This is a genomic window from Ectopseudomonas alcaliphila (assembly GCF_900101755.1).
Taxonomy (GTDB): domain Bacteria; phylum Pseudomonadota; class Gammaproteobacteria; order Pseudomonadales; family Pseudomonadaceae; genus Aquipseudomonas; species Aquipseudomonas alcaliphila.
Window position 1 is genome coordinate 201,494 of the sequence record NZ_FNAE01000002.1, and the last position, 57,671, is coordinate 259,164.

A 57,671-nucleotide genomic window follows, 5' to 3' on the forward strand; every position below is an offset into this window, starting at 1 on the left:
CAGCTCGCTGGTGGCGTCGAAGGCGAACAGGTAGTCGATGGTCGCGGCCAGTTCGAAGGCGCCCTTGTAACCGTGGCGCTTCATGCCTTCGATCCATTTGGGATTGGCAGCGCGGGCACGCACGACGCGATTGAGCTCTTCCTTCAAGGTGCGAATGCGCGGGGTGTCCGGCTGGCTGTTGTCACCCAAGTAGCTGGCCACCTTGAGCCCACGAAGGGTCTCCACCGCCGCCAGCATGCCGCCCTGGAACTGGTAGTAATCGTTGGAATCGAGGATGTCGTGCTCGCGGTTGTCCTGGTTGTGCAGCACCGCCTGCATCTGCTCCAGGCGCTCGACGAAACGCTGCCGCGCCGGCGCACCCTCGGCGCCGCTGCCGTAGGCGTAACCGCCCCAGTTCAGATACACCTCAGCGAGATCCGCACGGCTCTGCCACAGACGTTCCTCGATGGCGTTCTGCACCCCGGCGCCATAGGCGCCCGGCTTGGCGCCGAACACCCGCCAGCCGGCCTGGCGCCGCGCTTCGGCTTCATCCAGGCCGCCGTCCTTGAGCGCCAGCGACTCTCGCCAGACCCGCGCCGACAGCGGGTTCATGTCTTCCGGCTCGTCCAGCTCGATCACTGCCTGCACGGCCTCGTCGAACAGACGAATCAGGTTGCTGAAGGCATCGCGGAAGAAGCCGGACACGCGCAGGGTGACGTCCACCCGCGGACGGCCAAGCTGTTCCAGAGCCAATACCTCGAAGCGCTCGACGCGCTGGCTACCGGGCTGCCAAACCGGGCGCACGCCCATCAGCGCCAGCGCCTGGGCGATATCGTCGCCACCGGTACGCATGGTTGCCGTGCCCCACACCGACAGGCCGAGCTGACGCAGATGATCGCCCTCGTCCTGCAGATGGCGCTCCAGCAGGCGGTCGGCGGCCTGCACACCGAGGCGCCAGGCGGTGGGTGTGGGCAGGTGGCGCACGTCGACGGTGAAAAAGTTGCGCCCCGTGGGCAGCACATCGAGGCGCCCGCGACTCGGCGCGCCGCTCGGCCCTGCCGGGACGAAACGCCCTTCCAGCGCCGCCAGCAGGCCGCCCATCTCGGCGTCGCCACAGGCATCCAGCAGCGGCGCGATATGCCCGGCCAGGCCATCGAGAATCAGCGCCACCTCGGCGCCGAAGGCGTCAGTGCGCTCACCCGTCAGGCGCTGCTCGATCAGCCTCAGCGCCAGCAGCTCCAGGCGCTCGCGGGTGTCACCTACGGTGCGCCACAAACTGTTATCCACAGTCTGTAGTGCTTGTGGACGCAGGCCGTCCCAGGTCTGGCCCATGTCGCAATCCAACGGATCGAGGCCCAGTTCCAGGCCACGGGCCAGCGCGCGCAGCAGGCTGCCATTGGCGCCCAGGCCATCGCCCCGGGGAATGCGCAGCAGTGCCAGCAGGGTGTCGCGGCGCAACTGGCCAGCCGGCGACTCACCAAACACGTGCAGGCCATCGCGGATCTGCGATTCCTTGAGGTCGCACAGGTAGGCGTCGAGCTGCGGCAGCCAGCTTTCCGGATCATCGTTGAGTTGCAGGCCCAGCTCGCGGTCGAGGCTGGCCTCGCGCACCTTGGCCAGGATCTCACCGCGCAGCTCCACGGCGCGGCGCTGGTCGAGCTGGCTGGCCTCGAAATATTCGTCGGCCAGGCGTTCCAGATCGCGCAGCGGGCCGTAGCTTTCGGCGCGGGTCAGCGGCGGCATCAGGTGGTCAATGATCACCGCCTGGGTGCGGCGCTTGGCCTGAGCGCCCTCACCGGGGTCATTGACGATAAAGGGGTAGATGTTGGGCAGTGGGCCGATCAGCGCCTGCGGCCAGCAGCCCTCGGACAGGCCGACGCTCTTGCCCGGCAACCATTCCAGGTTGCCGTGCTTGCCGACGTGGATCAGCGCATCGGCGGCGAAGGCCGTGCGCAGCCAGGCGTAGAAGGCGATATAGCCATGCGGCGGCACCAGATCCGGGTCGTGATAGACCGCCGCCGCGTCCAGTTGATAACCGCGCGCCGGCTGGATGCCAACGAAGGTCAGGCCGAAGCGCAACCCGGCGACCATCATCCGCCCACTGCGGAACATCGGGTCCTGCTGCGGCTCGCCCCAACGTTCGCGCACCGCCTGCTGGTTGGCCGGCGGCAGGCTGTGGAAAAACTTCAGATAGTCGTCCAGCGCCAGGCTTTGCGCGCATGGCCGTGTATCCAGGCCATCCAGATCATTGGTGACGCCACCGAGCAGGCTGTGGACAAGTGTGGTGCCGCTATCAGGCAGGTTATCCACCGGGTAGCCCTGCGCCTGCAGGGAACGAAGAATATTCAGCGCGGCGGCCGGCGTATCCAGGCCCACACCGTTGCCAATACGGCCATCACGGGTCGGGTAGTTGGCCAGGATCAGCGCTATTCGCTTCTGATCGTTACTTTTAATGGCCAACTGGCACCAGTTACGCGCCAGCGCAGCAACGAAGGCCATCCCCGCTTCGTGCGCCTGGTAACACACCACGTCACTCTGGCTGCGCTCGCTGTGCCAGGCCAGGCCCTTGAAGCTGATGGCGGGGCCGATCAGCCGGCCATCCAGCTCGGGCAGTACCACATGCATGGCCAGATCACGCGAACCCAGGCCCTGGGCGCTGGCCTGCCATTGCGTGTGGTTGTCCAGCGAGCAGATGGCCTGCAGCACCGGAATGTCGCGGCGGAACACTCGTTCCTGCGGTGCCTCAGGGTTGGACAGGGCGAAGCCGGTGGTGTTGATGATCAGCGCGGCGCTCGTCTCGTCCAGCCAGGCCTGCACCTGATCCAGGCAGGCAGGCTCCTTGAGGCTGGCCACCGCAATCGGCAGCGGGTTGAGGCCCTGGCGGACAAGGTGTTCACAGAAGGTATCGACGAAGGCGGTGTTCGCCGACTGCACATGGTTGCGGTAGAACAGCAGCGCCACCACCGGTGCGCCTTGCTGCCACTGAATCTGCCAGTCGGCAAGCCGGGCCGGGCTGGCGCTCGGGTGGTACAGGCCGACGCGCGGCAGCGCCTGCGGCTCCTGCCAACTGTCGTCGCGCCCCAGCCAGCGGCTGCCGATGCAGCGGAACAGCTGGCGCGCGTTATCCAGCCCGCCCTGGCGCAGGTATTGCCAGAGGCGCTGGCTGTCTTCTTCGCTAACGTTGCCGAGCGCATTCAGCTCCGGGTCGGGTTTGTCGTCGCCCGGCACCATGACCACCGTGGCGCCGCGAGCGCCCAGCTCCACCAGGCGTTCGACACCGTAGCGCCAGTAACTCACCCCGCCATGCACGGAGATCAGGATGACCTTGGCGTGCTGCAGCACCTGCTCGACGTAGTAATCCACCGAGGCGTTGTTGCTCAGTTGCGCCGGGCTGGCCAGGCGCAGGCTGGGGTAGTCCTCCGGCAGTTGCCGGGCGGCTTCAGCTAGCAGGGAGAGGTGCGAGTCACCCGTGCACAGGATCACCAGCTCGGCAGGCGTCTGGCCAAGGTCGGCAATGCTGTCGGCCGGCAGTTGGGTGCCAGGCTGGGTACGCAGGAGATGCATGTTCGCTCCGAGGAAGGCGCGAATCGTGGGAGGGGCTTTAGCCGCGACTATCCGCGAATTGGATCGCGGCTAAAGCCCCTCCCACAATCACTCAGGCCAGCGCTGCTTGCAGCTCGGCTTCTATAGCGGTGCGGTCGAGCTGCTGGCCGATCACCACCAGGCGGCTCACTCGCGGCTCGTCTGCCTGCCAGGCGCGATCGAAGTGGCGATCGAAACGCTGGCCGACACCTTGCACCAGCAGGCGCATCGGCTTGCCAGGGATGGCAGCGAAACCTTTCACCCGCAGGATGCCGTACTTGGCCACCGCATCCTTCAGTGCGGCCAGCAGACGCGCCTCCTCGGCTTCCGGTAGTTCCACGTGGAACGAGTCGAATTCCTCGTGATCATGGTCTTCGTCTTCATCGTCGTGATGGGTGCGGCGGCTGTCGATATGCAGCTCGGTTTCGCTGTTCAGGCCCAGCAGCACATCCAGCGGCAGCTCGCCACCGTGCGCTTCGATCACCTTCACTGCCGGCGGCAGCTCCTCGGCCACCTCGGCGCGCACCGCGGCCAGCACCTCGGCGTCGAGCAAATCGGCCTTGTTGAGAATCACCAGGTCGGCGCTGGCCAACTGGTCGGCGAACAGCTCGTGCAGCGGCGATTCATGATCGAGGTTGGGGTCGAGCTTGCGCTGCTCGTCCACCTGATCCGGGAAGGCGGCGAAGGTGCCGGCGAGCACCGCCGGACTGTCGACCACGGTGATCACCGCATCGACGGTGCAGGCGTTGCGGATTTCCGGCCAGTTGAAGGCCTGCACAAGCGGCTTGGGCAGCGCCAGGCCGCTGGTCTCGATCAGGATATGGTCGAGGTCGCCGCGGCGCGCCACCAGCTCGCGCATCACCGGGAAGAACTCTTCCTGCACGGTGCAGCACAGGCAGCCGTTGGCCAGCTCGAAGACGCGGCCGTTGGCCTCCTCCTCGCTGCAGCCGATGGAGCACTGCTTGAGGATCTCACCATCGATCCCCAGCTCGCCGAACTCGTTGACGATCACCGCGATACGGCGGCCGCCGGCGTTAGCCAGCAGATGGCGCAGCAGGGTGGTTTTACCAGCACCGAGAAAACCGGTGACGATGGTGACAGGCAGTTTGGCGAGGGTTTTCATGAATGGTCCCGTGGCGTCGGTAAGTTCGGCGGACGGGTGCGCGCAGGCGGGCACGCAGGTGCGTGCTGGCCGCGTCGGATCACCCCGTCCGAGCAAATGGCTGGTCAGTCGAGGCAGGTCTCCTGGCTCACGGTCTGCGCATTGCGTGCCCTTCACCTTCCCGCCTGACGGCAGTGGTGTATCGAAGGGTGTAAGACCGTTCACAGTTGCGGGGGCAGCCAGGGCATCGACCCTGTTCCCTCTTAGCTCCCCGGCGCCGTACCGGGAAGAACCTCGAAAGCGAGAAGGCTACGCAGGCCGCGGCGGCCGGTCAATCGCGGTTGACCGGTGGGATGCGCCATGTTGAGCTACGCCGCTGCACAGCACGAGCGCCCTTCATGATGCCTAGCCCCTCGAACCCCGGCCCTGACGCTTCGCCCATGGTGGTGGCTGGGCTTGGTTGCAGGCGCGACTGCCCCCAGCAAGACCTGCTCGCCCTGCTCATCCACAGCCTGGCCCAGCATGAGTTGACTGTGGATAACCTCGTTGGACTGGCCAGCATCGCCCACAAACGCGACGAGCCGGGGCTGCATCAACTGGCAACCCACCTGAATCTGGAGCTGACGTTCTTCCCCCCCGAAGCACTCACCCTCTACCAGTCGGAAAACGCCGGCAGCGCCCTCATCCGCTCCGTAACGGGCAGCCCCGCTGTGGCTGAACCCTGCGCCCTGGCTCTGGCCACGCAACTGGGCAAGGCAGCTCGCCTGCTGGGCGAGAAAACCCGCACAGCCAACGCCACCTGTGCGTTGGCCACCTTCGATAGAGAGCCCGTAGCATGACCGTCTACTTTATCGGCGCCGGCCCCGGCGATCCCGAGCTGATTACCGTCAAAGGCCAGCGCCTGATTCGTTCGTGCCCGGTGATCCTCTATGCCGGCTCGCTGGTGCCCGAGGCGGTCCTGCAAGGCCACAACGCCGAGCAGGTAATCAACACGGCCGAGCTGCACCTGAGTGAGATCATTGCGCTGCTGAGCCAGGCCCATGAGCGCGGCCAGGATGTGGCCCGCGTGCACTCCGGCGACCCTTCGCTGTACGGCGCTATCGGCGAGCAGATTCGCGAGCTGCGTGCTCTGGGCATCCCTTTCGAGATCATCCCCGGCGTCACGGCCACCGCCGCCTGCGCGGCCTTGCTGGAAAGCGAGCTGACCCTGCCGGGCATCGCCCAGACGGTGATCCTCACCCGCTACGGCACCACTTCGCCGATGCCCGAGGGCGAGCAACTGCAGGACCTGGCCCGGCACCGCGCGACCATGGCCATTCACCTCGGCGTGCGCCAACTACCGGCCATAGTCGCCGAACTGCTGCCACACTATGGCGCCGACTGTCCCATCGCGGTTATCCACAGAGCGAGCTGGCCGGATCAGGACTGGGTACTGGGCACCCTCGCCGATATCGAGACCAAGGTCGCAGCCAAGGGCTTTCGCCGCACGGCACTGATTCTGGTCGGGCGAGTGCTCGATCCGGGCGTCTTTGCCGAATCAGCGTTATATGACTCGGCGCATCGCCATCTTTATCGCCCTGGCAACGACTGAGCCATCCGTCATATGGCGAGAAACTACACAAAGCGCTAAAAGCCCCGTGTAGCTGACGCCTGAGAACTTATCAACAAGATAGGCCGAGGTTTATCCAGAGCTATTGTGAATAAGGATGCGACAAGGATCAGTTTTTGAACAACAGGCTGAGTAGCCCGGTTTATCTAGGCTTCAGCCTGGTATCACAAGGATATCCACAAGATGATCCACGGCAACTGTTAGCAACTCACCCTCAGAGCTGCACCTCGACCCGCTTGATACCCAGAGCCCGCAATTCCGGCATCAACTCATCCAGGCTGGCAAAGGTCTCGACCTGCTCGGCCTCATCAACCAGAAAGAAGCTACGCCCTGCGCCTTTCTTGAAAAATACGATCCACTCAGCGGTATTGGCCGGATTGACCATGACCTGGGTGTCGAACACAACCCCCTCGCTCGTTCTGCGTTTCACATCCGCGCGCTTCATCCTCTCTCCTGTTCCAGCGTGACTCAGATGATCCCACTGCCTGCATACGGCAGCGGATACGGCTCATAGTGTAAAGGATGAGGTGAGCACGCCTTGTTCACTGATGATCGGTGAGTGAAATCAGTCCCATAGTTATATATGCTTCATATACGAATCATATATAAGGAGGTATCCATGGGCATCGTCAACATCGATGACGAGCTGCACGACCAGATTCGCAGGGCGAGCGCCGTCTCGGGCCGTTCGATCAATGCACAGGCGGGTTTCTGGATTCGCATCGGCATGCTCTGCGAGATGAACCCGACGCTGAGCTTCAATGAGCTGATGGCCGCCGAGATGCGTGCAGCCGGCGTGGTGGTTCCGCCAAGAATGGCGGATGCCTCATGAGCAAGACACCGCAACAGATCGCCCTGATGGCGGAATCCGGCAGGTTGCTGGCGTCCGTGTTCGGCTACCTGGATCGCCTGGATCTGCTCGGCATGTCGACCCTGCAGGTCAACGACCTTGTGGATAACTACATCGTGGATGAACTCAAGGCGCGCCCGGCGAGCAAGGGGCAGTATGGTTTCGCCTACGCCATGAACACGTCACGCAACGAGGTGGTGTGCCATGGCGTACCCAGCGCCGACGATATCCTGCGCGATGGCGATCTGGTGAATTTCGACATCACCCTGGAAAAGAACGGCTACATCGCCGATTCGAGCAAGACCTACCTGATCGGCAAGGTGTCGGACCAGGCTCGTCAGCTGGCCGAGGTCACCTATGAGGCGATGTGCAAGGGCATCGAAGCCGTCAAACCCGGCGCCCGCCTCGGCGATATCGGCCATGCCATCGAACGCCATGCCCGCGCCCATCGCTACTCGGTGGTCAGGGAGTATTGCGGCCACGGTATCGGCCGGGAAATGCACGAGCCACCCGAAGTGCTGCACTGGGGCAAAGCCGGCACCGGCCTGACCCTTCGCGAAGGCATGACCTTCACCATCGAACCCATGCTCAACCGGGGAACGGCGGACGTGCGTACCCTGCGCGACGGCTGGACGGTGGTGACCCGCGACGGCCAGCTCTCGGCACAATTCGAACATACCGTGGCGGTCACCCGAGAGGGCGTTCGCGTACTTACGCTGCGCCCCGAAGAGCTGCACCTGAGCAGGATTTCGGCGTGATGGAAACGCAAAAGCCCGTCCAGATGGACGGGCTTTTCTGCGCAAGCGGCCTTATTCGACCGTGACGCTTTTTGCGAGATTGCGCGGCTGGTCTACATCGGTGCCCTTGAGCACGGCGACGTAGTACGACAACAGCTGCAGCGGCACGGTGTAGAGGATCGGCGCGAGCAGGTCGTGGATGTGCGGCATGGCCACCACATGGGTGCCCTCGCCGTTGCTCATGCCAGCCTGCTGGTCAGCGAAGACGATCAGCTCGCCGCCACGGGCGCGCACTTCCTGCAGGTTGGACTTGAGCTTCTCCAGCAGCTCGTTGTTCGGCGCCACGGTGACCACCGGCATGTCGGCGTCGACCAGGGCCAGCGGGCCGTGCTTGAGCTCGCCAGCCGGGTAGGCCTCGGCGTGGATGTAGGAGATTTCCTTGAGCTTGAGCGCCCCTTCCATGGCCACCGGGTACTGCGCGCCACGGCCGAGGAACAGGCTGTGGTGCTTCTCGGCGAACAGTTCGGCGATCTTCTCCACGGTCTTGTCCATGGCCAGCGCTTCGCCCAGGCGGGTCGGCAGGCGACGCAGCTCGTCCACCAGTTCGGCGGCCAGCGCCTTGTCCAGGCTGCCATGCACCTGGCCGAGGGCCAGGGTCAGCAGCATCAGGCCGACCAGCTGGGTGGTGAAGGCCTTGGTCGAGGCCACGCCGATTTCCGGGCCGGCCTGGGTCAGCAGGCACAGGTCGGACTCGCGCACCAGCGAGCTGGTGCCGACGTTGCAGATCACCAGGCTGGCCAGGTAGCCGCCCTGCCCCGGCGCCTGCTCCTTGGCGTTGCGCAGCGCGGCCAGGGTGTCGGCGGTTTCGCCGGACTGCGAGACGCTGACGAACAGGGTGTCCGGCTGCACCACCACCTTGCGGTAGCGGAACTCGCTGGCCACTTCGACCTGGCAGGGAATGCCGGCCAGTTCTTCCAGCCAGTAACGGGCGACCATACCGGCGTGGTAGCTGGTGCCACAGGCGACGATCTGCACGTTCTTCACCTTGGCGAACAGCTCGGCGGCCTGGGGGCCAAAGGCCTGCACCAGCACGTGATCGCTGCCCAGGCGGCCTTCCAGGGTGCGTTGCACCACCTTGGGCTGCTCATGGATCTCCTTGAGCATGAAGTGGCGGTATTCGCCCTTGTCCGCTGCCTCGGCACCTTCGTGGTACTGCACGGCTTCACGCTGCACCGGATTGCCGGCGGCGTCCCAAACCTGCACGCCGTCGCGGCGAATCTCGGCGATATCGCCCTCTTCCAGGTACATGAAGCGGTCGGTGACCTGGCGCAGGGCCAACTGGTCGGAAGCGAGGAAGTTCTCACCCAGGCCCAGACCGATCACCAGCGGGCTGCCACTGCGCGCGGCGAGCAGGCGATCTGGCTGCCTGGCGCTGATCACCGCCAGGCCGTAGGCGCCATGCAGTTCCGGGATGGCGGCCTTGAGCGCAGCGCTGAGGTCGCCAAGCTGCTGCAACTTGTGCTCGAGCAGGTGGACGATGGTTTCGGTGTCGGTATCGGAGGTGAAGACGTAGCCCAGGCCCTTGAGGCGCTCGCGCAGCTCTTCATGGTTCTCGATGATGCCGTTGTGCACCACCGCCAGCTCCTGCCCGGAGAAATGCGGGTGAGCGTTGCGCTCGCTGGGCGCACCGTGGGTGGCCCAACGGGTGTGGGCAATGCCCAGACGCCCGGCCAGTGGCTCGGCTTGCAGCGCGGCCTGCAGTTCGCTGACCTTGCCGACGCGGCGGCGGCGATCCAGTGCGCCCTGCTCGGTCAGGAGCGCCACACCGGCGCTGTCATAGCCGCGATATTCCAGACGCTTGAGGCCTTCGACCAGGACCGGGGTGATATTGCGCTCAGCGATGGCGCCTACGATTCCACACATGGGGCTCTCCTTAGTTTTCCAGCGGCACGAGGATCAGCTGAATGCCGCGCGCGCGTATCTGTTCGGCAGCCTGGGCATCCAGGCGCTCGTCGGTTATCAGGGTATGGAGGCTGCTCCAGGGCAGTTCCAGATTGGGAATGCGTCGGCCGATCTTGTCGCTCTCGACCATGACGATGACTTCACGGGCGACCTCGGCCATCACCCGCGACAGACCGAGCAGCTCGTTGAAGGTGGTGGTACCACGCTCCAGGTCGATGCCATCGGCGCCGATGAACAGCTGGTCGAAGTCGTAGGAGCGCAGCACCTGTTCGGCCACCTGGCCCTGGAAGGATTCCGAGTGCGGGTCCCAGGTGCCACCCGTCATCAGCAGCACCGGCTCGTGCTCGAGTTCGCGCAGGGCATTGGCCACGCCCAGGGAATTGGTCATCACCACCAGGCCGGGCTTGTGGCCGAGCTGCGGGATCATCGCCGCCGTGGTGGTGCCGCTGTCGATGATGATGCGTGCATGCTCGCGAATGCGCGCCACGCCGGCACGGGCAATCGCCTGCTTGTACGGCGAAATGGGCTGGGTTGGCTCACTGATCAGTTCCTGCGGCACCGGCACCGCGCCGCCATAGCGACGCAGCAGCAGGCCGTTGCTTTCCAGGGCAGCGAGATCCTTGCGAATCGTCACCTCGCTGGTGGAAAAGTGCTGCGCCAGGGCATCCACGCTCACTTCGCCCTGCTCGGCGAGCAAGGCGAGGATGGTATGGCGACGTTGCGGCGTGTTGCGCTTGGACATGCCTAAGTTTCGATTCGAAAGATAATGGCGCGAATCAAAACATATGATCGAAAAACCCGCAAGCGTCCGCCGCTCAGTTCAGCGTCAGCTTGACCCCGAAGCCGACCAGGCAAAGCCCTGCCAGCTTCTCCAGACCACGCGCGATACGTGGGTTGGCACGCATGCGCTCGGCAAGAAAGTGCGTCAGCAGCACGATCAGCAGGCCGTAGAGAAAGGTCAGCGCCATGATGGTCACGGCCATGAAACCGAAAGTAATCAGCCCCTGATGCCGCTGCGGATCGATGAACAGCGGGAAGAAGGCCATGTAGAAGATGATGGCCTTGGGATTGAAGACAGTGATCACCAGCGTTTGCCAGAGGTATTGGCGCGGCTTGATGTCCAACGTCGGCGCTGCCCCCGGCTTGGCCAGGATCATGCGCAGGCCAAGGTAGACCAGGTAGGCGGCGCCGAGCCACTGCACCAGATGGAAGGCTGCCGGGTAGGCCTTGAGTAGCGCAGCGACTCCAGCCACCGCCAGCCACAGCAGTACCTGGTCGCCGAGCATGATTCCGAAGGTCGAGGCTAGCCCGCCGCGAATGCCGCCCTTGCCGGTGGACAGGATCAACGCCAGGTTACCGGGCCCGGGAATGGCCAGCAGGATGATGAAGGCCACCACGAAGGCGGGGTAATCCGTCACACCGAACATACAGAACTGCCTCCGGCAGGTTATCCACAGGCCTGATCACCCAGGCTAGATTGCACTCACTTCTTGGTCGGGCGCTTCCAGCCTTCGATATTGCGCTGCTTGGCGCGACCCACCGCCAGCGTGTCCGCGGGCACATCGCTGGTCACCACCGAACCGGCGCCTGTGGTAGCGCGGTCGCCCAGCGTTACAGGCGCGACCAGCGCGCTGTTGGAGCCGATGAACACGTCCTCGCCCATGACGGTGCGGAACTTGTTGGCGCCATCATAGTTGCAGGTGATGGTGCCGGCGCCGATGTTGGTACGCGCGCCGATCTCGGCATCACCCAGGTAGCTCAGGTGGCCGGCCTTGGCGCCTTCGCCCATTACGGCGTTCTTCAGCTCGACGAAGTTACCCACATGGGCCTTGGCGCCCAGCCTGGTGCCAGGACGCAGACGCGCGAACGGACCACAATCTGCGCCCTCGCCCATCTCGGCACCTTCCAGATGGCTGTTGGCCTTGACGATGGCGCCCCTGCGCAGCACCGAGTCCTTGATCACGCAGTTCGGACCGATCTGTACGTCATCCTCGATCACCACCTTGCCTTCGAGGATCACGTTGATGTCGATGGTCACGTCGCGGCCAACGCTCACCTGCCCGCGTACATCGAAGCGATGCGGATCGCGCAGGGTCACACCCTGAGCCATCAGACGACGCGCCACACGCTGCTGGTAATGGCATTCGAGCTGGGCGAGCTGGATACGGTCGTTGGCGCCCAGCACCTCCATCTCATCGACGGCACGCTCGGTGGCCACAGTCAGGCCGTCGGCCACTGCCATGGCGATCACGTCAGTCAGGTAGTACTCGCCCTGGGCGTTGCTGTTGGACAGACGCCCCAGCCAGTCGGCCAGGCGCTTGCCCGGTACGGCGAGGATGCCGGTATTGCCCTCGCGGATCTGCCGCTGCGCTTCGCTGGCGTCCTTGTGCTCGACGATGGCCTGCACCACGCCATCTGCGTCACGCACGATGCGACCATAGCCGGTCGGATCGGCCAGCTCGACAGTGAGCAGGCCCAGCTGATCATCGCTGACCAGAGCCATCAGCCGCTGCAGGGTGGCCGTTTCGATCAGCGGCACGTCGCCATAGAGAATCAGCACGGTGTCGGCGCTAAGCTGCGGCAGGGCCTGGGCCACGGCGTGGCCGGTGCCGAGCTGCTCGGCCTGGATGACGAAATTCAGATCATCGGCGGCCAGGCGTTCACGCACCTTGTCGGCGCCATGGCCGATCACCACCTGGATGCTGCTCGGCTGCAGGCTGCGTGCAGTGTCGATGACATGCCCCAGCATGGGCTTGTCGGCGACCGGGTGCAGCACCTTGGGCAAAGCGGAACGCATGCGCGTGCCCTGGCCAGCGGCAAGAATGACGATATCCAGACTCATAGAAAGCTCCTTGCTGGGCAAGATTTGGCCGCGGCCAGACAGCCGCGCGAAGAAAACGCTAGTTTGCCAGAAACGCAAAGGGGCGACCTAAGTCGCCCCTTTGCGTGATACCGCGATACGCAATCAGCGGCTGCGGCCGCCGAACTTCTTGCGCATCTCTTCGATGGTGCGCAGCTGGGCAGCAGCCTCGGCCAGGCGTGCCGAAGCACTGCCGTAGTCGAACTCGGTGCCCTTCTCGCTCAGCGCCTTCTCGGCAGCCTTGCGCGCCTCGATGGCAGCGGCTTCATCCAGGTCGCCGGCACGAACGGCGGTGTCGGCAAGAACCTTCACCATGCTCGGCTGAACTTCCAGGAAGCCACCGGAGATGTAGAACACCTCCTCGGTGCCACCCTGCTTGATCACTCGCACCGGACCCGGCTTGAGATCGGTCAGCAGCGGGGTGTGGCCCGGCAGGATACCCAGATCACCCAGGTGACCGTGGGCGATGACCATTTCCACCAGCCCCGAGAACAGCTCTTCTTCCGCACTGACGATATCGCAGTGGACTGACATAGCCATAACAATGCCTCGGTTGAGAGGCCGGATTGGGCTACTGCCCGCTCCGGCCCGGACGCCCTCTGGAGGGCGCACCCGTTACTTACAGTTTCTTGGCTTTCTCGATGGCTTCGTCGATGCCGCCTACCATGTAGAACGCTTGTTCCGGCAGGTGGTCGTAGTCGCCTTTGAGAATGCCGCTGAAGCCGGCAATGGTGTCCTTCAGGGAAACGTACTTGCCCGGGGCACCGGTGAAGACTTCAGCCACGAAGAACGGCTGGGACAGGAAGCGCTGGATCTTACGAGCGCGCGCTACCAGCAGCTTGTCGTCTTCGGACAGTTCGTCCATACCCAGGATCGCGATGATGTCCTTCAGCTCCTTGTAGCGCTGCAGAACATACTGAACGCCACGAGCGGTCTCGTAGTGCTCCTGGCCGATCACGTTCGGGTCCAGCTGACGGCTAGTGGAGTCCAGCGGGTCAACGGCCGGGTAGATACCCAGGGAAGCGATGTCACGGGACAGTACGACGGTGGCGTCCAAGTGGGCGAAGGTGGTCGCCGGGCTCGGGTCGGTCAGGTCGTCCGCAGGTACGTATACCGCCTGGATCGAGGTGATCGAGCCTTTCTTGGTGGAGGTAATACGCTCCTGCAGAACGCCCATCTCCTCGGCCAGAGTCGGCTGGTAACCTACTGCCGACGGCATACGGCCGAGCAGTGCGGATACTTCGGTACCGGCGAGGGTGTAACGGTAGATGTTGTCGACGAACAGCAGAACGTCACGACCTTCGTCACGGAACTTCTCGGCCATGGTCAGGCCGGTCAGCGCGACGCGCAGACGGTTGCCTGGTGGCTCGTTCATCTGACCGTAGACCAGGGCTACCTTGTCGAGAACGTTGGAGTCCTTCATCTCGTGGTAGAAGTCGTTACCCTCACGAGTACGCTCACCCACACCGGCGAACACGGAATAACCGCTGTGCTCGATGGCGATGTTACGGATCAGTTCCATCATGTTCACGGTCTTGCCGACACCGGCACCACCGAACAGACCGACCTTACCACCCTTGGCGAACGGGCAGACCAGGTCGATAACCTTGATGCCGGTTTCCAGCAGCTCGTTGGAGCCAGCCTGCTCAGCATAGCTCGGCGCAGGGCGGTGGATTTCCCACTGCTCTTCTTCACCGATCGGGCCGGCTTCGTCGATAGGGTTGCCCAGCACGTCCATGATCCGGCCCAGGGTCGCTTTACCGACCGGTACGGAGATGGCCTTGCCAGTGCTGTTGACGTCCAGGCCACGCTTGAGGCCTTCGGTCGAACCCATCGCAATGGTACGTACCACACCGTCGCCCAGCTGCTGCTGAACTTCCAGGGTGGTTTCGGCGCCAACTACTTTCAGCGCTTCATAAACACTCGGCACCTTGTCACGCGGGAATTCCACGTCGATGACGGCGCCGATGATTTGAACGATACGTCCGCTACTCATCTTTGGTTCCTCTGAATATTTGAACCGTTCTTAAACCGCGGCAGCGCCGCCGACGATTTCCGAAATTTCCTGGGTGATCGCTGCCTGACGAGCCTTGTTGTAAACCAGCTGCAGGTCCTTGATGAGATCACCGGCGTTGTCGGTTGCGTTCTTCATCGCGATCATCCGCGCAGCCTGTTCGCACGCGCTGTTCTCGACCACGGACTGATAGACCTGCGACTCGATGTAGCGTACCAACAGCGCGTCCAGCAGTTGCTGGGCGTCCGGCTCGTACACGTAGTCCCACAGACCTTTCTGTACACCTTGCGCATCGCTTGCGGCCAGCGGCAGCAACTGCTGCACTTCCGGCTTCTGCGTCATGGTGTTGACGAACTTGTTCGACACCAGATACAGGCGGTCGATACGGCCTTCAGCGTAGGCATCCAGCACGACCTTGACGCTACCGATCAGGTCGTTGATGGACGGCTCTTCACCCAGCTTGCTGATGGCGGCAACCACGTTGCCCCCGTTGCTGCGGAAGAAGCTCGCGCCCTTGCTGCCCACCACGCAGAAATCGGCCTCGACCTTCTGGTCGCGCCATTCCTTGAGGCTTTTGAGCAGCGCCTTGAACAGGTTGATGTTCAAGCCACCACACAGACCACGATCCGAGGTCACCACGATATAACCGACGCGCTTTACATCACGCTCCACCATGAACGAGTGGCGGTATTCCGGGTTCGCCTTGGCCAGGTGACCAATCACCTGACGAATACGCTCAGCGTAGGGGCGACCGGCAGCCATGCGCTGTTGAGCCTTGCGCATTTTGCTGACCGCCACTTTTTCCATGGCGCTGGTGATCTTTTGCGTGCTTTTGATGCTCGCAATCTTGCTGCGAATCTCTTTTGCGCCTGCCATTTCACACCTTTTGGTTCAAGCAGGCGGGGGCCGAAACCCCCGCTGCGGTTACCAGGTTTGGGTGGCCTTGAACTTCTCGATACCGGCTTTCAGGCCAGCGTCGATTTCGTCGTTGAAGTCACCCTTCTCGTTGATCTTCGCCATCAGGTCGGCGTGATCACGCTTGAAGAAGGCGATCAGGGCCTGCTCGAAGCTGATGATCTTGGCGACTTCGACGTCCTGCAGGAAGCCACGCTCGGCTGCGTACAGGGACACCGACATTTCGGCAATGGACATCGGCGCATACTGCTTCTGCTTCATCAGCTCGGTTACGCGCTGACCATGCTCGAGCTGCTTGCGGGTGGCTTCGTCCAGGTCAGAAGCGAACTGGGCGAATGCTGCCAGTTCACGGTACTGAGCCAGAGCGGTACGGATACCACCGGAGAGCTTCTTGATGATCTTGGTCTGAGCCGCGCCACCTACACGGGATACCGAGATACCGGCGTTGACGGCCGGACGGATACCCGAGTTGAACATGGCCGATTCCAGGAAGATCTGACCGTCGGTGATCGAGATCACGTTGGTCGGAACGAACGCGGAAACGTCACCGGCCTGGGTTTCGATGATCGGCAGAGCGGTCAGGGAACCGGTCTTGCCCTTCACGGCGCCATTGGTGAACTTCTCGACATACTCTTCGGAAACGCGGGAAGCGCGCTCCAGCAGACGGCTGTGGAGATAGAACACGTCGCCCGGGTAGGCTTCACGGCCTGGCGGACGGCGCAGCAGCAGGGAGATCTGACGGTAGGCAACGGCCTGCTTGGACAGGTCGTCGTACACGATCAGGGCATCTTCGCCGCGGTCACGGAAGTATTCACCCATGGTGCAGCCGGCGTAAGGAGCCAGGAACTGCAGCGCAGCGGATTCGGAAGCCGAAGCTGCAACCACGATGGTGTTGGCCAGGGCGCCAGCTTCTTCCAGCTTGCGTACCACGTTGGCGATGGTCGATTGCTTCTGACCAATGGCGACGTAGACGCAACGGATGCCGCTGTCTTTCTGGTTGATGATGGCGTCGACGGCCAGAGCAGTCTTACCGATCTGACGGTCACCGATGATCAGCTCACGCTGGCCACGGCCTACCGGGATCATGGCATCGACCGACTTGTAACCGGTCTGCACCGGCTGGTCGACCGACTTACGCCAGATCACGCCCGGCGCAACCTTTTCAACGGCGTCAGTAGCGGCGGCGTTGATCGGGCCTTTGCCATCGATCGGGTTGCCCAGTGCGTCGACCACACGACCCAGCAGTTCCGGACCAACCGGAACTTCCAGGATGCGACCGGTGCACTTGGCGCTCATGCCTTCGGCGAGGGTCAGGTAACCACCCAGTACTACGGCACCTACGGAGTCTTGCTCCAGGTTCAGGGCCATGCCGTACACGCCACCAGGGAATTCGATCATCTCACCGTACATGACGTCGGCGAGGCCGTAGATGCGCACGATACCGTCGGAAACGCTGACGATGGTGCCTTCATTACGGGCTTGAGCGGATACATCAAGCGACTCAATGCGCTGCTTGATGATTTCGCTAATTTCGGAAGGATTCAATTGCTGCATGCCAGTTCCCTCAAATCAGGATTTCAACGCTTCGGCCAGCTTGTTCAGCTTGCCGCGGACCGAACCGTCGATGACCAGGTCACCTGCACGAATGACAACGCCGCCGATCAGGGCGGGATTGACCACGGGCGTGGGCTGGACGGTGCGATCGAGCCGCTTGGAAAGGGCGGCAGCCAGAGTTTGCAATTGCTCAGCACTGAGCTCGAAAGCCGACTCGACCTCGACATCGAGGGCGCGTTCGGCTTCAGCCTTCAGCACTGCGAATTGTTCGCGTACTACCGGCAACAGCGACAGTCGGTCGTTGCTGCCCAGCGAGCGCAGGAAGTTGCTGAACGAAGCGTCGATGTGACCGGCACAGAGCTGCGCCAGCACATTGACTTTCTGCTCATCGGTCAACGCCGGGTTGACCAACTGCTGAGCCATGGCCGGCGCTTGAACCGCAGCCGCGGACAGCGACAGCATGTTCAGCCAGGCATCGGCCTGCTGTGCAGCACTGGCAAACTCAAACGCAGCTTTCGCGTAGGGCCGAGCGAGCGTGTTGGTATTGATCATCGCGAGCCTCGCTTAGAGTTGAGAGGCCAGTTTTGCGACCAGATCGTTGTGCGCAGCGCCGTCCACGGAGGACTGCAGGATCTGCTCGGCGCCGGTGACAGCCAGAGCTGCTACCTGCGAACGCAGTTGATCCTTGGCACGGTTCACTTCCAGATCGATTTCGGCTTTGGCGCCAGCGATCAGCTTTTCACCTTCAGAGCGGGCCTGGGCCTTGGCTTCTTCGACGATTGCGTTGGCGGTCTTGTTCGCCCGATCGAGAATCTCGGCAGCTTGCTCTTTGGTTTCACGAAGCATCTGGGCAGCGCGTTCCTGGGCCAACTGCAGATCGCGCTCAGCGCGCCCGGCAGCATCCAGACCTTCTGCGATTTTCTTCTGGCGTTCCTGCATGGCCAGCGTCAGCGGCGGCCATACGAACTTCATGCAGAACCAGACGAAAATAGCGAAGGCAATCGTTTGACCGAACAGGGTCAGGTTAATGTTCACAGCGATTTACCTCGTGCTATCTCGTGTTCAGGGAAGAAAAGCCTGAAGAGGCAGCACTCATCATGCTGCCTCGAACTCAGGAACTCTTAACCCGCGACAACGAAGATCAGGTACATCGCGATACCAACACCGATCATCGGAACGGCGTCGAGCAGACCGGCCATCAGGAAGGTCTTGGTTTGCAGCTGCGGGCCCAGCTCAGGCTGGCGAGCGGTGGATTCCAGCAGCTTGCCGCCCAGCAGGGCGAAGCCGATACCGGTACCCAGGGCACCCAGACCGATCATGATGGCAGCGGCGATGTAGACGAGTTCCATAGTTAGCTCCAGAGTTTTTAGAGGTTAAGGTTACGAGTTAGGGGTTTTCGGGTTTTTCGATGTCGATCAGTGGTGATCTTCGTGCGCAGCACTCAGATAAACCACGGTCAACACCATGAAAATGAACGCCTGCAGCGGAATGACCAGGATGTGGAAGATAGCCCATGGCACGTTGAGACCCCACTGAACGTAGAAAGGCAGCAGCGCGATCAGGATAAACACCACTTCACCGGCATACATGTTGCCGAACAGACGCAGGGCCAGGCTCAGCGGCTTGGTCAGCAGGCCGATGATTTCCAGGAACAGGTTGAAAGGAATCAGCGCCCAGTGATTGAACGGGGTGAACGACAGTTCCTTGGTAAAGCCACCGATGCCCTTGACCTTGATGCTGTAGAAGATGATCAGCAGGAACACGCCCAGAGAGATACCGAAGGTACCGTTAGGGTCGGCGGTGGGGACGATCTTGAAGTACGGCAGGCCCATGGCATGCGCCAGGCCAGGAATGTAGTCGACCGGGATCCACTTCAGGCTGTTCATCAAGAACACCCAGACGAAGATGGTCAGGGCCAGCGGCGCAACCAGTGGGTTCTTGCCGTGGAAGGTGTCCTTGACGATGCCCTGGACGAACTCGATGCACATCTCGGCCATGTTCTGCAGGCCGGTCGGCACGCCGGTAACAGCGCGCTTGGCGGCGATGCGGAACAGGGTGATGAAGATCAGGCCCATGAACAGGGACCAGCCCAGAGTGTCCACATGGACAGCCCAGAAGCCCATCGCTTTCACCTCTTCCGGTGTCTGGGCAATGATCCAGCCCTTATCCGGATGAGAGCCGTAGACCAGGTTCTGCAGGTGATGCTGGATATATTCTGCTGGGGTATCAGCCATAAACGCCTCAAACGGTCCAATGCTTCAGAAAACTTTCATGAGTAGGGGAGCACAGGCTGCGGCCAGAAGGCCAAGCAGATAACCGATGAACAGCTGCATCGGTGCAAGTGGTTCAACCCCTACGAACGCCAGTGCAAACAGCACTGCCGTGATAATCCATTTACCCATTGCCCCGGCCCAGATCGACTGGACGATGGCTCGGGCCGAACGCGCGCCAAAGTAACGAAAGGCCTTGAATGCGAAATACGCGTTGGCCAGCAGGGCGATCAGCCCTCCCAGCAATGCCGAATAGGCCGCGACCCATCCGCCACTGAAGGCAAAAATCACTGCAATCACAGCCGTCACGATGGCCTGAAGAATCAGGATCGGAAAACCTGGCTGACGATGAAACGGGACCTTACTGGGGATGCCCATCGACCTCTCCCTGCAAGGCGCCGAAACTCGGCTCATAGCCGACAAAATTGCGCGGGGAGTATATGGTTCAGCCTGCGCCCGATCAACCGTGCTGTAGTAGGAGAGAAGTAGGACTACAGACTGAATTGTTTCAACGAATGTGCGCCAGTACACCCTGCAATTCGTCGAGGGAGTTGTAGCGAATCACCAACTGCCCTTTGCCCTTGCTTCCGTGCTTGATCTGTACGGGCGAGCCCAGACGCTCTGCGAGCTTCTGCTCCAGGCGACTGATGTCCGGGTCGGCCTTGGCTTTGGCCGGGGCTGGTTTGGCACTCAGCCATTGGCGCACCAGTGCCTCGGTCTGACGAACGGTCAGACCCCGTGCGACAACATGTCGCGCGGCTTCGACCTGCTGCTCGAGGGGCAAACCGAGCAGCGCACGGGCATGCCCCATCTCCAGATCGCCGTGGGAAAGCAGGGTCTTGATCTCGTCCGGCAGGGCGATCAGGCGCAGCAGGTTGGTGATGGTGACGCGGGATTTGCCCACGGCATCGGCGACCTGTTGCTGGGTCAGCTCGAATTCCTGCTGCAGACGCTGCAGGGCCACGGCTTCCTCGATGGGGTTGAGGTCTTCGCGCTGGATGTTCTCGATCAGCGCCATGGCGATGGCGGCTTCATCCGGCAGGTCGCGGACCATGGCCGGGATCTTGTCCTGACCGGCCAGCTGGCTGGCACGCCAGCGCCGCTCACCGGCGACGATCTCGAAGCGGCCACCACCGATGGGGCGCAGGACGATGGGCTGCATCACGCCCTGGGCACGAATGGAGGCGGCGAGCTCTTCCAGAGCGGTCTGGTCCATGTCACGACGCGGCTGGTACTTGCCACGCTGGATCAGCTCCAGGGGCACGTATTGCAGTTCACGGGTGTCGACCTGGGCGGCCTCTTCCTGCAGTGCATTGACGGTGGTGCCGCCGAGCAGTGCATCCAGACCTCGACCCAGACCTCGTTTCTTCGCAGCCATGCGGATGTTCCTTAAGCGGTAGCGGTTTTCGCGGCGGCGCGCTGACGGCGCACCAGCTCGCCGGCCAAGGCCAGATAGGCGATGGCACCACGGGATTGTTTGTCGTAGACCAGCGCCGGCATGCCGAAGCTCGGTGCTTCGGCCAGGCGTACGTTGCGCGGGATCACGACGTCATACAGCTTGTCACCGAAGTGCTGCTTGAGCTGAGCGGTGACGTCGTTGGTCAGGCTGATGCGCGGGTCGTACATGGTGCGCAGCAGACCTTCGATCTGCAGCTTGGGATTGAGCAGCTGGGCGATGCGCTGAATGCTGTTGACCAGATCGGACAGGCCCTCGAGCGCGTAGTACTCGCACTGCATGGGGATGATCACACCATCGGCAGCGACCAGGGCGTTGATGGTCAGCATGCTCAGCGACGGCGGGCAGTCGATGAGGATGTAGTCGTAGTTCTCGCGGATCGGCGCCAGGGCATAACGCAGGCGGCTCTCCTTCATCTTCATTTCCAGCAGGGCGACTTCGGCAGCGGTCAGATCGCGGTTGGCCGGCAGCAGCTGGTAGCCGCCGTGCTCGGAGAACTGCATGGCCTGGCTCAGGTCGCATTCGCCGATCAGCACGTCGTAGATCGAGTGCTCGAGGCCGTGCTTGTCGACACCGCTGCCCATGGTCGCGTTGCCCTGTGGGTCGAGGTCGATGAGCAGCACGCGGCGCTTGGTCGCCACCAGAGAAGCAGCCAGGTTGATGCACGTCGTGGTTTTGCCCACGCCGCCTTTCTGATTGGCGATCGCGAATACCTTGGCCATCTTCTTTCCCCTTAGACCGAGCGACGCAGTATCAACAGATGGCGTTGGCCTTGGCAACCGGGAACCCGCAACACGTGAGTGGCGCTGAGACGGAAGTCCGTCGGCAGGGCTTGCAATTCGTCATCCGGGTGCACGCCTTTCATCGCCAGCCACTGGGTGTCGACGCTACCGAGGTGGCGCGTCCAGTTGCTGAAGTCTTCCAAGCTGCTGAAAGCCCGCGAGCTGATGCCGTCGAAAGGCTGCTCGGGGCGATACGCTTCGACCCGGTTGTGGACAACCTCGAGGTTGGCGAGTTTCAGCTCCAGCTTCACCTGCACCAGAAACCGGGTCTTCTTGCCATTGGAATCGAGCAGGGTAAAACGCCGTTCGGGGAACATGATCGCCAGCGGAATGCCGGGCATGCCGCCACCGCTGCCGACGTCCAGCCAGTTATCGCCACGCTCGGCCACGAACGGCACCACCGACAGGCTGTCGAGCAGGTGGCGCGACACCATCTCGTCGGGATCGCGCACCGCGGTGAGGTTGTAAGCCTTGTTCCACTTGATCAGCAGGCCCAGGTAGGCGAGCAGTTGCTCCTGCTGCAGGGCGCTGAGCTCGATGCCCAGCTCGCGGGCACCCTGCAGCAGTTCTTCGGCGTGACGCTGAGTGACCGACATCAGGCGCTCTGCTCCAGCTTCTGCCCGGCGCTGCGTTTCTTCAGGTGAATCAGCAGCAGGGAAATCGCCGCCGGGGTGACCCCAGGGATACGTGAAGCCTGACCAAGCGTGGCCGGGCGGGTGCTGCCGAGCTTGAACTGGATTTCCTTGGACAGCCCGGAGATCGAGGCATAGTCCAGGTCATCCGGCAGCTTGGTGTCCTCGCTGGCCCGCAGCTTGGCGATCTCGTCCTGCTGGCGATCGATGTAGCCGGCGTACTTGGTCTTGATCTCGACCTGCTCGGCCACCTGGTTATCCACAACCGGCGCCCCGGTCAGCTCGACCAGGGTGGCGTAGTCGATCTCCGGGCGAGCCAGCAGGTTGAGCAGGTTGTACTCGTGGGTCAGCGGCGTGCCGAAACGCGCGGCGATGGCATCGCCCTGCGGCGTGCCCGGGCGCACCCAGGTGCTCTTCAGGCGCTGCTCTTCCTGCACGATGCCTTCACGCTTGGCCTCGAAGGCCGCCCAGCGCTCATCGTCGATCAGGCCCAGCTCGCGGCCTTTCTCGGTCAGGCGCAGGTCGGCGTTGTCCTCACGCAGGATCAGCCGGTACTCGGCACGCGAGGTGAACATGCGGTACGGCTCCTGGGTGCCCAGGGTGATCAGGTCGTCGACCAGCACGCCGATGTAGGCTTCGTCACGACGCGGGCACCAGGCCTCCTTGCCCTGCGCGCGCAGGGCAGCGTTGCAGCCCGCCAGCAGGCCCTGGGCGCCGGCTTCTTCATAGCCAGTGGTGCCGTTGATCTGGCCGGCGAAGAACAGGCCGGCGATGACCTTGGTTTCCAGGCTGTACTTCAGATCGCGCGGATCGAAGTAGTCGTACTCGATGGCGTAGCCCGGCCGCACGATATGCGCGTTCTCCATGCCACGGATGCTGCGCACGATCTCCAGCTGCACGTCGAACGGCAGCGAGGTGGAGATGCCATTGGGATACAGCTCATGGGTGGTCAGGCCTTCCGGCTCGATGAACACCTGGTGGCTGTCCTTGTCGGCGAAACGATGGATCTTGTCCTCGATCGACGGGCAGTAGCGCGGGCCAACGCCTTCGATCACCCCGGAGTACATCGGCGAGCGGTCGAGGTTGGCGGCGATGATCTCGTGAGTACGCGCGTTGGTATGGGTGATCCAGCAACTGATCTGCTTGGGCTGATGCTCACGCTTGCCGAGGAAGGACATCAGCGGCGTGGGTGTATCACCCGGCTGCTCGGTCATCACCGAGAAATCCACGGAACGACCGTCGATGCGTGGCGGCGTGCCGGTCTTCAGGCGACCGACGCGCAGTGGCAACTCACGCAGGCGATGCGCCAGAGCGATGGAGGGCGGATCACCAGCACGGCCACCGGAGTAGTTCTGCAGACCAATGTGGATAAGTCCGCCGAGGAAAGTGCCTGTGGTCAAAACCACGGAATCCGCGTGGAACCTGAGGCCCATCTGGGTGACCACACCCTTGACCTGAGCGTTTTCCACAATCAGGTCATCAGCAGCCTGTTGAAAAATCCACAGGTTGGCCTGGTTTTCCAGAATTTCGCGCACCGCGGCCTTGTACAGCACGCGGTCGGCCTGCGCGCGGGTCGCACGTACGGCTGGGCCTTTGCGGCTGTTGAGGATACGGAACTGGATACCGCCCTTGTCGGTAGCAATGGCCATGGCGCCGCCGAGGGCATCGATTTCCTTGACCAGGTGACTCTTGCCGATACCGCCAATGGCCGGGTTGCAGCTCATCTGGCCAAGGGTCTCGACATTGTGGGTGAGCAGCAGGGTCTTCACGCCCATGCGTGCTGCAGCCAGGGCTGCTTCGGTACCGGCATGACCGCCGCCGATCACGATCACGTCAAAACGGGAAGGGAAATCCACCACGCACCTCGTGCCTGTTGAGAAGGGGTCTGAAAGAAAGGCGGCAAGTATAGGGACTTCAGCCTGCTGAATGAAGCCTTCTGCACAAAAAATAGCCAGCTGGTTGGCTGCGTTGCTCTCTCCTTGAGCCTCTACCTCATGAAGCCCTCCTGGCGAAAAGTACGCTCAGGCTTATAAAGAATAGAAAAGAGAGAATTTTTATAAAGCTTGTTCTTTATGTTTATGTATAGAGCGATGCTTTTCTGTGGATAAAGCTCTACAAGCCTCGCTGCTAGTGGTGTACAGAGAATGATAAGCCTGTGTCATTCCTGCTCGGTTCCACTGAGGAAGCTGCTGAACCACTGTGGATGGAAGTGCAAGTTACCCACAGGGGTAGTTACGCCCAGCTTTGTCATAGGGTTATGGGCAGGGCTCAGGGGCTGTTTTCCACAGGGTTTATCTGGCTCTGAATAACTCAGTCAACGTGCGGCTGCAGCCTATTGATTGGTGATCCAACATGCTCATTTGGTGGCTAAATATGCCCGCCGCGAATCAAGACGACGCGCACCAGCTCGTAGCCCGGATGAAATCCGGGGAATGACAAGGAGGTGGAAGATTGGCGACGCGGCCGCCAGTGCTGTTTCGCGGATGAATCCGCTCCTACAGACGAGCTGTGGATAAAAGAGCGGTGCAGAGCGGCAGAGTGTGTGTTTTTACTTGCCGATACAGAAGCTGGAGAAGATGCGCCCCAGCAGATCGTCGCTGCTGAAGGCGCCAGTGATCTCACCCAGCGCTTGCTGGGCCATGCGTAGATCCTCGGCCAGCAGTTCACCCGCGCCCATCAGGGTAAGCTGGTTGCGGCCGTGCTCGAGGTGCTGCTGCGCCTGCAACAGCGCTTCGAGGTGGCGACGCCGCGCGCTGAAACCGCTTTCGGCGGTCTGTTGATAACCCATGCAGGCCTTCAGATGCTCGCGCAATAGATCGAGGCCGTCTGCTGATTTGGCCGACAGGCTCAGCGTGACATGGCCATCGGCACTGGTTTGCAGCGCGACCGCTTCGCCGGATAGATCGGCCTTGTTGCGGATCAGGGTGACCCGCGCCGGATCCGGGCGCTGCTCGAGAAACTCCGGCCACAGGGCGAAGGGGTCGGCTGCTTCGGGTGCAGTGGAGTCCACCATCAGTAGCACGCGATCAGCCTCGCCGATGGCTTTGAGCGCACGCTCCACGCCGATGCGCTCGACCTGGTCGTCTGTGTCGCGCAGGCCGGCGGTGTCGACCACGTGCAGGGGCATGCCGTCGATGTGGATATGTTCGCGCAGCACATCGCGGGTGGTGCCGGCGATATCGGTGACAATCGCTGCCTCTCGCCCGGCCAGTGCGTTGAGCAGGCTGGATTTGCCGGCATTGGGCCGGCCGGCGATGACCACGGTCATGCCGTCGCGCAGCAGAGCGCCCTGACCCGCTTCGCGCAGCACTGTGGATAAGCCTGTACGCACGCTGTCGAGCTGGTTCAACACATGGCCATCGGCGAGAAAGTCGATTTCTTCCTCGGGGAAGTCGATGGCGGCTTCGACGTAGATACGCAGCTGGATCAAAGACTCGGTCAGCGCATGCACACGCTTGGAGAACTCGCCCTGCAGCGAACGCAGGGCATTGCGCGCGGCCTGCTCGGAGCTGGCTTCGATCAGATCGGCGATGGCCTCGGCCTGAGCCAGGTCGAGTTTGTCATTGAGGAAGGCGCGCTCGCTGAACTCACCTGGGCGCGCCAGGCGTGCTCCCAACGCCATGCAGCGGCGCAGCAGCAGATCGAGCACTACCGGGCCACCATGGCCCTGCAGCTCCAGCACGTCTTCGCCGGTGAAGGAGTTGGGGCCGGGAAAGTAGATGGCCAGCCCTTCGTCCAGGGTCAGATCGCTATCGCCATAGAACGGCCCGTGATGAGCGAAGCGTGGTTTCAACTCGCGTCTGCAGATGGCCTGAGCCAACTGACCCGCAAGAGGACCGGATACCCGCACGATGCCCACCCCACCCCGACCCTGGGCGGTGGCGACGGCGGCGATGGTGTCTCGGGCGTGGTTCATGGCGGTTTACTCGATGCGTACGGCTGACTGTAGGAGCGAGGGGGGACGCCTGATTCTCTGCTCGCGAAACGCGCGATACAGAGATTCGCGAGCAGAGCCCGCTCCTACGACAAATGGTCGGATAGCAAAACGCCCCAATCATGGGGCGTTTGCTTGATGCTTGGAAGCCTTGGCGAATCAGGCGTTGGCCGGTTTCGCTGCCGCTTCGATCTTGCGCGTAATGTACCACTGCTGGGCGATGGACAGGCAGTTGTTGACCACCCAGTACAGCACCAGACCAGCCGGGAACCACAGGAAGAAGAAGGTGAAGATGATCGGCATCAGCTTCAGCACGCGGGCCTGCATGGGGTCCGGCGGCGTCGGGTTGAGCTGCTGCTGGATGAACATGGTCGCGCCCATGATGATCGGCAGGATGAAGAACGGATCCTTGATCGACAGGTCGGTGATCCAGAACATCCACGGGGCCTGACGCATTTCGACCGACTCCAGCAGCACCCAGTACAGGGCGAGGAATACCGGCATCTGCACCAGGATCGGCAGGCAGCCGCCCAGCGGGTTGATCTTCTCTTTCTTGTACAGCTCCATCATCGCCTGGGACATCTTCTGGCGATCGTCACCGTGCTGTTCTTTCAGCGCCTGCAGTTTCGGCGATACGGCACGCATGCGCGCCATCGAACGGTAGCTGGCAGCCGACAGCGGGAAGAAGATCAGCTTGATGATGATGGTCAGGACGATGATCGACCAACCCCAGTTGCCAAGCACACCGTGGATCACTTCCAGCAGCCAGAAGATCGGCTGTGCCAGGAACCACAGGAAGCCGTAGTCGACGGTCAGCTCGAGGCCCGGGGACAGGGTACCCAGGTGTTCCTGCAGCTTGGGACCGGCGTAGAGGATCGCGCCCGTCTCACCCTGCGCGCCGGCAGCGACCTGCACGGACGGGCCGGTGAAGCCGACGATGTAGTTGCCCTGGCTGTCCTTGCGGGTCTGTACCAGGTTGGTGCTGTCCTTGCTCGGCACCCAGGCGGTGACGAAGTAATGCTGCAGCCAGGCGACCCAGCCGCCCTGCACGGTTTCCTTGAAGGACTGCTTGTCGATGTCCTTCATCGACACCTTCTTGTACGGCTCGTCGGTAGTCCACAGCGCGGCGCCAAGGTAGGTGGCGGTGCCGGTAGCGGTGGTCGAGGACGGGTCGCCGCTGTTGTCGCGCTTGAGCTGGGCGAACAGGTTGCCGCTCCAGGCTTGCTCGCTCTGGTTGTCGATCAGGTAACGCACGTCGACCTGATAGGCGGACGGATCGATGCAGCCCGGCTTCTTCAGTTGCTGTTCACGCGCCGAGCATTGCGGATTGAGGCCGCGCTTGAAGCTGTAGCGCTTGGTGTAGTTGATGCCGTTCTCGCTGAACGTGAGGTCGACCACCAGGCTGTCCTGGCCTTCGGCCAGTTCGTAGCTCTGCTTCTCGCTGCTCCACAGAGAGCGACCGCTGGATTTGTCCGGAGCGTTCTGGCCGATCAGGCCGCTCTGCGCCAGGTAGGTGCGCTCGTTGCCGTTGTCGAACAACTGGAACGGAACGTCCGGGCGGTCCTGACGACGCGGGTACTGCGGCAGGCGCAGTTGCACGATATCGCCACCACGCGGGTCGATGGCCAGGTCCAGCACATCGGTCTTGACGCGAATCAGCTCGTCGCTGACAGCGGCGGTAGGCGCAACGGCAGCTGCAGTCGGCTCGGCCACGGCAGTGGGGATGTCGTCGCCGCCGGTGTTGGCGGTTGCAGCAGGGGTGTCGGGCAGGGCAGGCGTCGCAGCGGTCGAGGTACTAACCTCGGCTGGCAGGGCAGCCTGGCCATAGTCCTCGTTCCATTGCAGGACCATGAGGTAGGACACGACTGCCAGGGCGACGATCAGGATCGAACGTTGGATATCCATGATTATTCGGCCATCGAAGGGGAACGGGATGTTTTAACGGGTGGAACCGGATCGAAACCGCCGGCATTCCAGGGGTGGCAGCGACCGAGACGGCGTGCTGCCAGCCAGCCACCACGCAGGAAGCCATGTTGATCGATGGCTTCGTAGGCATAGCAGGAGCAGCTGGGATAGAAGCGACAATGACTGGCCATCAGCGGACTGATGGCGTAGCGATAAACCTGGATACAGGCTAGAGCCGCTTTACGCATGGGGATTGTCGCTTGTCCCGGGGGATAAGTCTGCGTCGCGACTGGGCCGGCTTCGGGCCAAGCGTTTCCAGAGTTTGCCGAACTGCTGAGCAAGTTCGCCATTCTCCAGATCACCTAGCCCTTTGCGGGCGACCACCACGATGTCCCAGCCTGTCAGGTTGTCCTGATTGAGGCGAAAGGACTCGCGGATTTGACGCTTGATGCGGTTGCGCTCGACGGCGAGCTTGACGCTCTTTTTGCCGATCACCAAACCTAGGCGGGGATGATCAAGCTGGTTATCGCGCGCTAGCAGCAGGACACTTTTGCCCGGAGCTTTACCGCTTGGGGAGTCGAAGACTGCCTTGAATTGCCGGGGAGTCAGCAGTCGCTTTTCCCGGCCGTAGCCTCGACTCACCACCTGTCTGGATCAATTAGACAGCAAGACGCTTGCGGCCCTTGGCGCGACGACGCGACAGGACGGCACGGCCGTTCTTGGTGGCCATACGGGCACGGAAACCGTGGGTGCGAGCGCGCTTGATGGTGCTGGGTTGGAAAGTGCGTTTCATGGTGCATTACCTGGGTGATCGACTAGGGTCGGTATGACCCCGGTTTTAAGAGACCGGCAATTCTAGAGAAAGCCGCGCGGTAGGTCAATTTCCAACCAACCTTATTCGCCAGATAGAAATAGAAAGAAGGAAAAGGGTTTAAAGCTCTTTTTCTATGTTTATGTTGATTGGTACCGCCAGCGTCTGTGGACAACCCTCTGATGGCAGCGCTCTGGTTGCTCATGTGGCGATGATAAGTCTGTCCAAAAGGCGTGGTTCCTCTGTGCGTGTCCTGCCTATAGCCTGAGGACAGAATGCCGTGTTACCCACAGCAGGGTTATCCGCCCGTTCATCCCCAGGCTTTTGCAGTAGATTATCGGGTGCTTATCCACAAGGCTCATGGTGCTGCTGATAAGTCTGATGAATGGAACTAAGGCTTTGATTTTACTTGGCCATCTAGCCTCTGCTGTGTGGATAACTCGGTCGTTGGCCGTTACAATGGCGGCTGTTTTTGCATCGCCGCCTGGATAGGGGATAGTCAGTGTCAGTGGAACTATGGCAGCAATGCGTCGAGCTTTTGCGCGACGAGTTGCCGGCCCAGCAATTCAACACCTGGATCCGTCCTCTGCAGGTCGAAGCCGAAGGCGACGAGCTGCGCGTGTATGCGCCGAATCGTTTCGTACTCGATTGGGTCAACGAGAAGTACCTGAGCCGTTTGCTCGAGTTGCTCGGTGAGCGCGCCGGCGGTCTGGTTCCTGCGCTTTCCTTATTAATAGGCAGCAAACGTGCAGCCACTGCCCGTGTCGCGCCAACGGCTCCTCTGCCTGCCGCTGCACGCGCCGCTCAGGTTCAGGTCGCTGCGGCAGTCAGCAAGCCGGTGCCGCCGCCTGCGCAGCAAGAGCCGTCGCGTGCCAGCTTCGACTCCATGGCCGGTTCCGCACCACAACCGCCAACCCCTGCCGTGGCGCCACGCACCGAACGTACCGTACAGGTCGAAGGCGGTCTCAAGCACACCAGCTACCTCAATCGCACGTTCACCTTCGATAACTTTGTCGAGGGTAAGTCGAACCAGTTGGCGCGCGCTGCCGCCTGGCAGGTGGCGGACAACCCCAAGCACGGTTACAACCCGCTGTTCCTTTATGGCGGCGTCGGCTTGGGCAAGACGCACCTGATGCATGCTGTGGGTAACCACCTGCTGGCGAAGAACCCCAACGCCAAGGTGGTCTACCTGCACTCCGAGCGCTTCGTCGCCGATATGGTCAAGGCGTTGCAGCTCAATGCGATCAACGAATTCAAACGCTTCTACCGTTCGGTCGATGCGCTGCTGATCGACGACATCCAGTTTTTCGCCAAGAAGGAGCGCTCCCAGGAGGAGTTCTTCCACACCTTCAACGCGCTGCTCGAAGGTGGTCAGCAGGTGATTCTCACCAGCGACCGCTACCCGAAAGAGATCGAAGGCCTGGAAGAGCGCCTGAAGTCGCGCTTCGGCTGGGGCCTGACCGTGGCGGTCGAGCCGCCCGAGCTGGAAACCCGCGTGGCGATCTTGATGAAGAAGGCTGACCAGGCCAAGGTCGATCTGCCGCACGATGCCGCGTTCTTCATCGCCCAGCGCATTCGCTCCAACGTACGGGAGCTGGAAGGCGCGCTGAAACGTGTGATCGCCCATTCGCACTTCATGGGGCGCGACATCACCATCGAGCTGATCCGCGAGTCGCTCAAGGATCTACTGGCCCTGCAGGACAAGCTGGTCAGCATCGATAATATTCAGCGCACCACCGCTGAGTACTACAAGATCAAGATCACCGATCTGCTTTCCAAGCGCCGTTCGCGCTCGATCGCCCGGCCACGTCAGGTGGCCATGGCATTGTCGAAGGAACTGACCAATCACAGCCTGCCGGAAATCGGTGTGGCCTTCGGCGGCCGCGATCACACCACGGTGTTGCACGCATGCCGTAAGATTGCTGAACTTAGGGGATCCGACGCGGACATCCGCGAGGACTACAAGAACCTGCTGCGCACCCTGACAACCTGATCAAATCAATGCAGCTCCACGAGGCAAGGGACTAGACCATGCATTTCACTATTCAACGCGAAGCCCTGTTGAAACCCCTGCAACTGGTCGCCGGTGTCGTGGAACGACGCCAGACGCTGCCGGTATTGTCCAACGTGCTGCTGGTGGTCGAAGGCCAGCAGCTGTCGCTTACCGGTACCGACCTGGAGGTCGAACTGGTTGGCCGCGTCACACTCGAAGATGCCGCCGAACCCGGTGAGATCACCGTGCCGGCGCGCAAGCTGATGGACATCTGCAAAAGCCTGCCCAGCGACGCGCTGATCGACATTCGCGTCGATGACCAGAAGTTGCTGGTCAAGGCCGGACGCAGCCGTTTCAGCCTGTCGACTCTGCCGGCCAACGACTTCCCCACCGTCGAGGAAGGTCCGGGTTCGCTGACCTTCAACCTGCCGCAAGCCAAGCTGCGCCGTCTGATCGAACGCACCAGCTTCGCCATGGCCCAGCAGGATGTTCGCTACTACCTCAACGGCATGCTTCTGGAAGTACAGAGTGGCCTGCTGCGCGCCGTCGCCACCGACGGTCACCGTCTGGCGATGTGCTCGATGGAAGCGATCATCCAGCAGGAAGGCAAGCATCAGGTCATCGTGCCGCGCAAAGGTATTCTCGAACTGGCTCGTCTGCTCACCGAGCAGGACGCTGAAGTCGCCATTGTTCTCGGTCAGCACCACATCCGCGCCAATACCGGCGAGTTTACCTTCACCTCGAAACTGGTGGACGGCAAGTTCCCGGATTACGAGCGCGTGCTGCCGCGTGGTGGCGACAAGCTGGTGCTGGCGGATCGTCAGGGCCTGCGCGAAGCCTTCAGCCGCACCGCGATTCTGTCCAACGAGAAATACCGTGGTATTCGCCTGACCCTGGCTGCCGGTCTGCTGAAGATTCAAGCCAACAACCCGGAGCAGGAAGAGGCCGAGGAAGAGATCGTGGTCGACTACAATGGCAGCGGCCTGGAGATCGGTTTCAACGTCAGCTATCTGCTGGATGTGTTGGGCGTGATGGGTACCGAGCAGGTGCGCCTGATCCTTTCTGACTCCAACAGCAGTGCCCTGCTGCAGGAAGCCGATAACGACGATTCTGCCTACGTTGTCATGCCGATGCGTCTTTAATGTCCCTAAGCCGTATCACGGTCACCGCGGTGCGTAACCTGCACCCGGTGACCCTCTCCCCCTCCTCCCGCATCAACATCCTTCACGGCGCCAACGGCAGCGGCAAGACCAGCGTGCTCGAGGCGATCCATCTGCTCGGCCTCGCCCGCTCCTTCCGCAGCACACGTCTACAGCCTGTCATCCATTACGAACAACCCGCCTGCACTATTTTCGGTCAGGTGCAGTTGGCCGAAGGCGGCTCCAGCAATCTGGGCATTTCTCGTGATCGACAGGGCGAGCTGCAGATTCGTATCGATGGGCAGAACGCGCGTAGCGCTGCGCAGCTTGCCGATCTGTTGCCGTTGCAGCTGATCAACCCGGACAGCTTTCGCTTGCTGGAGGGTGCTCCGAAGATTCGCCGACAGTTCCTGGACTGGGGTGTGTTCCACGTGGAACATCGCTTTCTGGGCGCCTGGCAGCGTCTGCAGAAAGCCCTGCGGCAGCGGAACTCATGGCTGCGCCATGGTACACTTGACGGTGCTTCGCAGGCCGCATGGGACCGCGAATTGTGCAGTGCGAGCGAGGAAATCGATACCTACCGACGTGCCTACATTCAGGCGCTGAAACCGGTGTTCGAACGGACCCTCGCCGAGCTGCTGGAGTTGCAAGGGCTGACCCTGAGTTACTACCGCGGTTGGGACAAGGATCGAGAGCTGAGCGAAGTGCTCGCCACATCCCTCCTCCGTGACCAGCAACTCGGGCATACCCAGGCCGGACCGCAGCGCGCTGATTTGCGTTTGCGACTGGCGGGGCACAACGCGGCAGAGATTCTGTCGCGAGGACAACAGAAACTGGTGGTGTGCGCTTTGCGCATCGCCCAGGGCCACTTGGTCAACGAAGCCAAGCGTGGCCAGTGTATCTATCTGGTGGACGACCTACCGTCGGAGCTGGATGAACAGCATCGTCAGGCATTGTGCCGGTTGCTGGAAGATTTGCGCTGCCAGGTGTTCATCACCTGTGTAGATCATGAATTGTTGAGGGAAGGCTGGCAGACGGATACGCCGGTTGCCATGTTCCACGTGGAACATGGCCGTATCACCCAGACCCAAGACCATCGGGAGTGAAGGCATGAGCGAGAACCAAACGTACGACTCCTCCAGCATTAAGGTGCTGAAAGGACTGGACGCCGTACGCAAACGTCCCGGGATGTACATCGGTGACACTGACGATGGTAGTGGTCTGCACCACATGGTGTTCGAGGTGGTCGACAACTCGATCGACGAAGCGCTGGCTGGTTACTGCAGTGAAATTACCATCACCATCCACCCGGACGAGTCGATCAGCGTACGTGACAACGGCCGTGGTATTCCGGTCGATATGCACAAGGAAGAAGGCGTTTCGGCGGCCGAGGTCATCATGACCGTGCTGCACGCCGGCGGTAAGTTCGACGACAACAGCTACAAGGTATCCGGCGGCCTGCACGGCGTGGGTGTCTCGGTAGTGAACGCCCTCTCCAAGGAGCTGGTGCTGACCATTCGCCGTAGCGGCAAGATCTGGGAACAGACCTACGTGCATGGCGTACCACAAGCGCCTCTGGCCGCTGTCGGCGATACCGACGGTACCGGCACGCAGATCCACTTCAAACCGTCCGAAGAGACCTTCGCCAACATCCACTTCAGCTGGGATATCCTGGCCAAGCGTCTGCGCGAACTGTCCTTCCTCAACTCCGGCGTGGGCATCCTGCTGCGCGACGAGCGCACCGGCAAGGAAGAGTTGTTCAAGTACGAGGGTGGCCTGAAAGCCTTCGTTGAGTACCTGAACACCAACAAGACCGTGGTCAACCAGGTGTTCCACTTCAATATCCAGCGCGAAGAAGACGGCGTTGGTGTCGAAGTCGCCCTGCAGTGGAACGACAGCTTCAACGAGAACCTGCTCTGCTTCACTAACAACATTCCGCAGCGCGACGGTGGTACTCACCTGGCGGGCTTCCGCTCTGCCCTCACCCGCCACCTGAACAACTACATCGAGTCCGAAGGGCTGGCGAAGAAGTTCAAGGTATCCACCACCGGTGACGATGCCCGCGAAGGCCTGACTGCGATCATCTCGGTCAAGGTGCCGGATCCTAAGTTCAGCTCGCAGACCAAGGACAAGCTGGTATCGAGCGAGGTGAAAACCGCGGTCGAACAGGAAATGGGCAAGTACTTCTCCGACTTCCTGTTGGAGAACCCCAACGAAGCCAAGGCCGTGGTCGGCAAGATGATCGATGCCGCTCGTGCCCGTGAGGCGGCTCGTAAAGCGCGTGAAATGACCCGCCGTAAAGGTGCGCTGGACATCGCCGGCCTGCCCGGCAAGCTGGCCGACTGTCAGGAAAAAGACCCGGCGCTGTCCGAACTCTACATCGTGGAGGGTGACTCCGCGGGCGGTTCTGCCAAGCAGGGCCGTAACCGCAAGACCCAGGCGATCCTGCCGCTCAAGGGCAAGATCCTCAACGTCGAACGCGCGCGTTTCGATCGCATGATTTCCTCGCAGGAAGTCGGCACGCTGATCACTGCACTCGGCTGCGGCATTGGCCGTGATGAGTACAACATCGACAAGCTGCGCTACCACAACATCATCATCATGACCGATGCTGACGTCGACGGTTCGCACATCCGTACCCTGCTGCTGACCTTCTTCTTCCGCCAGCTGCCGGAGCTGGTCGAGCGTGGCTACATCTATATCGCTCAGCCGCCGCTGTACAAGGTGAAGAAAGGCAAGCAGGAGCAGTACATCAAGGACGACGAGGCCATGGATGAATACATGACCCAGTCGGCCCTGGAAGACGCCAGCCTGCACGTCAACGAGAACGCCCCAGGTCTTTCTGGCAGCGCGTTGGAGAAGCTGGTAGGCGATTACCGTGGCGTGATGAAGACCCTGGATCGCCTGTCGCGTGTCTATTCCAAGGACATCACCGAGCACTTCGTCTATCTGCCGCGTATTTCGGTAGAGCAGCTCGCAGACCAGGCCTTCATGCAGAACTGGCTGGAAGGCTTTGCCGCACGTCTGAAGACGACCGAGAAGTCTGGTCAGACCTATAGCGCCAGCCTGCGCGAAGACCACGAGCGCCACCTGTGGCTGCCGGAAGTTGAAGTCAGATCCCACGGTCTGTCCAGCTACACCACCTTCAACCGCGACTTCTTCGCCAGCAACGATTACAAGACTGTCACCACCCTGGGTGATCAGTTGAACAACCTGCTGGAAGAAGGCGCCTACGTGCAGCGTGGCGAGCGCAAGAAGCCGGTCAGCACCTTCAAGGAAGCGCTGGACTGGCTGATGCACGAAAGCACCAAGCGCCACAGCGTGCAGCGATACAAAGGTCTCGGTGAGATGAACCCGGATCAGCTGTGGGAAACCACCATGGACCCGGAAGTGCGCCGCATGCTCAAGGTGACGATCGAAGACGCCATCGCGGCCGACCAGATCTTCAACACCCTGATGGGCGACGCCGTGGAGCCGCGCCGCGACTTCATCGAGTCCAACGCCCTGGCGGTGTCGAACCTGGACTTCTGATGCCCGCTTTGTTCATCTGCCAACTGAACCACCGTTGGTAGTCATGAATTAAAAAGCCCCTGCCGATTCGCATCGGCAGGGGCTTTTTATTTGAACGGATGACCGTGCCTTACGCTTGTACAGGTCACGAAACTACTTGGCTGACCACCCGCTTTGCCGAGCCCTGATGAGGCTAGCGCTGGCGTTCTTTCTTGTAGCGCTTGCGCCACGCCGCGTGCTGACCGCGTACTTCCACCATGGCTGTCAGCATGGCGCGGTAGCGCTTGCTGTTGAGCGTCAGCAAGGTAGCCAATGACAGCAGCAGACCGATGGAATACAGCAGATCAGGTGCGCGTCTGCCCCAGTGGCCGATGACCACCAGTACGCAGGCCACCATGGCTGCCACGATCAGCCATACCGCCCAGGGACGGCCGCGAATGACCAGAAGGTTGGCGCCGCACAGGTAGAGCGATATTCCCATGCTACCCAGCATCATGTAGATGCCATAGTCATCCAGGCTGGGCGGATAGACCTCGAGCAGAAGGATCTGGCTGATGGCCAGAGAGAACAGTGCCAGGAAGAAAGCGCAGATGAATATCGGGAAATGTCGACGCAGTATCGTGAGGAAATCGAGTCCCTGGTTCACTCTGCTAGCTCCTTGTTAAGACCGATAAAGGTGATCGACAGCAGAGTGCTTCACCATGAGAAATGGAGCCTTTGCTGATTCGAATGCCGATGACATCGCGGCCGTGATCAACGAGCTCAATCAGATGTCGACCGCTTTAGCAGCTCAACCAAGCGATGCTTGGCCCTTTCGCAGGTTCCCGCTACCGTCGTTTTCTATTGTTCTGACGCCACGTCGCGCGCTGACCGCGTACTTCCACCATGGCTGTCAGCATGGTGCGGTAGCGCTTGCTGTTGAGCGTCAGCAAGGTAGCCAACGACAGCAGCAGACCGATGGAATACAGCAGGTCAGGTGCGCGTCTGCCCCAGTGACCGATGATCACGAGGACGCAGGCCACCATGGCTGCGACGATCAGCCATACCGCCCAGGGGCGACCGCGAATGACCAGAAAGTTGGCAGCGCACAGGTAAACCGACATGCCGAGGTTGGCCAGGACCATATAGGCGCTGTAGTCTCCCCGGGCAGGCGGATACAGTTCGAGCAGCAGGTAAAGGCTTATCGCCAAGGCAAAAAGGGCAAGATAAAAGGCGCCGATGAATATCGGAAAATGTCGCCGCAATATCGTCAGGAAATCCAAACCCTGTTTCACTCACCTATCTCCTCGTAAAGTCCAATGGCGTAGGTCTGCACCATGTTGCTGCCGAGCAGGCCGATGCCGACGCTCAGTGCATCTCTGATGTTGATCGCCAGCGATGAAGAGATTTCACTGGTGGTGAACCGCTTTGGAAGCTCGCCGCTGCGTTGCAGGGCCTTGCGCAATGCTGGTGTCAGCGCCGGATTGCGGTTTTCCAGGATTTCGCTGGTCAAGCGCCTACGCTCCTGACGGCTCAGCCCTCTGAGGCTCTGATGCCAGCTACGCCCGGTCATGGCCCGGCGCATGTTCATCACGCGCACGATGGTTGCCCCTGTTGCGCCAACGCCGGCCAGGGAAACGACATCCAGGGCTCTGGACATGTTCTGGTACCACTCTTCGCTGTCCAGTTCGTCGTTGCGTGTGGGGTCGTTGATTTCGTTGATGACGCGCATGGTACCGATACCGCACTGCGCGGTTCCTGCCGCTGCTGCGCTTACGCCGATAGCCGTGATCACCAGACTCGCCCCACCGGTGAACGGCACGATGGCCGTGCCGCCGATGATCGCGATCCAGCCCAGCACCGCGCCGGCACAGGCCAGGCTGGTGTTGACGCTCTCGGCCACCAGCCGCGATTCGCGCGGGTTGGACTGCACCTGTTGGACGAATTGCTGCGGCGAGACATTGCGCTGGGCTTCACGAATGATGATGCGCTTGGGCCTGATACTGCAGATCGGGGTGAACTCGCGCAGGGTCACCACGTTGAAATTGGCATCGATGTACACCACCCCTGCGCCGGAGATAGCAGGGTCGGCATCGATGGCTGTGTAGAGTTTGCGCAGGTCGATCATGGCTTCGATGCGCTGCCGCGCCATGATCTGTGAAGGGGTGTTTCTCAACCCGATCAGGTAGTCGGACATTTGCCCTCCTTGGTAAAAACTCCGATAACCGCTAGTCCGCCCGGAAAGGGCGGACCAGCGGAGCGTGCGGTCAGTCAATCATCCGCAAGGACTCAGACGTTCGGGCAGGGAATCGGTGCCCAGTCGCCCATGTCCGGGTTGCTGCACATGTTGTTGATCTGGTTGGTGCCTGCTACAGCCACCTGCTGGCTCTTGGTCTGCTTGGCTTCGGCCTGTTGCAGAACGCGTTCGGTACTGACGGCTTCGGTGGGAACCTTGGTCTGCTTGACCGGCTTGTTGGCAGGAGCCTTGGCGACGGTGGTCACTTCGGCGCGCTCGACGCCGACGTTCTTCAGGTCAGCCTCGTAGGCCTGGGTGTAGTTGCTCAGGTTCTCACCGGCCTTGCCGTTGACGGCGGTGATCAGGTTGTTGGACTCGTTCAGGCCGGCAATGATTTCGGCCAGGCGCTTGCGCCCTTCTGCATCGTTGATCGCACCGGATTTACGCTGCTCCAGCAGGTTGGTGAACTCCTTCTGGTAGCAGCTCTGCGAAGCTTCGGCGTAGGCGATGCTGCGGTCGAAGGTGCTGGCACTGGCATTGATGTCGGTGGAGTAGGAGCCGATGCGCTGACGGTCGTCGCTGATCTGCTGCTGCTTGGACGTGTAGTAGGCCGCTGCGCCGCCGACCAGGGCCCCACCGGCGGCGCCGATGGCCGCGTTGCGTGTGCGATCTTCCTTGTCGGCGGTCAACGCGCCGGTGAGGGCGCCGCCGACCGCACCGAGCATGGCGCCGGTAGCTACCGAGCGAGTCATGTTGGAGTCGGTATCACGCAGGTGCTGAACGGGTTGGTAGCAACTTGGGTAATAGGTGACCTCGGTGGTTTTACCGACACGGTTGACGGCGGAGGTGGAGCAGCCGCTGATCAGTACGGTCATCGAGGTAAAACCGATAGCGGCGAGTGTCAGAACGCGGCTACGAGGTTGCGAGGTCAGGTTCGTTTTGGATGGACGCATAGCTAGGCTCTCTCTGCTGGTGGTGGATTGATGTTCGTGAATGGCTGGCGTGCTCACGGCTGCGCCACCGCTTGCGTTTCCAGCAACTGTTTGAGGATTTCCGCTGGATCGGCGCGTTGTTGAGTGCGGTACAGCGCGACGTGATTGACGAACAAGGTGGCGCGGTTGACCAGGCTGTTGCCGATCACCGGCTTGCGCGCGAGCTCTTCCTTGATGCGCTGGAACTGCGCCTGGATCACCGCGTTGGTGTAACGGGTGCCGCTGGCCATGTTGTCGATGTAGATGGCCACAGCGCCGTTGAGCGCCTTGGTGCCGTTCTCGATGGCGCCAGCGAATATCTGCGCCGAAGCAGCATCATTGTTCTGCTGCGCCTGGCGTTGGCTCTGACGCAGGTTGGTCAGGCGGATGTTGTAGTTGTTGATGGTCTCCGCCACCAGGGCGGCAGACTGGATCAGGTTGCCAGCGGCCTCCTCGCGCTGGCGGGCGATCAGCGAGACGTTGCGCTTGAGCTCTTCGTTGACCAGCCCGAGCTCGGCCTGCAGGCGCGGATCGGTGGCGCTGGCGATGATGCTGTCCAGGCGTTGGGTCGGGTCATCGGCAGCGTCGATATCATCGGTCAGCCCGGCCAGGCGCCCCTGTTTCTGCCATTGGGCGAACAGCTCGTCGTAGCGCGAGCGCGGGGCGGACAAGGCGCCGATTGCCACACGAAAGCCGGTGGTCTCGTTACGCTGCTCGCTGCCATCCGCACCGAACAGCGGGTACTCGCGGCGCATGCCGGTAAACAGCGTGCCCTCGCCCTCCAGGTAGTTGCCACCCTTGACCACGAAGCCGCCATAGGTGCCCTGGCGGCGCCCGGCACTGACCAGCTGGAAGGACTCCTGAACCATCTCGGCAGCGTTGCCGATCACGTCGAACAGCCCCAGCGGGTTGGCCTGCTTGGTGCCGATCGGCATCAGGCGAGGCGCCTGACCAGTACCGCCGGCCACCTGGTTGAACACGGCCCAGTTAGCCAACGGGCCGTCATCGTCACTGCCCTCGATCGGGCGTGGGAACAGCCGCGCTTCCAGCTCCTGACGACTGACTTGCGAGCCGCCCCGGGCGGCGAACTCCCATTCCACTTCGGTGGGCAGACGGACGAACGCGGCGCCGCCCTCTTCCCCTTTGCTGCCTCTGCCGCTCACGGGGAGCAGATCACGGTGATTGGCCAGCAGCCAGGCGCTGTAGACCGCAGCAAAACGCTCGGCCTCGAAACGCGACAGCTTGACCTGCGGCAGCCGCCCTGCCGCGCTGGTGACCGGCGCACAGTCCGGCGCCGTTTCACCGCTGGCCAGTGCCTGAGCCTGGGTCATGACCTGAGCGTACTGACGGGCAGTGACCTCGTACTTGCCGATGAAATACATCATCGGTTTCAGCGGGCTGCCGGCGTCGATCTTGGGCAGGCGTTCGGCGATCTGCTTCTGCCACTGCGGCGCCAGGTCCTGCAGGCTGAACTGGCCATTGATGAAGTCGCGGCGATAGCCGGAGATGAAGGATTGCTTGTAGCCGGCCTCCCCTTCGCTGAACGGATAACCCAGGCTGACCTCGCGGTCATCCAGGCTGCCCTCGGTGAGGACATAGACATGGCGGAAGAGCATTTCGCCGCCACAGGGCAGCGGCAGGCTGACGTCGCCCGGCAAGGGTTTGGGGTTGTCCAGTCTGGCCAATTGTTCTGCATCGAGTTCGCGTGGCGCCTCGGCCTCGGACTGCGCAGGTGTGGCGGGAGTGCTGGCCGCTGGTGGCTCATCGGCTGGTGAGCAGGCCGCCAGCGCGAGCGTGGCGAGTATCAGGGCAGAGGGAGCGAAACGACTGTCAGACATCACGAATTCCTTGAGAGGCGTCGATCCGGGCCACGCGCCGGCCGCCCAGCGCAGCGGCAAGGGCGCTGGCCAGCAGAACGGCAGCAAGGGCCACCAGGTAGTGCTCGGGCAGCAGACGACTGGCGTGATCGCCCGGCGCCTGCACGAAAAGGTGGTTGATCCCGCCCTCTGCCAGTCGGTACAGCAGGGCTGACAGAACACTGGCGAACAGGCCGCTGTACAGCGCCTGGATGATCAGAAACAGCAGCAACGCGCCGCTGCCGAAGCCCAGCAGGCGTAGCACCGCCAGCTCACGTTGCTTGCGCTCGACGGCGGCCAGGGCGCCAGCACTGGTGGCCGCCACGGCGCCGCCCAGAGCCAGGGTGGTGATCAGCCAGAACAACAGATCGAGGTTGCGGCTCAGTGCCTGCACCTGGGCGATCTGCGCTGCCTGCGTAACGACCTGCACCTGCTGCGCGGCCAGGTACTGGCGCAGCGGCTCGACGTCATCCAGCGCGCGCGCGTACAGACGAAACCCCGGATAGACGCGCGGCGCCTGTGTCACCGTCGCGCCCGGCCAGCCCAGTGCAGCCACCGCCAGGCCGTCGCGGTAATCCTCGACGGCCTCCAGCAGCGCCGCCTGTGCGAACAGCGCGTCGCGCTCGAAGGCCGCCAGCGGCAGTACTGCCAGCACCTGCAGGGTGGTCTGCTGCCACTGCAGCACACTGCCATGCTGGCGGCCGAAGCGTGCCTGCAACGGGCTACCTGGGGTGATCCCCAGCTTCTCGGCAGCGCTATGGCTGAGCACCACCTGCTGCAGCGTCTGCGGCATCGGCAGGCCCTGTAACAAGGGATCGCCGACCGCCGTCGGCAGCATCTCGACATTCACCCGGGGCTCGCCTGGCGCCACCTGCAACTCGCTGGTGGCGGCGATCTGTCGGGTACGGGGGATGGCGAAGGCGACATCTTCGCGTTGGCCAAGAGCTTCGATGAAGTCTGCCTGCAGGCGCGTGCCGCCCAGCGGGATGATCTCGCGTACCGCAGGATCGCGTTGCAGGCGTTCGGTGAGGCTGCCGACCAGGCCATGCTTGAGGCCGAACAGCACCAGCAGCGGTGCGATCACCGCCACCAGGGCCAGCACGCTGCACGCCGACAGACGCGCCTCGCGACGGTAGTCCTGCCAGGCCAGGCCGGCGATCAGCCGCGGGCGCATCAGGCGGCCTGCTCCAGATGGGCGCTGACACCGCCGTCGGCGTCACGCCGGCAGCTCATGCGCAGAATGGTCAGGCCGGCGCGTTGTGCCAGCGCCTCGTCGTGAGTCGCCACCACGCAGGTCGCACCGGTCGCCTCGGCCTGAGCGAGCAGCAGCTGCATGACCCGCTCGGCATTGAGCGGGTCCAGCGCCGCAGTGGGTTCGTCGGCCAGCAGCAACTGCGGCCCGTGAGCCAGGGCACGGGCACAGCTGACGCGCTGGCGCTGACCGATCGACAACTGCGCGGGGTATTTATCCAGCTGCTCCTGCACATCCAGCGCCTGTGCCAGACGCAGTACCTGACCGCCGTCTGCCATGCCGAGCAATTGCCGGGGCAGCGCGATATTGCCGCGCACGTCGAGGAAGCCGAGCAGCCCGCCCGCCTGCAGCACGTAACCCAGATATTGGCTGCGCAGCTGGGCCAGCTGGTTCTGCCGACCCTGTCGCCACAATCCGGCGATATCGCTGACAGTACCGGTCAGCTCCAGGTCGAAGGTCTCGGCCGCGTCCGGTGCCAGCACCAGGGCCAACAGATCGAGCAAGGTGCTCTTGCCGCAGCCGCTGGGGCCCACCAGTGCCACCTGCGCGCCGGCCTCCAGCTGCAACTGCTCGATGGCCAGGCTGTAGCGCTGTGCGCCCTGGCCGCGTTGCTTGAGGACCTGCTGCAGGCGAATCATCATGGCAGCGTCGACAGCGGTACACGGTACAGGGCGTCGCCCGGCTCGGCATTGCCGAAGCGCACCCAGTTGGCCATGTCGTTGTGGAAGGTTTCGTAGAGACGAATCTTCGACTCCAGCTCGTCGATGAAGTCCTCCTGCTCGGCCACCGACAGCGACAGCCAGAGGTCCTGGCTCATGCTCAGCGCCTTGCTGCGATACGGCAGACCGTCGAGGTACTCGCCGAGCACGCCGCTTTGCGCCAGGTTGGCGCCCTGGCGCAGCGCCGCTGGGTCACGACTCATGTAGGCACTGGCGCTGGCGATCTCGCTGAAGAAGTCGGCGGGTGAGGTCTTGGTCTTGCGCGCGGCGTCGACGATCAGCTTGAGCGACTGCTGCAGGTCGTTGAGCTGCAGCTTGGTCAGCATCACGCAGACCTGCAGCGTCGGCAGGTTCGGGTTGCTCAGGTCGCGATCTGCGGTCCAGGCGCTGACCAGTTGCGGCGCCTGACTGGCGCTGCGGCGGCCGAGGAAATCCATGTGCATGGCATAGCCGATGGCCTGCGACTTGGTCGCCAGGGTGGTGCCACCGGACAGCTGTGGGGGCACTGGCGCCTGCTGCGCGCGAACCTGCTGCGCCAGTTCGGCGAAGGTCGAGCCGATCTCGCGCACGCGCTCGCCAAAGGCCTGGACATCGCCGCCCGGCACCGAGACATAGAGGTCGCCGATCTGCGGGTTGCTGTCGGCCGTCAGCACCCGATACTGCTGCTCGGCCGAGGCATGGTTGGCCTTGCCGGCCGGGGTGCGCAGGTGCAGGGCGAAGATCTTGATCTGCTTGCTCAGTGCCGCCTGACGCACCTCGGCCTCGTTCATCAAGGTGCTGCTGAAGGGGTCGTTCTTGCGCAGTGCGCCGGCATCGCTGACCAGCAGGATCAGGCGGCCGCCATAGCTCGACCAGTCCATGCCTTCGACGGCCTGCATGACACCGGCGAAGGCATCTTCATTGAAGGAATGGCTGGATACCGTGGTCGCCTGCACTTGTTCGGCGGCGCGCAGGAAACGTTGCGGATCGCTGCCTTCCTCCAGGCTGACCAGGGTCTTGCTCAGGTACTGCAGGCCCGGTGTGCGCGCCGTGCTGTTGCGATAGCCGACCAGGCCGAAGCTGACGTTATCCAGCTCACCGCGCGCCTGCAGCTGGCTCTGCAGCTCGCTGACCACCTGGCGCACGCGGTCGATATAGGGCTGCATCGAAACCGAGGTGTCGACCACCAGGACGATGCCGGTACGAAAGCCCGTGTCGCTGGCAGCGGTCGGCTGCTCGGCAGAAGACTGGGCGGCGCTGCCGGGGTCGATCGAGGCGATATTCAGCAGTTGCACCGGCTGGCCCTCGGCATCGAAGGCTTCGCGGAAGTCGAAGATCGGCATCAGGTAGAACTGGTCCTGCGGAACAGCACTGCTCGTTGGCTCCAGTGCCACCACCTGCGGCACCTGCTCGGGATCGTTCTGCGCCTTGAGCAGCAGCTCTCGCGCCTGACTGGTGCGGTCGATCAGCCGTTCGACGTCCGAGGCCTGCTGCATGAACAGCACCGGCGCCCGCCCGGAGCGCTCGGTGAACTTGAGTACCAGGCTCTGTTTCCAGTCGGCGGCCTGCTCGGCGGCGATCCAGCCTTGCACCCGGCCATCGCTGGCTGCACCGACCTGCAACCAGGATTGGCCGTCCTGGCTGCGCCGGGCATACACGTAGAGCACCGAGAAGGCCGGCAATGCTTCGCCAGTGGCAGCCCCCGGAGCGCTCAACAGCTGCGCCCCAGGTTTGGCCAGGATGCGCTGATAGAGCGTTGTCTTGCCCGGCATCAGCAGTGGATGCTCGCCGGCCTCGCCCGTGTAGGCTGCCAGTGGCGCGACAGCTGCGCCCTGCCCGTCGCTGTGCGGCGAGCTATCCGCAGCCACCACGGTGGATGGCTGACCGAGCCACCAGTAGGCGCCGCCACCCAGGCCCAGCGCGGCGGCCACGGCAACTGCCAGCAGCGCCATGCGTGGGCCCTTGCTGCCAGTGGACGGTCGTGGCGCTGCGCTGCTGGCAGTGGCGGTCGGTGCGGGTGCCACGGTCGGCGCCGGGGCCGGTGCGCTGCGCGGAATCTCGATGGATACCGGCTGCAGCTCCCCCAGTTCGCTCGCCGAGGGTGCGCCCAGCGTGGCCTGTTGGGTGAACGCCGGACGGATCACGGTCGCATCCGAGTCCGGTGCCGGCTGGGCATCGAGCGCGGCCAGCAGTTCCCCGGCATCGTTGAAACGCTCATCCGGGTTCTTCGCCAGCAGGCGTTGCAGCAGGGTCTGATAACGGCTGTGCTGCAGCGGCAGCTCCGGCAACGGCTGAGTCAGGTGCGCCAGTGCCGTGGACAGCGCGTCGGTGCCCATATACGGCAGCTCGCCGACCAGTATTTCGTAGAGCACCACGCCGAGGGCATAGAGGTCGGCGCGACCGTCGATATCCAGACCGCGTGCCTGCTCGGGGCTCATGTAGTTGGGCGTGCCAACGGCAAAGCCGACCTGGGTGAACTGGGTACTGTCATCGAGTGACTTGGCGATGCCGAAGTCCGACAGCACCGCCGTGCCGTCGGCGCGAAAGAGGATGTTGGCTGGCTTCACGTCGCGGTGGATCAGCCCCTGGCTGTGGGCATAACCCAGCGCCGAGGCGATCTGGCGGATGTACTGCAGGCCCTGCTCGGGGCTCAGGCCGGCGGCGATACGCTCACTCAGGGTACCGTTGGGCAGGTACTCCATGGCCATGTAGTAATGCTGGCCGGCATTGCCGATGTCGTGCACGGTGACGATATGCGGATGCGCCAGGCGCGCCAGGGTCTTGCCCTCACGCAGGAAGCGCTCGCAGAACGAGGCGTCGGCCGCCAGCGCCGGGGCCATGATCTTCAAGGCCACCTTGCGCTCGAGGGAACGTTGCAGCGCCAGGTAGACGGTGGCCATGGCGCCTTCGCCAATCATCCTGTCGATGTCGAAACCGGGAATGTTCAGGTCCATGAGACGGGCTCGCTCGCCTTGATGACGATGGCGGTGATGTTGTCGGGTGCGCCACGTGTCAGGCCCAGGTGGACCAGGCTGCGCACCACCTGATAGGGGTCGCTGTGCGTCAGCACATCGCGGATCTCGTGGTCTTCGGCAGTACGGGTAAGGCCGTCGCTGCACAGCAGCCAGGTGTCGCCGGGCTGGATGTCGAAGACGCTGCAGGCGAGCTCCAGTTGGTCCTGCACGCCCACCGCGCGGGTGACGATGTTGGCGCGCGGGTGCAGGCGCGCCTCGGCTTCGCTGAGCAGGCCGCTGTCCTGCAGGTCCTGCACATAGCTGTGGTCACGGGAAACCGCCTGCAGTTCGCCCGCCCTCAACCGGTACAGGCGGCTGTCACCGGCCCACAGGCACAAACCCTGGTCGCCACGGGTCACCATCAGCACCACGGTGCTACCCATCATGGTCACGCCGCGCAGGTGGGTTTGCTCGCGCACGGCGGTGTTGACCTGGCTCAGGGTGAGCCGCAGAACATGCTCGTAGTCACTCAGGGTGTCGCTCGCCTTGATGTTGCGCAGGCTGTCGACGATCAGGCTGCTGACGTAATCGCCGGCCGCGTGCCCGCCCATGCCGTCGGCTACGACCCAGAGGCCCGCCTCGGGACGCTCCAGGTAGGCGTCTTCGTTGATCTGGCGAACCAGGCCGACATGACTGTAGGCCGCCGACTGGTAATGCAGTGCAGTCATTGCGCGACGACCTCCGGCCCCAGCAGATAAGCCGCGAAGGACTCGGTCGGTGGCAGCCCCTGGCAACGGCGCAAGCCGGCCGCGATGCGTTGCGAGCCACGCCCCCACCACAGGCTGGCACCGCTGCAGGCCTGGGCGGCGAGTGCCGCCAGACGCCCCGGGGCATCGACCACCGGCCAGTGCTGCAGACCATGCGCCTGGTCGTATGCTGGCAGTGTCGTGTCCGGCAGGGGTTCCAGGCTCTGCACCGCCGCCTCGAAGTCTTCGAAGCGGGCGCCCTCTTCCAGGGTGCTCAGCAGCAGATCCTCGATCCGCTCGAACCACGTTTCGCTTGCCTGCAAGGCCTGCAGCGGCTGCCCGCAGGGAACACGGCAGGCGACCGTCAGCGGGAAGTAGCGGCCGACGCGGTCGATGCTCGGCATCAGCACCCCGGCCATGGCCTCGCTACCGCACACTCCAGATGCCAGGGCGAAGCGCCACAGCGGGCTGGTCAGATAGGCGTCCAGCCAGCTTTCGCCGAGTTGGCCCTGGCTGGTCTGCAGGCCAGCCGACAGCCAGGTGTCCCAGCCGCGCTGGAAGTCCTTGGGCAGGTTGCGTTCGATGAAGTCGCCGCGGCTGGCGACCTTGCCGTAGAAACCCATCATCGTCACAGCCGCTCCGGCAGGGTGAAGCCGGCTACTGCACGACTCTTGAAAGGATTGAAAGCACTGCTGGCACGCAGTTCGTAAGCGACGCTGGAGCGATCCAGCCGCACGCGCAGGTTGAAGCGATCCGGCGAGGCGCCGCCAATCAGCTCGGACTGATCGAGCAGGCGGAACCAGGCCCATGGGCCTTCCAGGGTCAATGCCGAGCGTCCGCCTTCCACCGGTGGCGACACCGTGAGGCGTACCACGCCGACGCTGCTCGGGTTCGGCCATTGCACCGCCACCGGACGGCTCGGGCCGTGGTCGAAACCGATCAGCTGGCCGTCGAGATCGAGCTGCGACTGGCTGATGGTGGCATCCATGCTCACCGGCTTGAGGTCGAAGCGCACGCTGGGCTGCAGGCCGCCGCTGCGGAAGAACTCGTCGCGGATCAGCGCCGCGCGCTGGAAGGTCTGCAGCACGCCGGCGGAGATACCCAGCTTCTGCGCCGCGCCCGGCTGCCAGCGCCAGTTGCGTGCCGAGGTGTCGACGTAGGGCTGCAGGTACTTGCGAAAGTAGCTGTCCATGACCCCGCCGACCCCGAAGAACTGGCCGAAATCATCCAGCGTGGCGTCACGCTGGCTGCCCGGTACCATCGGGTAACGGCCGCTCAGCGACTGCCGCCAGACATTGACCACGTCGCTCTGCCAGGCAGCGTTGAGCTGGTTGCGTACGCCGCCCATCATGCTGTTGGTGCTGGCGGCGACGACCGAACCCACCAGCCCCTGGACCAGCTTCGGCTGGCGCGCGGCGGTCAGGTTGACCCTTGCCGCTGCGGCACTGGCCTGATTCTTCGCCTCGCCGAGCAGCGCCTCGCCACTGGCACCGACCATGCTGCTGAGTTGCACGTAGAGTTCGTTGAGGTCCGCCAGCAGACCATCGATGGCCATCGGCGCCGACGGGTCCTGGCTGACCAGGCTGTTGAGTTCGGCGAAGTGCGCGCTGACCGGATCGATCTGGGTAACCGCAGCCACGGCGTTGCCTGCCTGGGTCTGGCCGAGCAGCGAGCCGAGTTTCTGCTTGAGTTGCTCGACACCCTCGTCGGTGGCCTTGGCCACGCCTTCGGCCTCGGGCGCCTGCTGCAGGTCGGTCTCCTGTGCCACCGCGATCAACAGCTGCTTGAGTGGCGAGGAAGGCCCCGAGAGGATCCGCAGCACGTCGGCGGCCTGCGCCACGCTGGTGATCGGCACGAAATCGAGATCAGCCAGCAGTGCATCCCACTGTTGCACGTAATCGCGCAGGTACAGCTGGCGCACATCGGCGGCCAGATTCACGGCATCCTGTGTGCTGTCGAGCTGACGGCCCAGCACCCATTGTTCCTCGGCCACCACGCTGGCCTGGCCGACGCTGGCACGGAGGAAAGCTTCGCGGTAGCCACGGCGGGTGTAGAAGCCGCTCAGCGGGTCGCTCAGCGCCTTGCCGCTCTTGCGCGTGAAGACCAGTGCGGCGTCACGCCCGGCGGCCTCGCTGAGGCGGAAGTCGCTGACCCCGGCCGGCAGCTTCTGCCGCTTGACCCGGTCATACACACGCTGCGCCAGCGGTAGGCGCTGCAGCTGCATGCGCAGCTCGTCGACCAAGCGCTGATCCAGGCGCGCATCCGGTGGGCGCCGCTCGAACAGCGCCTGCAGGTGCTCATCGAGGGCCTGGCGTTGCTCGCCCGACAGATCGCGCGGCAGGCTCTGATCCCAGTCCAGGGCGATCCAGGCCTTGATGAACTCGGCGTCGTACTGCTCGCCGCCACCGAACATCAGGTAAGCCTTGAGCCCTTCGTAGAGGTAGTCGGAGCCGCCGCCCGTGCGTAGCTGTTCCTCGATTCGGCTAACCAGGCGTGGGGTGAAGGTGGCCACCAGCAGACGGCGATAGACGCTGGCAGCTTGCTCTTCGAGCATGTCGCCCTGGTACAGGCCCAGGCCCTTGGCCCAGTCCGGCGGGCTGCCGGCCAGGTTGCGCACGGCACTGAGCAACGGCAGCACGGCCAGCACATCGCGCTGGGCCGGGCTGAGGCTGCGCACCTGCTGCTCCAGCGGCGCAGTGCGGGCGCCGACCTGGGCGATATGCTCACGGTTGGCGTTGAAGCTGAGCAGCCATAGCGTGCTCACCACCAGTACCAGCGCCACACTGGCTGCCAGTGAGCCGATGGCCAGCCACCTGCGGCGCCGCTCGACCTTCTGGTCGACGCCGACCAGGCCGCGTTCGGCGAATGCGACGCGGCTGAACAGGTGCTGGAGGAAGTAGCTGCGCCCACTGCCACTCTGTCTGGCCAGGTGTTGGCGGTCGAGGTTCATGCTCTGCGCCATGGCGCCGATCAGGCGGTCGATTGGGCTGCCTTCCTGGGTGCCGCTGGAGAAATACACACCGCGCAGCAGGGTGCGCTCCTCGTAGGCATTGGGCTTGAACACGCCATTGAGGAATTCGCCGAGCAGGCTCTTGATCGCGGCGAACTGCTGCGGGAAGCCGTAGATCAGGTCGCGTCGGGCCGGATCACGTTCACGCTGCAGGCGCTCGACCAGGCGTTGATTCAGGCGTTGCTCGAGGGCGACGAACTCGCTGTCGAAATGCTCCAGCGGGCCGCCGATGCTCTTGCCGTCATCCAGGGCGAAGGTGAAGCCCCAGACCTGGGCGCGCTCCTCACGGCTGAGGTCATCGAAGAACTCCATGAAGCCCGGCACCAGGTCGCACTTGGTGAGCATGACGTAGACCGGGAAACGCACGCCGAGCTGGCTGTACAGTTCCTGCACCCGCGAGCGGATCGCCGCCACGTGCGCGGCGCGCTCGCTGTCGCTGCTTTGCAGCAGGTCGGACAGGCTGATGGCGATGAAGGCACCATCGATCGGGCGGCGTGCGCGCTGGTTCTTGAGCAGGTCGAGAAAGCCGAGCCAGGCGGCCTTGTCCACCTGGGCATGGCTGTCCTGGGTGGTATAGCGCCCGGCGGTGTCGAGCAGCACGGCTTCGTCGGTGAACCACCAGTCGCAATTGCGCGTGCCGCCCACACCACGAATGGCACCGGCACCCAGCTGGGCCGCGAGGGGGAAATTCAGCCCCGAGTTGACCAGCGCGGTGGTCTTGCCGGAGCCCGGCGGACCGATGATCACGTACCACGGCAGCTGATACAGGTTGCGCCGCTCATCGCCGCCCAGGCGCGCCTTTTTCAGCAGCACCAGGGCTTCGTCCATGCGCTGGCGCAGGGTCGCCAGCTCCTCGGCGGTCGCCACGCTGGCGGCGTCCGGCGGCGTTTGCGCGGCCAGGCTGTCGAGCACCTTGCGCTCCTGCTGGCGTTCACGCAGCAGACAGAACAGGCGCCAGCCGAGCCACAGGGCGAACAGTACGATGATCAGCGTCCAGCGCGTCCAGGCCGGCTGCAGCACGTTGAGCAGCGGGCCGATGAACCAGATGATCAGGCTCAGGGCAATCAGCCCGAGAACAGGGATGACCCAGCGGGTGATGAATCCGAACAGCGCCTTCACTCCACACCCTCCGCCAGTACGGTGATTTCTACCCGGCGATTCTTCGCCCGTCCTTCGGCCGTGGCATTGGATGCCAGCGGTTCGGTGTCGCTCAGACCCTCGGCGCTGAAGCGCTGGGCCTGGCCAGTGCGCGCCGCGAGAATCTGCAGCACTTCCTCGGCGCGGGCGCGCGACAGCGCCCAGTTGGAGGGGAAGCGCAACGTGGCGATCGGCTGGTTGTCGCTGTGCCCGGTGATGCGCACCTGGCCCTTGACCTTGGCGACCGCCTCGGCGATGCGCAGCAGCAATGGCTGGAAGTCGTCACGGATGCTGGCGCTGCCGGAGCTGAACAGCTCGTCGCCACGGATGGTCACCACCGAGCGGTCGACGCCATCCTCGACCGCTACGCGGTTGGCGCGGATGTCATCGGCGAGGAAGGTGGCCAGGCGTGGCCGCTCGATCACGCGCGGCTTGACCACTGCCGGTTCGATGCTCTGTACCGGCACTTCGCCCAGGGCGTGAATCTGGCGGAATACCGGTTCGGCATCGGCCGCCAGCTTCATCCGCAGTACCAGCAGCAGTACCAGCAGCAACGCCAGCGCCACGGCCAGCCCGACCCAGGGCGGCAGCAGCCGTGACAAGCGATCCGGTGCCACGCTGACTCCGCGCCAGTGCGGCGACAGCTCGTGTTCGCGCTCGCCACGCACGCTGCGCAGGGTCGCGGCGGTGCGCTCGCGCAGCGCTTCCAACTGGCTGCGGCCATCATGCATGACCCGATAGCGGCCCTCGAAGCCGAGGCTGGTGCACAGGTACAGCAGCTCCAGCAGGTCGAGACGTTCGCGCGGGCTTTGCAGGCAGTGTTCGAGCAGCTGGAACACCTTCTCGCCGCCCCAGGCCTCGTTGTGCACGGTGATCAGCAGGCTCTGCTTGCCCCATTCGCTGGTGCTGCCCCAGGGCGTGCTCAGCACCGCCTCGTCGAGGGCCGTACACAGCGCGTAGCGCGCCAGCAGCACATCGTTGCGCGGCACACCGGCGGCTTCGGCGCGTTGTTCGAACTGGCGCAGGTAGCCCAGCAGTTGCGCACGCAGGCTGGCCGGTGCGGGATGGGCGAGGGTGCTGCGCAGGCGGGTGAGCATACTCAACAGCGGGCCGGCGGCCTGCTCCAGCGGGTTCATGCCACGGGCCTGGCCGGCCGGCAGCGGTGCGGCCGGCATCTGCAACGGGGCAGCCGGCGCCTCGACGGGCGGCTGTGGGCCACGGCCACCAGGGCGCGGCATGAACTGGGTGCGGTCGTTGTTCTGCGGTTGTGCTGCCGGTGGCTTGTTCAGCCAGTCGTCTTGATCCGTCATGGATTAACCCCGTATCGCCCAGAAGGCCAGGTTCAGGCCGGGGTATTCACCCGCCACGTGGAAAGCGAAGCCGCCGGATTGCGCCAGTTGCTTCCAGTGTTCACTGCCACGGTCGAGCTCGTAGTAGGTCGAACCGGCGTGGAACGGAATCTGCCTTGGCGCCACCGGCAGCGGCAGCAGGTTGATCCCTGGCAACTGCAGGTTGACCAGGTCGCGAATGTGTTCGACCGAGCCGATCTTGCTCTGCTGGCCGAAGCGTCCGCGCAGGGTTTCGGCGGGCATGTCGGCGCGTACCACCAGGACGAAACTGGCGTTGTCCAGCAGGCTGCGGTCGGCCAGCATGGCCACGTGCACGCCATAGGCCTTCTCGACGATGGGAATCGGCACGGCCTTGCTGTCGATCAGCATCGACAGTGCTTCGCGCAGCGCCTGCATCACCGGAGTGAAGCTGGTCTGCAAGTCGTCGTGCAGGTAGGTCGGGAACTCCGACGGGCGTCGGCCGGAGCTGGAGAAGGTGGCGAACTCACCGGCCAGGGCCAGTAGCTCGCTGTACAGACGCTCCGGGTGCAACGGTTGCAGCTGGGCCAAGTGGGCGAACAGCGGCTGGGCGCGGTTGACCAGTTGCAGCAGCATGAAGTCGGCGATCTCCGAGGCGCCGCCGGCGCTGGAGGCCACCACGCGCCCTGCGAGGGCTTCGCCACGCTGATGCAGCAGCCCCAGCAGCTCGCCACGAAAGGCGGCCAGCGGCGCACTTGCCGCCACGTCCAGCAGCGGCGGGATGTACTGTTCGTCCAGCACCAGGGCGCGGTCGGCGCGTTTTTCGCGGACTCGCGCCACGCCCAGTGCGGCGTATTCCTGCAAGCCATCGGCGGCGCTCAGCAGGCGTAGAGCGCGCTCGCCGACCATCACCGGCACACGGCTTTCGAACGCGGCGTTGTCGTCACGTACTTCACGCACCTGGCCGCGGTAGCGCGCGCCACCCAGCGCCTCACCCGCTTCGACGGTGTCACGCACACCTGCCCGGCGCAGCGGCAGGGCCAGGTAGATCACGCCGTCGCGCAGGTCTTCGGGGATTTCCAGCGGCTCTGGCGCCACGTCGTCCTGCGGGATATTGAACGGCGTGCCGTCGGGTAACAGGCCACGGGCGCTGACGATGGCCAGCTTGCCTTGTGCCAGTAGCCCCATATCGAGCTGCAGATCGGCGAATCCCCAGCCAGCCGCTGATAGTGGGCGGCTACGCGCATCGACCAGCGTCTCCAGATAGCGGTCGTGCTGCTGGAAATGCTGGGTGCCGATGAACATGCCTTCGGACCAGATAACACGGTTGTTCCAAGACATAAGGGGCTCCTGTTAGCGAGAATCAAGGCGAGACGGCGCGGCGAGCTCAGCAGCGCTGGCGGCGTTGATCCCGAGGTCGATGCGGTAATGGCTGAGCGTGCCCTGCTTCGGCTCCAGCACCAGGCGCCACTGCGCCCGGTCGATTTCGCGGTAGCCAACCAGCAGGCCGAGGTGGCGGGTTGCCGGATCCAGCACACGGGTCAACTCACGGGTCTGGCCGGGATGCACCAACCATTCATCCTCAGCCACCAGTTCGTTGCCGAGGCTTGCCGCCGCACGCTCGGCAAGGCTGAAGTAATCCGTCCGACTGAACGCTGCGGCGCTGCGCAGCTCCAGCACGCGTACGCGCACGGGCGCGCTGTAGCCGTCGGTGGTGGGGTTGAGGTCATCGCCAGCCTGCAGCTGCAGCACGACGCTGGTCGGCCCCTGCGCAGTGTCGGCTTTATCCATCGCGTCCTTGCTGCAGCCGCTGTTCAGCGCTGCCAGCAGAAGGCCCAACAGAACGGGCCGGAGTGTTCGTTTACGCACGTTGCTCATCCTTGCCTACGCCCTCAAGGGCGACGTTGACGGGCGATATGTTGCTCATAGGCCCGGCCGAACTCGCGGCCGAACAGGTCCTGAAAATCATCTTCGGCTTCGCGCGACAGGGTCGCGTAGAGCTCCACGAACTGCTGCCAGCACTGCGCCTGGCGGGCGTTCGGCAACAGGCTGGCCAGCCCGCCGCCCTTGCCCATGCGCGCTTCCAGTGCCTGCGGCTCGAAGCGCGCCAGCAGATGGCGAATGGCCGACTGCACGCCCGCCATCACCGCTAGCTGATGGGCGCGCAGATCATCGAAGCTGTCCTGCACCGCCAGATCAGCCGACATGAAGGCCGAGTTACCGCCGCGCAACAGCAGGAGCAAGGCCTCTTCGGCGTTGGGGGCGAACTTCAACGGGTTGTTCTCCACCGGCTGCACCATGGTCTGCTGCAGGCGGAACTCGCCCTTGAGGCTGCTGCGTGCCCGCAGCACGTTGATCAGACCATCGACCATCAGGCGGTAACTGCGTCCGATGCTTTCCATCTGTGCGGCCGCCTGTTCGGTATCCAGACGCAGGTGTTCCAGCCCGGCGCCGCGGAGGAAGGCCTGCAGCAGCGCATCGTCGTCCTGAGCAAGCTGAGGCTGGCTGGCGGCAGGAGGTGGCGTGGGGGTAGGCACTGCAGGCACAGGCGGCAAAGGTGCCGGCTCGGTCGGCTCTGGCGGCAGGGAAAGGTCCACGGGGAGCGATGCTGCCGGGGGGGGCGCAGCCGGCGTGATGTTACCGAGCAGATCCCAGTCATCGGGGATCAGGCCAGGTTCAGCAGTGGGCTTCTGCTCGACTGGAGGGGGGCTGACCTCCGGCGGACGGAAGTCATGCTGCTGCGCCGGAACATGATCGGCGACAGGCACCGGTGCCGATGTACTCGGGCCGAGAAAATCGAACAGATCCGGCAATGTTTCGTGCGGGGCGACGCTCTGCAGGTGGGCGCTGGCCGAGGAATCGAAGGGGTTTGCCGGAGTGCTGAATGGTACGGCCGGAGCGTCCTGATGGCTCGCCATCAGGGCTTCGAAACTACTCCCGGGAGGGGCGCTGGAAAACGGTGCGGAGCCTTCTGCAATGGAACTTTCCAGCGCTACCTGAATTTCGTATTCACCGATACGAATAACTTCGCCGTGATTAAGAAGTTCACTGTTGCCGCGTTGCATGCGCACACCGGCCTTGACCAGCTCCACACCATTGGTGCTGCTGTCGGTGATGTAGTAGCGACCATCCTTGTTCTGCACAAGGCAATGCTGCGACGAAACCAGACGCGCCGGGTCCGGTAATATCCAGTCATTATCGGGGCCCCGGCCAATTGCCATCGAGCCATATTCAAGGGTTTTCTCGGGGCATTGACCGGGGGTGATCTTGTGATAGCTGGTGATGGTCAAACGCAGCGCCATGTGGCCTCCTTGCCCGGCTCTCTTGAAACCCGCAAAACTCATGAAAGCCTTTATTCATGCGGGTTTCGGCCGCATACAGCTCTTATGAAAAGTCCATCAAGCGGGCTCTTGATCGCGAAAACACGCGATCTTACCTTTTGCTTCGTGATTCCCGTATGTGCCGAAGCGCACAACTTCCCGAAACTTAGCCCTTGGTCACAAAGGTCCTGGGCGAGCGCCAGTCTACCTTGACTTTATATATTTTTAAGTTAAAAAATGCACGACGCCATCGAAATTGTGTAGTGGCCAATCAATATTAAACGTTGATTGGCATAGTGCTAGCTAGGATGAAGCTACTGCACTTTTGTGACACAGTTCAAATCGATAAGGAGATCGAACACGTGGAGACTTCGTTGTTGCTCGCCGCTATTTCCGATGCTTCGCCATGCGGCGAAGATCTGGAATACGACAGCGACTTTCTCCAGCTCGAGCGCGATGCTCTGGGGCGCCCCGAACGCAGCATGGGTGATGCCATCCAGGCTGCCGAGCCGCCCGAATGGCGCCAGCTGGAACAGGCCTGTCACCTCCTGCTGCAACGCAGCAAGGATCTGCGCATCACCCGCTATCTGCTGCAAAGCCGCCTGGCTTTGCGCGGTGTCGAAGGCCTTGCCGACAGCCTCGAATTGATCTTCGAACTGCTCTCGCGCTACTGGCCCGAGATTCACCCGCAGCTCGATGCCGATGACGACAACGACCCCACCGTACGCATCAACACCCTCTCCGCGCTGACCTGCGAGACCAATCTCGGCCTGCTGCGCAGTGCTGTGCTGGTCCGTTCACGGGTGTTCGGCAACATCACCCTGCGCGCAGCGCTGAATGCCGCCGGCCTGCACCTGGCCAGTAGCGAAAGCCTCAGCATCGAAGAGCTCGGCGGCGCCCTGCAGGACGCCGACAGCGAAGTCTTGCAGGTCACTCACGAAGCCCTGAAGCGTGCGCTGCACAGCCTGAATGCCATCGAGCAGTTGGTCAGCGAACAGGTCGGCTCCGCTCAGGGCGTGGATTTCTCTGCGCTGCAGCAGCCGCTCAAGCTTGCCCTGCAGGTGCTCGGCGACAGCCCGGCAGGGGCAAGTTCAGAGGATTCCCCGGCAGGCGGCGAAGCTGCGCAAGAGCAGCTGGCGCAGCACGCGTCGGGGCCTGCCGTGGCGCGCGCCAGCGGCGAAATCAACAATCGCGATGATGTGCTCAGAAGCCTGGAGCGGATCCTTACCTACTACGCACGCCACGAGCCATCCAGCCCGTTACCGGTGCTGCTCAACCGGGCTCGCAGCCTGGTCAATGCCGATTTCGCGACCATCGTGCGCAACCTGATTCCCGATGGCATGAGCCAGTTCGAAAACCTGCGCGGCCCCGACGAGTACTAGGCCGACTGGCCCAGGTATGCGGGATCACGCTTCACCGTAGATGGCCGAAGGCCGACACGCCGCGTCGCGTCAGGCGACCAGGAGAAAATCATGGCGAACAGCAGTTCTCAGAAATTCATCGCGCGCAACCGCGCGCCGCGGGTGCAGATCGAGTACGACGTCGAGCTGTACGGCGCCGAGAAGAAGGTGCAGCTGCCGTTCGTCATGGGTGTCATGTCCGACCTTGCCGGCAAGCCGGCCGAGCCGCTGGCGCCAGTGGCCGAGCGCAAGTTCCTGGAGATCGACGTCGACAACTTCGACTCGCGCCTCAAGGCAATGAAGCCGCGTGTGGCGTTCAACGTGCCCAACGAGCTGACCGGCGAAGGCAACCTGAGCATCGACATGACCTTCCAGAGCATGGACGACTTCAGCCCGGCCGCCGTGGCGCGTCAGGTCGATGCCCTCAACCAGTTGCTGGAGGCCCGTACCCAGCTGGCCAACCTGCTGACCTACATGGACGGCAAGACCGGCGCCGAAGACATCATCATGAAGGCGATCAAGGACCCGGCATTGCTGCAGGCCCTGGCTAGCGCGCCGAAACCCCAGGACAACGAGCCCCAGGCCTGATTCGGAAGACAACCATGAGCGAACAGTTGCAACAAGACCAGGCCGCACTGGCCAGCACCGAGCAGACCAGCGAATTCGCTTCGCTGCTGATGCAGGAATTCAAACCCAAGACCGAGCGTGCCAAGGAAGCGGTGGAAACCGCCGTGCGTACTCTGGCCGAGCAGGCCCTGGCGCAGACTGATCTGATCTCCAACGATGCGATCAAGTCGATCGAGTCGATCATCGCCGCCATTGATGCCAAGCTCACCGCGCAGGTCAACCAGATCATCCACCACAGCGATTTCCAGCAGGTGGAAAGTGCCTGGCGTGGCCTGCACTATCTGGTCAACAACACCGAGAGCGATGAGCAGCTGAAGATTCGCGTGCTCAACATCTCCAAGCCGGAGCTGCACAAGACCCTGAAGAAATTCAAGGGCACCGCCTGGGACCAGAGCCCGATCTTCAAGAAGATGTACGAAGAAGAATACGGCCAGTTCGGCGGCGAACCCTACGGCTGCCTGGTGGGCGACTACTACTTCGACCAGTCGCCACCCGATGTCGAGCTGCTGGGCGAACTGTCGAAAGTCTGCGCGGCCATGCACGCCCCGTTCATCGCCGCCGCCTCGCCGACCGTGATGGGCA

Annotated in this window: 51 protein-coding genes and 1 riboswitch (2 of these 52 running past the window's edge); of the genes, 11 read left to right on the forward strand and 40 right to left on the reverse strand. The window is 63.0% G+C overall.

The annotated features are described in order from the left end of the window. Positions 1-3,543, reverse strand: partial view of a cobaltochelatase subunit CobN gene (gene cobN, locus BLR77_RS09650; RefSeq protein ID WP_074677146.1) — the 5' portion only. It extends 204 nt beyond the left edge of the window; the window shows 3,543 of its 3,747 coding nt (coding positions 1-3,543); the start codon lies at positions 3,541-3,543; the stop codon falls past the left edge of the window. A 91-nt stretch (positions 3,544-3,634) separates the two neighbouring features. Next, positions 3,635-4,684 carry a cobalamin biosynthesis protein CobW gene (gene cobW, locus BLR77_RS09655; protein WP_074677148.1) on the reverse strand — a complete coding sequence of 350 codons (1,050 nt, stop codon included), beginning with the start codon at positions 4,682-4,684 and terminating at the stop codon, positions 3,635-3,637. 95 nt (positions 4,685-4,779) lie between these two features. Further along, positions 4,780-4,975: riboswitch (cobalamin riboswitch) on the reverse strand. Between the two features lie 86 nt (positions 4,976-5,061). Between cobW and BLR77_RS09660 the strand changes: the two genes are divergently transcribed. Together BLR77_RS09660 and cobM are read left to right on the forward strand one after the other, a co-directional pair. Further along, positions 5,062-5,502, forward strand: a complete 441-nt coding sequence (locus tag BLR77_RS09660; protein WP_139202929.1) for a cobalamin biosynthesis protein — start codon at positions 5,062-5,064, stop codon at positions 5,500-5,502. Continuing rightward, a complete protein-coding gene (gene cobM, locus BLR77_RS09665) occupies positions 5,499-6,254 on the forward strand; it encodes a precorrin-4 C(11)-methyltransferase (RefSeq protein ID WP_074677150.1) in 756 nt (251 codons plus the stop codon). Before BLR77_RS09660 ends, cobM begins: the two co-directional genes overlap by 4 nt. Positions 6,255-6,486: 232 nt before the next feature. Here the strand turns inward: cobM and BLR77_RS09670 are convergent, their stop codons facing one another. Beyond that, positions 6,487-6,717, reverse strand: coding sequence for a hypothetical protein (locus BLR77_RS09670; RefSeq protein ID WP_074677152.1), 231 nt, complete (start codon positions 6,715-6,717; stop codon positions 6,487-6,489). A gap of 174 nt (positions 6,718-6,891) precedes the next feature. Between BLR77_RS09670 and BLR77_RS09675 the strand changes: the two genes are divergently transcribed. Together BLR77_RS09675 and map are read left to right on the forward strand one after the other, a co-directional pair. Beyond that, positions 6,892-7,104 carry a ParD-like family protein gene (locus BLR77_RS09675; RefSeq protein WP_074677154.1) on the forward strand — a complete coding sequence of 71 codons (213 nt, stop codon included), beginning with the start codon at positions 6,892-6,894 and terminating at the stop codon, positions 7,102-7,104. Beyond that, on the forward strand, positions 7,101-7,880 hold the full coding sequence (gene map, locus BLR77_RS09680) for a type I methionyl aminopeptidase (RefSeq protein WP_074677156.1): 780 nt from the start codon (positions 7,101-7,103) through the stop codon (positions 7,878-7,880). Before BLR77_RS09675 ends, map begins: the two co-directional genes overlap by 4 nt. Positions 7,881-7,931: 51 nt before the next feature. On the opposite strand, the gene glmS is transcribed toward map, so the two are convergent. The 22 genes from glmS to rpmH form a co-directional block, all read right to left on the reverse strand. Further along, a complete protein-coding gene (gene glmS, locus BLR77_RS09685; RefSeq protein WP_074677158.1) occupies positions 7,932-9,782 on the reverse strand; it encodes a glutamine--fructose-6-phosphate transaminase (isomerizing) in 1,851 nt (616 codons plus the stop codon). Positions 9,783-9,792: 10 nt separating this feature from the next. Then, complete coding sequence (locus BLR77_RS09690; protein WP_074677160.1) at positions 9,793-10,563, reverse strand: DeoR/GlpR family DNA-binding transcription regulator; 771 nt, start codon at positions 10,561-10,563, stop codon at positions 9,793-9,795. Between the two features lie 73 nt (positions 10,564-10,636). Continuing rightward, positions 10,637-11,248 carry a LysE family transporter gene (locus BLR77_RS09695; RefSeq protein WP_074677162.1) on the reverse strand — a complete coding sequence of 204 codons (612 nt, stop codon included), beginning with the start codon at positions 11,246-11,248 and terminating at the stop codon, positions 10,637-10,639. A gap of 56 nt (positions 11,249-11,304) precedes the next feature. Further along, the gene (gene glmU / locus BLR77_RS09700; RefSeq protein WP_074677164.1) at positions 11,305-12,663 is read right to left on the reverse strand and encodes a bifunctional UDP-N-acetylglucosamine diphosphorylase/glucosamine-1-phosphate N-acetyltransferase GlmU; all 1,359 of its coding nucleotides are present in this window, start codon (positions 12,661-12,663) and stop codon (positions 11,305-11,307) included. A 123-nt stretch (positions 12,664-12,786) separates the two neighbouring features. Further along, positions 12,787-13,221: a F0F1 ATP synthase subunit epsilon gene (locus BLR77_RS09705; protein WP_017676260.1), complete on the reverse strand. Its 435-nt coding sequence runs from the start codon at positions 13,219-13,221 to the stop codon at positions 12,787-12,789. Between the two features lie 79 nt (positions 13,222-13,300). Next, positions 13,301-14,677 (reverse strand): F0F1 ATP synthase subunit beta, encoded by a 1,377-nt coding sequence (atpD, locus tag BLR77_RS09710; RefSeq protein ID WP_074677166.1) that lies wholly within the window; start codon positions 14,675-14,677, stop codon positions 13,301-13,303. Between the two features lie 30 nt (positions 14,678-14,707). Next, complete coding sequence (atpG, locus tag BLR77_RS09715; RefSeq protein WP_074677168.1) at positions 14,708-15,571, reverse strand: F0F1 ATP synthase subunit gamma; 864 nt, start codon at positions 15,569-15,571, stop codon at positions 14,708-14,710. A gap of 48 nt (positions 15,572-15,619) precedes the next feature. Beyond that, positions 15,620-17,164, reverse strand: a complete 1,545-nt coding sequence (gene atpA, locus BLR77_RS09720) for a F0F1 ATP synthase subunit alpha (protein ID WP_074677170.1) — start codon at positions 17,162-17,164, stop codon at positions 15,620-15,622. A 15-nt stretch (positions 17,165-17,179) separates the two neighbouring features. After that, a complete protein-coding gene (locus BLR77_RS09725) occupies positions 17,180-17,716 on the reverse strand; it encodes a F0F1 ATP synthase subunit delta (protein ID WP_074677173.1) in 537 nt (178 codons plus the stop codon). Between the two features lie 12 nt (positions 17,717-17,728). Then, complete coding sequence (locus BLR77_RS09730) at positions 17,729-18,199, reverse strand: F0F1 ATP synthase subunit B (RefSeq protein ID WP_072425161.1); 471 nt, start codon at positions 18,197-18,199, stop codon at positions 17,729-17,731. 86 nt (positions 18,200-18,285) lie between these two features. After that, positions 18,286-18,513 carry a F0F1 ATP synthase subunit C gene (gene atpE / locus BLR77_RS09735; protein ID WP_003241387.1) on the reverse strand — a complete coding sequence of 76 codons (228 nt, stop codon included), beginning with the start codon at positions 18,511-18,513 and terminating at the stop codon, positions 18,286-18,288. A 66-nt stretch (positions 18,514-18,579) separates the two neighbouring features. Beyond that, a complete protein-coding gene (gene atpB / locus BLR77_RS09740; RefSeq protein ID WP_021487440.1) occupies positions 18,580-19,398 on the reverse strand; it encodes a F0F1 ATP synthase subunit A in 819 nt (272 codons plus the stop codon). 24 nt (positions 19,399-19,422) lie between these two features. Beyond that, positions 19,423-19,812, reverse strand: coding sequence for a F0F1 ATP synthase subunit I (locus tag BLR77_RS09745; RefSeq protein WP_074677175.1), 390 nt, complete (start codon positions 19,810-19,812; stop codon positions 19,423-19,425). A gap of 130 nt (positions 19,813-19,942) precedes the next feature. Further along, the gene (locus BLR77_RS09750) at positions 19,943-20,812 is read right to left on the reverse strand and encodes a ParB/RepB/Spo0J family partition protein (RefSeq protein ID WP_074677177.1); all 870 of its coding nucleotides are present in this window, start codon (positions 20,810-20,812) and stop codon (positions 19,943-19,945) included. A gap of 11 nt (positions 20,813-20,823) precedes the next feature. Then, on the reverse strand, positions 20,824-21,612 hold the full coding sequence (locus BLR77_RS09755) for a ParA family protein (protein ID WP_074677179.1): 789 nt from the start codon (positions 21,610-21,612) through the stop codon (positions 20,824-20,826). Positions 21,613-21,623: 11 nt separating this feature from the next. After that, positions 21,624-22,271, reverse strand: coding sequence for a 16S rRNA (guanine(527)-N(7))-methyltransferase RsmG (gene rsmG / locus BLR77_RS09760; RefSeq protein ID WP_169716338.1), 648 nt, complete (start codon positions 22,269-22,271; stop codon positions 21,624-21,626). Then, positions 22,268-24,160 carry a tRNA uridine-5-carboxymethylaminomethyl(34) synthesis enzyme MnmG gene (gene mnmG, locus BLR77_RS09765; protein ID WP_074677183.1) on the reverse strand — a complete coding sequence of 631 codons (1,893 nt, stop codon included), beginning with the start codon at positions 24,158-24,160 and terminating at the stop codon, positions 22,268-22,270. The genes rsmG and mnmG overlap by 4 nt, the downstream gene beginning before the upstream one ends. Positions 24,161-24,852: 692 nt before the next feature. After that, on the reverse strand, positions 24,853-26,220 hold the full coding sequence (mnmE, locus tag BLR77_RS09770) for a tRNA uridine-5-carboxymethylaminomethyl(34) synthesis GTPase MnmE (protein ID WP_074677185.1): 1,368 nt from the start codon (positions 26,218-26,220) through the stop codon (positions 24,853-24,855). A 177-nt stretch (positions 26,221-26,397) separates the two neighbouring features. After that, entirely contained in the window at positions 26,398-28,143 is a 1,746-nt protein-coding gene (yidC, locus tag BLR77_RS09775) for a membrane protein insertase YidC (protein ID WP_074677187.1), read from the reverse strand. Positions 28,144-28,145: 2 nt separating this feature from the next. Further along, a complete protein-coding gene (gene yidD / locus BLR77_RS09780) occupies positions 28,146-28,391 on the reverse strand; it encodes a membrane protein insertion efficiency factor YidD (RefSeq protein WP_074677189.1) in 246 nt (81 codons plus the stop codon). Next, complete coding sequence (gene rnpA, locus BLR77_RS09785) at positions 28,384-28,788, reverse strand: ribonuclease P protein component (RefSeq protein ID WP_074677191.1); 405 nt, start codon at positions 28,786-28,788, stop codon at positions 28,384-28,386. The genes yidD and rnpA overlap by 8 nt, the downstream gene beginning before the upstream one ends. A 13-nt stretch (positions 28,789-28,801) precedes the next feature. After that, the gene (gene rpmH / locus BLR77_RS09790) at positions 28,802-28,936 is read right to left on the reverse strand and encodes a 50S ribosomal protein L34 (protein WP_002551315.1); all 135 of its coding nucleotides are present in this window, start codon (positions 28,934-28,936) and stop codon (positions 28,802-28,804) included. A 520-nt stretch (positions 28,937-29,456) separates the two neighbouring features. Here rpmH and dnaA point away from each other — a divergent pair. Genes dnaA through gyrB form a run of 4 tightly spaced genes read left to right on the forward strand, consistent with a single transcriptional unit; the run spans position 29,457 to position 35,617 of the window. Next, entirely contained in the window at positions 29,457-30,947 is a 1,491-nt protein-coding gene (gene dnaA / locus BLR77_RS09795) for a chromosomal replication initiator protein DnaA (protein WP_074677193.1), read from the forward strand. 38 nt (positions 30,948-30,985) lie between these two features. After that, positions 30,986-32,089 (forward strand): DNA polymerase III subunit beta, encoded by a 1,104-nt coding sequence (gene dnaN, locus BLR77_RS09800; RefSeq protein WP_074677195.1) that lies wholly within the window; start codon positions 30,986-30,988, stop codon positions 32,087-32,089. Continuing rightward, a complete protein-coding gene (gene recF, locus BLR77_RS09805; RefSeq protein ID WP_074677197.1) occupies positions 32,089-33,192 on the forward strand; it encodes a DNA replication/repair protein RecF in 1,104 nt (367 codons plus the stop codon). Before dnaN ends, recF begins: the two co-directional genes overlap by 1 nt. 4 nt (positions 33,193-33,196) lie before the next feature. After that, positions 33,197-35,617: a DNA topoisomerase (ATP-hydrolyzing) subunit B gene (gyrB, locus tag BLR77_RS09810; protein ID WP_074677199.1), complete on the forward strand. Its 2,421-nt coding sequence runs from the start codon at positions 33,197-33,199 to the stop codon at positions 35,615-35,617. A 172-nt stretch (positions 35,618-35,789) separates the two neighbouring features. On the opposite strand, the gene BLR77_RS09815 is transcribed toward gyrB, so the two are convergent. From BLR77_RS09815 to tagH, 15 genes are all read right to left on the reverse strand, one after another. Then, on the reverse strand, positions 35,790-36,242 hold the full coding sequence (locus BLR77_RS09815) for a hypothetical protein (protein ID WP_074677201.1): 453 nt from the start codon (positions 36,240-36,242) through the stop codon (positions 35,790-35,792). 181 nt (positions 36,243-36,423) lie between these two features. Next, positions 36,424-36,870 (reverse strand): hypothetical protein, encoded by a 447-nt coding sequence (locus BLR77_RS09820; protein WP_074677203.1) that lies wholly within the window; start codon positions 36,868-36,870, stop codon positions 36,424-36,426. Then, complete coding sequence (locus BLR77_RS09825; protein ID WP_074677205.1) at positions 36,867-37,772, reverse strand: Ssp4 family T6SS effector; 906 nt, start codon at positions 37,770-37,772, stop codon at positions 36,867-36,869. The genes BLR77_RS09820 and BLR77_RS09825 overlap by 4 nt, the downstream gene beginning before the upstream one ends. A 92-nt stretch (positions 37,773-37,864) precedes the next feature. Beyond that, positions 37,865-38,764 (reverse strand): type VI secretion system-associated lipoprotein TagQ, encoded by a 900-nt coding sequence (tagQ, locus tag BLR77_RS09830; protein ID WP_074677207.1) that lies wholly within the window; start codon positions 38,762-38,764, stop codon positions 37,865-37,867. Between the two features lie 53 nt (positions 38,765-38,817). Continuing rightward, positions 38,818-40,620: a formylglycine-generating enzyme family protein gene (locus BLR77_RS09835; protein WP_074677210.1), complete on the reverse strand. Its 1,803-nt coding sequence runs from the start codon at positions 40,618-40,620 to the stop codon at positions 38,818-38,820. Next, a complete protein-coding gene (locus BLR77_RS09840; RefSeq protein ID WP_074677212.1) occupies positions 40,613-41,812 on the reverse strand; it encodes an FtsX-like permease family protein in 1,200 nt (399 codons plus the stop codon). Before BLR77_RS09840 ends, BLR77_RS09835 begins: the two co-directional genes overlap by 8 nt. Beyond that, complete coding sequence (locus tag BLR77_RS09845; RefSeq protein ID WP_074677924.1) at positions 41,812-42,528, reverse strand: ABC transporter ATP-binding protein; 717 nt, start codon at positions 42,526-42,528, stop codon at positions 41,812-41,814. Before BLR77_RS09845 ends, BLR77_RS09840 begins: the two co-directional genes overlap by 1 nt. Further along, on the reverse strand, positions 42,528-45,542 hold the full coding sequence (locus tag BLR77_RS09850; protein WP_074677214.1) for a serine/threonine-protein kinase: 3,015 nt from the start codon (positions 45,540-45,542) through the stop codon (positions 42,528-42,530). Before BLR77_RS09850 ends, BLR77_RS09845 begins: the two co-directional genes overlap by 1 nt. Beyond that, on the reverse strand, positions 45,533-46,270 hold the full coding sequence (locus tag BLR77_RS09855; protein WP_074677216.1) for a PP2C family protein-serine/threonine phosphatase: 738 nt from the start codon (positions 46,268-46,270) through the stop codon (positions 45,533-45,535). The genes BLR77_RS09850 and BLR77_RS09855 overlap by 10 nt, the downstream gene beginning before the upstream one ends. Next, positions 46,267-46,920, reverse strand: coding sequence for a type VI secretion system-associated protein TagF (tagF, locus tag BLR77_RS09860; protein WP_074677218.1), 654 nt, complete (start codon positions 46,918-46,920; stop codon positions 46,267-46,269). The genes BLR77_RS09855 and tagF overlap by 4 nt, the downstream gene beginning before the upstream one ends. Further along, a complete protein-coding gene (gene tssM / locus BLR77_RS09865) occupies positions 46,917-50,417 on the reverse strand; it encodes a type VI secretion system membrane subunit TssM (protein ID WP_074677220.1) in 3,501 nt (1,166 codons plus the stop codon). The genes tagF and tssM overlap by 4 nt, the downstream gene beginning before the upstream one ends. Beyond that, a complete protein-coding gene (locus BLR77_RS09870; protein ID WP_074677222.1) occupies positions 50,414-51,745 on the reverse strand; it encodes a DotU family type VI secretion system protein in 1,332 nt (443 codons plus the stop codon). The genes tssM and BLR77_RS09870 overlap by 4 nt, the downstream gene beginning before the upstream one ends. 3 nt (positions 51,746-51,748) lie before the next feature. Beyond that, positions 51,749-53,083 (reverse strand): type VI secretion system baseplate subunit TssK, encoded by a 1,335-nt coding sequence (gene tssK, locus BLR77_RS09875; RefSeq protein ID WP_074677224.1) that lies wholly within the window; start codon positions 53,081-53,083, stop codon positions 51,749-51,751. Positions 53,084-53,095: 12 nt separating this feature from the next. Further along, entirely contained in the window at positions 53,096-53,611 is a 516-nt protein-coding gene (tssJ, locus tag BLR77_RS09880) for a type VI secretion system lipoprotein TssJ (RefSeq protein ID WP_238380559.1), read from the reverse strand. 23 nt (positions 53,612-53,634) lie between these two features. Continuing rightward, positions 53,635-55,044: a type VI secretion system-associated FHA domain protein TagH gene (gene tagH, locus BLR77_RS09885; protein ID WP_074677228.1), complete on the reverse strand. Its 1,410-nt coding sequence runs from the start codon at positions 55,042-55,044 to the stop codon at positions 53,635-53,637. A gap of 380 nt (positions 55,045-55,424) precedes the next feature. Here tagH and tssA point away from each other — a divergent pair, with 380 nt between their 5' ends. From tssA to tssC, 3 genes are all read left to right on the forward strand, one after another. Further along, positions 55,425-56,444 (forward strand): type VI secretion system protein TssA, encoded by a 1,020-nt coding sequence (gene tssA / locus BLR77_RS09890; RefSeq protein WP_074677230.1) that lies wholly within the window; start codon positions 55,425-55,427, stop codon positions 56,442-56,444. 90 nt (positions 56,445-56,534) lie between these two features. After that, positions 56,535-57,050, forward strand: coding sequence for a type VI secretion system contractile sheath small subunit (gene tssB, locus BLR77_RS09895; protein ID WP_074677232.1), 516 nt, complete (start codon positions 56,535-56,537; stop codon positions 57,048-57,050). 14 nt (positions 57,051-57,064) lie between these two features. Continuing rightward, positions 57,065-57,671, forward strand: the beginning of a protein-coding gene (gene tssC / locus BLR77_RS09900) for a type VI secretion system contractile sheath large subunit (RefSeq protein WP_074677234.1). The gene runs 887 nt beyond the window's last position; only the first 607 of its 1,494 coding nucleotides appear in the window; its start codon is at positions 57,065-57,067; its stop codon lies beyond the right edge, outside the window.

Excerpts from the sequence above, each read along its gene's own strand:
- cobW (WP_074677148.1), bottom strand. The coding sequence starts at position 4,684 with ATGAAAACCCTCGCCAAACTGCCTGTCACCATCGTCACCGGTTTTCTC.
- BLR77_RS09660 (WP_139202929.1), top strand. The coding sequence starts at position 5,062 with ATGATGCCTAGCCCCTCGAACCCCGGCCCTGACGCTTCGCCCATGGTG.
- cobM (WP_074677150.1), top strand. The coding sequence starts at position 5,499 with ATGACCGTCTACTTTATCGGCGCCGGCCCCGGCGATCCCGAGCTGATT.
- BLR77_RS09670 (WP_074677152.1), bottom strand. The coding sequence starts at position 6,717 with ATGAAGCGCGCGGATGTGAAACGCAGAACGAGCGAGGGGGTTGTGTTC.
- BLR77_RS09675 (WP_074677154.1), top strand. The coding sequence starts at position 6,892 with ATGGGCATCGTCAACATCGATGACGAGCTGCACGACCAGATTCGCAGG.
- map (WP_074677156.1), top strand. The coding sequence starts at position 7,101 with ATGAGCAAGACACCGCAACAGATCGCCCTGATGGCGGAATCCGGCAGG.
- glmS (WP_074677158.1), bottom strand. The coding sequence starts at position 9,782 with ATGTGTGGAATCGTAGGCGCCATCGCTGAGCGCAATATCACCCCGGTC.
- BLR77_RS09690 (WP_074677160.1), bottom strand. The coding sequence starts at position 10,563 with ATGTCCAAGCGCAACACGCCGCAACGTCGCCATACCATCCTCGCCTTG.
- BLR77_RS09695 (WP_074677162.1), bottom strand. The coding sequence starts at position 11,248 with ATGTTCGGTGTGACGGATTACCCCGCCTTCGTGGTGGCCTTCATCATC.
- glmU (WP_074677164.1), bottom strand. The coding sequence starts at position 12,663 with ATGAGTCTGGATATCGTCATTCTTGCCGCTGGCCAGGGCACGCGCATG.
- BLR77_RS09705 (WP_017676260.1), bottom strand. The coding sequence starts at position 13,221 with ATGGCTATGTCAGTCCACTGCGATATCGTCAGTGCGGAAGAAGAGCTG.
- atpD (WP_074677166.1), bottom strand. The coding sequence starts at position 14,677 with ATGAGTAGCGGACGTATCGTTCAAATCATCGGCGCCGTCATCGACGTG.
- atpG (WP_074677168.1), bottom strand. The coding sequence starts at position 15,571 with ATGGCAGGCGCAAAAGAGATTCGCAGCAAGATTGCGAGCATCAAAAGC.
- atpA (WP_074677170.1), bottom strand. The coding sequence starts at position 17,164 with ATGCAGCAATTGAATCCTTCCGAAATTAGCGAAATCATCAAGCAGCGC.
- BLR77_RS09725 (WP_074677173.1), bottom strand. The coding sequence starts at position 17,716 with ATGATCAATACCAACACGCTCGCTCGGCCCTACGCGAAAGCTGCGTTT.
- atpE (WP_003241387.1), bottom strand. The coding sequence starts at position 18,513 with ATGGAACTCGTCTACATCGCCGCTGCCATCATGATCGGTCTGGGTGCC.
- atpB (WP_021487440.1), bottom strand. The coding sequence starts at position 19,398 with ATGGCTGATACCCCAGCAGAATATATCCAGCATCACCTGCAGAACCTG.
- BLR77_RS09745 (WP_074677175.1), bottom strand. The coding sequence starts at position 19,812 with ATGGGCATCCCCAGTAAGGTCCCGTTTCATCGTCAGCCAGGTTTTCCG.
- BLR77_RS09750 (WP_074677177.1), bottom strand. The coding sequence starts at position 20,812 with ATGGCTGCGAAGAAACGAGGTCTGGGTCGAGGTCTGGATGCACTGCTC.
- BLR77_RS09755 (WP_074677179.1), bottom strand. The coding sequence starts at position 21,612 with ATGGCCAAGGTATTCGCGATCGCCAATCAGAAAGGCGGCGTGGGCAAA.
- mnmE (WP_074677185.1), bottom strand. The coding sequence starts at position 26,220 with ATGAACCACGCCCGAGACACCATCGCCGCCGTCGCCACCGCCCAGGGT.
- yidC (WP_074677187.1), bottom strand. The coding sequence starts at position 28,143 with ATGGATATCCAACGTTCGATCCTGATCGTCGCCCTGGCAGTCGTGTCC.
- yidD (WP_074677189.1), bottom strand. The coding sequence starts at position 28,391 with ATGCGTAAAGCGGCTCTAGCCTGTATCCAGGTTTATCGCTACGCCATC.
- rpmH (WP_002551315.1), bottom strand. The coding sequence starts at position 28,936 with ATGAAACGCACTTTCCAACCCAGCACCATCAAGCGCGCTCGCACCCAC.
- dnaN (WP_074677195.1), top strand. The coding sequence starts at position 30,986 with ATGCATTTCACTATTCAACGCGAAGCCCTGTTGAAACCCCTGCAACTG.
- recF (WP_074677197.1), top strand. The coding sequence starts at position 32,089 with ATGTCCCTAAGCCGTATCACGGTCACCGCGGTGCGTAACCTGCACCCG.
- gyrB (WP_074677199.1), top strand. The coding sequence starts at position 33,197 with ATGAGCGAGAACCAAACGTACGACTCCTCCAGCATTAAGGTGCTGAAA.
- BLR77_RS09825 (WP_074677205.1), bottom strand. The coding sequence starts at position 37,772 with ATGTCCGACTACCTGATCGGGTTGAGAAACACCCCTTCACAGATCATG.
- tagQ (WP_074677207.1), bottom strand. The coding sequence starts at position 38,764 with ATGCGTCCATCCAAAACGAACCTGACCTCGCAACCTCGTAGCCGCGTT.
- BLR77_RS09835 (WP_074677210.1), bottom strand. The coding sequence starts at position 40,620 with ATGTCTGACAGTCGTTTCGCTCCCTCTGCCCTGATACTCGCCACGCTC.
- BLR77_RS09840 (WP_074677212.1), bottom strand. The coding sequence starts at position 41,812 with ATGCGCCCGCGGCTGATCGCCGGCCTGGCCTGGCAGGACTACCGTCGC.
- BLR77_RS09845 (WP_074677924.1), bottom strand. The coding sequence starts at position 42,528 with ATGATTCGCCTGCAGCAGGTCCTCAAGCAACGCGGCCAGGGCGCACAG.
- BLR77_RS09850 (WP_074677214.1), bottom strand. The coding sequence starts at position 45,542 with ATGGACCTGAACATTCCCGGTTTCGACATCGACAGGATGATTGGCGAA.
- BLR77_RS09855 (WP_074677216.1), bottom strand. The coding sequence starts at position 46,270 with ATGACTGCACTGCATTACCAGTCGGCGGCCTACAGTCATGTCGGCCTG.
- BLR77_RS09870 (WP_074677222.1), bottom strand. The coding sequence starts at position 51,745 with ATGACGGATCAAGACGACTGGCTGAACAAGCCACCGGCAGCACAACCG.
- tssK (WP_074677224.1), bottom strand. The coding sequence starts at position 53,083 with ATGTCTTGGAACAACCGTGTTATCTGGTCCGAAGGCATGTTCATCGGC.
- tagH (WP_074677228.1), bottom strand. The coding sequence starts at position 55,044 with ATGGCGCTGCGTTTGACCATCACCAGCTATCACAAGATCACCCCCGGT.
- tssB (WP_074677232.1), top strand. The coding sequence starts at position 56,535 with ATGGCGAACAGCAGTTCTCAGAAATTCATCGCGCGCAACCGCGCGCCG.